The 56,260-nt window shown below is 69.1% G+C and carries 50 protein-coding genes (2 of these 50 running past the window's edge); 26 read left to right on the top strand and 24 right to left on the bottom strand.

The window, feature by feature from the left end; genetic code table 11:
• The 9 genes in view from DSX2_RS01255 to DSX2_RS01215 are tightly spaced (at most 9 nt apart) and all read right to left on the bottom strand, a layout consistent with a single transcriptional unit that may run on beyond the window.
• Positions 1-12, bottom strand: the start of a protein-coding gene (locus tag DSX2_RS01255) for a portal protein (protein ID WP_020879211.1). 1,683 nt of this gene lie to the left of the window's left edge; only the first 12 of its 1,695 coding nucleotides appear in the window; the start codon lies at positions 10-12; its stop codon lies off the left edge, out of view.
• Positions 13-21: 9 nt separating this feature from the next.
• Complete coding sequence (locus DSX2_RS01250; protein WP_020879210.1) at positions 22-261, bottom strand: hypothetical protein; 240 nt, start codon at positions 259-261, stop codon at positions 22-24.
• Entirely contained in the window at positions 254-796 is a 543-nt protein-coding gene (locus DSX2_RS01245) for a hypothetical protein (protein ID WP_020879209.1), read from the bottom strand. Before DSX2_RS01245 ends, DSX2_RS01250 begins: the two co-directional genes overlap by 8 nt.
• The gene (locus DSX2_RS01240; protein ID WP_020879208.1) at positions 793-1,578 is read right to left on the bottom strand and encodes a terminase family protein; all 786 of its coding nucleotides are present in this window, start codon (positions 1,576-1,578) and stop codon (positions 793-795) included. The genes DSX2_RS01245 and DSX2_RS01240 overlap by 4 nt, the downstream gene beginning before the upstream one ends.
• Positions 1,578-2,399, bottom strand: coding sequence for a terminase family protein (locus DSX2_RS01235; RefSeq protein ID WP_020879207.1), 822 nt, complete (start codon positions 2,397-2,399; stop codon positions 1,578-1,580). Before DSX2_RS01235 ends, DSX2_RS01240 begins: the two co-directional genes overlap by 1 nt.
• Positions 2,359-2,877: a hypothetical protein gene (locus tag DSX2_RS01230; protein ID WP_020879206.1), complete on the bottom strand. Its 519-nt coding sequence runs from the start codon at positions 2,875-2,877 to the stop codon at positions 2,359-2,361. Before DSX2_RS01230 ends, DSX2_RS01235 begins: the two co-directional genes overlap by 41 nt.
• Positions 2,877-3,161 carry a hypothetical protein gene (locus tag DSX2_RS01225; RefSeq protein ID WP_020879205.1) on the bottom strand — a complete coding sequence of 95 codons (285 nt, stop codon included), beginning with the start codon at positions 3,159-3,161 and terminating at the stop codon, positions 2,877-2,879. Before DSX2_RS01225 ends, DSX2_RS01230 begins: the two co-directional genes overlap by 1 nt.
• The gene (locus tag DSX2_RS01220; protein WP_020879204.1) at positions 3,158-3,409 is read right to left on the bottom strand and encodes a hypothetical protein; all 252 of its coding nucleotides are present in this window, start codon (positions 3,407-3,409) and stop codon (positions 3,158-3,160) included. Before DSX2_RS01220 ends, DSX2_RS01225 begins: the two co-directional genes overlap by 4 nt.
• Positions 3,406-3,894, bottom strand: a complete 489-nt coding sequence (locus tag DSX2_RS01215; protein ID WP_020879203.1) for a hypothetical protein — start codon at positions 3,892-3,894, stop codon at positions 3,406-3,408. The genes DSX2_RS01220 and DSX2_RS01215 overlap by 4 nt, the downstream gene beginning before the upstream one ends.
• Before the next feature lie 662 nt (positions 3,895-4,556).
• On the opposite strand from DSX2_RS01215, the gene DSX2_RS01210 reads away from it, so the two are divergent.
• Genes DSX2_RS01210 through DSX2_RS01185 form a run of 6 tightly spaced genes read left to right on the top strand, consistent with a single transcriptional unit; the run spans position 4,557 to position 10,849 of the window.
• Positions 4,557-5,120: a helix-turn-helix domain-containing protein gene (locus DSX2_RS01210; protein WP_020879202.1), complete on the top strand. Its 564-nt coding sequence runs from the start codon at positions 4,557-4,559 to the stop codon at positions 5,118-5,120.
• A 3-nt stretch (positions 5,121-5,123) separates the two neighbouring features.
• Complete coding sequence (locus DSX2_RS01205; protein ID WP_020879201.1) at positions 5,124-6,779, top strand: AMP-binding protein; 1,656 nt, start codon at positions 5,124-5,126, stop codon at positions 6,777-6,779.
• A gap of 25 nt (positions 6,780-6,804) precedes the next feature.
• Complete coding sequence (locus DSX2_RS01200) at positions 6,805-7,356, top strand: helix-turn-helix domain-containing protein (protein ID WP_020879200.1); 552 nt, start codon at positions 6,805-6,807, stop codon at positions 7,354-7,356.
• A gap of 13 nt (positions 7,357-7,369) precedes the next feature.
• Positions 7,370-9,010 (top strand): AMP-binding protein, encoded by a 1,641-nt coding sequence (locus tag DSX2_RS01195; RefSeq protein WP_035040110.1) that lies wholly within the window; start codon positions 7,370-7,372, stop codon positions 9,008-9,010.
• A gap of 25 nt (positions 9,011-9,035) precedes the next feature.
• Positions 9,036-9,503 carry a GNAT family acetyltransferase gene (locus DSX2_RS01190; protein WP_020879198.1) on the top strand — a complete coding sequence of 156 codons (468 nt, stop codon included), beginning with the start codon at positions 9,036-9,038 and terminating at the stop codon, positions 9,501-9,503.
• Positions 9,500-10,849 (top strand): alkyl hydroperoxide reductase, encoded by a 1,350-nt coding sequence (locus tag DSX2_RS01185; RefSeq protein ID WP_020879197.1) that lies wholly within the window; start codon positions 9,500-9,502, stop codon positions 10,847-10,849. The genes DSX2_RS01190 and DSX2_RS01185 overlap by 4 nt, the downstream gene beginning before the upstream one ends.
• A 143-nt stretch (positions 10,850-10,992) precedes the next feature.
• On the opposite strand, the gene DSX2_RS01180 is transcribed toward DSX2_RS01185, so the two are convergent.
• The 3 genes from DSX2_RS01180 to DSX2_RS01170 form a co-directional block, all read right to left on the bottom strand.
• Positions 10,993-12,150 carry a response regulator gene (locus tag DSX2_RS01180; protein ID WP_020879196.1) on the bottom strand — a complete coding sequence of 386 codons (1,158 nt, stop codon included), beginning with the start codon at positions 12,148-12,150 and terminating at the stop codon, positions 10,993-10,995.
• Between the two features lie 457 nt (positions 12,151-12,607).
• Positions 12,608-13,354, bottom strand: coding sequence for a TSUP family transporter (locus DSX2_RS01175; protein WP_020879195.1), 747 nt, complete (start codon positions 13,352-13,354; stop codon positions 12,608-12,610).
• Between the two features lies 1 nt (position 13,355).
• Positions 13,356-13,733 carry a carboxymuconolactone decarboxylase family protein gene (locus tag DSX2_RS01170; RefSeq protein ID WP_020879194.1) on the bottom strand — a complete coding sequence of 126 codons (378 nt, stop codon included), beginning with the start codon at positions 13,731-13,733 and terminating at the stop codon, positions 13,356-13,358.
• A gap of 127 nt (positions 13,734-13,860) precedes the next feature.
• On the opposite strand from DSX2_RS01170, the gene DSX2_RS01165 reads away from it, so the two are divergent.
• Positions 13,861-14,760 carry a LysR family transcriptional regulator gene (locus DSX2_RS01165; RefSeq protein WP_020879193.1) on the top strand — a complete coding sequence of 300 codons (900 nt, stop codon included), beginning with the start codon at positions 13,861-13,863 and terminating at the stop codon, positions 14,758-14,760.
• Positions 14,761-14,858: 98 nt separating this feature from the next.
• Here DSX2_RS01165 and sppA read toward each other — a convergent pair whose 3' ends face one another.
• The 4 genes from sppA to DSX2_RS01145 all read right to left on the bottom strand — a co-directional run bounded on the left by sppA (position 14,859) and on the right by DSX2_RS01145 (position 19,682).
• Positions 14,859-15,749, bottom strand: coding sequence for a signal peptide peptidase SppA (gene sppA, locus DSX2_RS01160; RefSeq protein ID WP_020879192.1), 891 nt, complete (start codon positions 15,747-15,749; stop codon positions 14,859-14,861).
• Entirely contained in the window at positions 15,730-17,490 is a 1,761-nt protein-coding gene (locus tag DSX2_RS01155; protein WP_020879191.1) for a 30S ribosomal protein S1, read from the bottom strand. The genes sppA and DSX2_RS01155 overlap by 20 nt, the downstream gene beginning before the upstream one ends.
• Before the next feature lie 121 nt (positions 17,491-17,611).
• Positions 17,612-18,937: a 30S ribosomal protein S12 methylthiotransferase RimO gene (rimO, locus tag DSX2_RS01150; protein ID WP_020879190.1), complete on the bottom strand. Its 1,326-nt coding sequence runs from the start codon at positions 18,935-18,937 to the stop codon at positions 17,612-17,614.
• Between the two features lie 211 nt (positions 18,938-19,148).
• Positions 19,149-19,682: a response regulator gene (locus DSX2_RS01145; RefSeq protein ID WP_020879189.1), complete on the bottom strand. Its 534-nt coding sequence runs from the start codon at positions 19,680-19,682 to the stop codon at positions 19,149-19,151.
• A gap of 140 nt (positions 19,683-19,822) precedes the next feature.
• Here DSX2_RS01145 and DSX2_RS18675 point away from each other — a divergent pair, with 140 nt between their 5' ends.
• The 5 genes from DSX2_RS18675 to DSX2_RS01120 all read left to right on the top strand — a co-directional run bounded on the left by DSX2_RS18675 (position 19,823) and on the right by DSX2_RS01120 (position 25,182).
• On the top strand, positions 19,823-20,302 hold the full coding sequence (locus DSX2_RS18675; RefSeq protein ID WP_020879188.1) for a phage regulatory CII family protein: 480 nt from the start codon (positions 19,823-19,825) through the stop codon (positions 20,300-20,302).
• An 85-nt stretch (positions 20,303-20,387) separates the two neighbouring features.
• Complete coding sequence (locus DSX2_RS01135) at positions 20,388-21,929, top strand: nitrogen regulation protein NR(II) (protein WP_020879187.1); 1,542 nt, start codon at positions 20,388-20,390, stop codon at positions 21,927-21,929.
• 200 nt (positions 21,930-22,129) lie between these two features.
• Positions 22,130-22,741: an XTP/dITP diphosphatase gene (locus DSX2_RS01130; RefSeq protein ID WP_020879186.1), complete on the top strand. Its 612-nt coding sequence runs from the start codon at positions 22,130-22,132 to the stop codon at positions 22,739-22,741.
• 63 nt (positions 22,742-22,804) lie between these two features.
• Positions 22,805-24,631 (top strand): glutamine--fructose-6-phosphate transaminase (isomerizing), encoded by a 1,827-nt coding sequence (gene glmS / locus DSX2_RS01125; RefSeq protein ID WP_020879185.1) that lies wholly within the window; start codon positions 22,805-22,807, stop codon positions 24,629-24,631.
• Positions 24,632-24,651: 20 nt separating this feature from the next.
• Positions 24,652-25,182 (top strand): GNAT family N-acetyltransferase, encoded by a 531-nt coding sequence (locus tag DSX2_RS01120; protein ID WP_020879184.1) that lies wholly within the window; start codon positions 24,652-24,654, stop codon positions 25,180-25,182.
• 244 nt (positions 25,183-25,426) lie between these two features.
• Here DSX2_RS01120 and DSX2_RS01115 read toward each other — a convergent pair whose 3' ends face one another.
• Positions 25,427-27,079 carry an RNA-binding protein gene (locus DSX2_RS01115; protein ID WP_201764399.1) on the bottom strand — a complete coding sequence of 551 codons (1,653 nt, stop codon included), beginning with the start codon at positions 27,077-27,079 and terminating at the stop codon, positions 25,427-25,429.
• A gap of 101 nt (positions 27,080-27,180) precedes the next feature.
• Between DSX2_RS01115 and rtcR the strand changes: the two genes are divergently transcribed.
• A complete protein-coding gene (gene rtcR / locus DSX2_RS01110) occupies positions 27,181-28,782 on the top strand; it encodes an RNA repair transcriptional activator RtcR (protein ID WP_020879182.1) in 1,602 nt (533 codons plus the stop codon).
• Between the two features lie 147 nt (positions 28,783-28,929).
• Here rtcR and DSX2_RS01105 read toward each other — a convergent pair whose 3' ends face one another.
• From DSX2_RS01105 to DSX2_RS01085, 5 genes are all read right to left on the bottom strand, one after another.
• Complete coding sequence (locus DSX2_RS01105; protein WP_020879181.1) at positions 28,930-32,127, bottom strand: molybdopterin dinucleotide binding domain-containing protein; 3,198 nt, start codon at positions 32,125-32,127, stop codon at positions 28,930-28,932.
• Between the two features lie 12 nt (positions 32,128-32,139).
• The gene (locus DSX2_RS01100) at positions 32,140-33,162 is read right to left on the bottom strand and encodes a polysulfide reductase NrfD (RefSeq protein WP_020879180.1); all 1,023 of its coding nucleotides are present in this window, start codon (positions 33,160-33,162) and stop codon (positions 32,140-32,142) included.
• Positions 33,155-33,883, bottom strand: coding sequence for a 4Fe-4S dicluster domain-containing protein (locus tag DSX2_RS01095; protein ID WP_035040038.1), 729 nt, complete (start codon positions 33,881-33,883; stop codon positions 33,155-33,157). Before DSX2_RS01095 ends, DSX2_RS01100 begins: the two co-directional genes overlap by 8 nt.
• A gap of 182 nt (positions 33,884-34,065) precedes the next feature.
• A complete protein-coding gene (locus DSX2_RS01090) occupies positions 34,066-34,728 on the bottom strand; it encodes a response regulator transcription factor (protein WP_020879178.1) in 663 nt (220 codons plus the stop codon).
• Between the two features lie 64 nt (positions 34,729-34,792).
• On the bottom strand, positions 34,793-36,679 hold the full coding sequence (locus DSX2_RS01085) for an ATP-binding protein (protein ID WP_020879177.1): 1,887 nt from the start codon (positions 36,677-36,679) through the stop codon (positions 34,793-34,795).
• 280 nt (positions 36,680-36,959) lie between these two features.
• Between DSX2_RS01085 and DSX2_RS18880 the strand changes: the two genes are divergently transcribed.
• Genes DSX2_RS18880 through DSX2_RS01070 form a run of 3 tightly spaced genes read left to right on the top strand, consistent with a single transcriptional unit; the run spans position 36,960 to position 41,881 of the window.
• On the top strand, positions 36,960-38,726 hold the full coding sequence (locus DSX2_RS18880; RefSeq protein ID WP_020879176.1) for a histidine kinase dimerization/phosphoacceptor domain -containing protein: 1,767 nt from the start codon (positions 36,960-36,962) through the stop codon (positions 38,724-38,726).
• A 28-nt stretch (positions 38,727-38,754) separates the two neighbouring features.
• Positions 38,755-39,942 (top strand): ABC transporter substrate-binding protein, encoded by a 1,188-nt coding sequence (locus DSX2_RS01075; protein WP_020879175.1) that lies wholly within the window; start codon positions 38,755-38,757, stop codon positions 39,940-39,942.
• The gene (locus DSX2_RS01070) at positions 39,926-41,881 is read left to right on the top strand and encodes a SpoIIE family protein phosphatase (protein ID WP_020879174.1); all 1,956 of its coding nucleotides are present in this window, start codon (positions 39,926-39,928) and stop codon (positions 41,879-41,881) included. The genes DSX2_RS01075 and DSX2_RS01070 overlap by 17 nt, the downstream gene beginning before the upstream one ends.
• A gap of 6 nt (positions 41,882-41,887) precedes the next feature.
• Here the strand turns inward: DSX2_RS01070 and DSX2_RS01065 are convergent, their stop codons facing one another.
• A complete protein-coding gene (locus DSX2_RS01065) occupies positions 41,888-44,242 on the bottom strand; it encodes an HAD-IC family P-type ATPase (protein ID WP_020879173.1) in 2,355 nt (784 codons plus the stop codon).
• Between the two features lie 303 nt (positions 44,243-44,545).
• On the opposite strand from DSX2_RS01065, the gene DSX2_RS01060 reads away from it, so the two are divergent.
• The 3 genes from DSX2_RS01060 to DSX2_RS18495 all read left to right on the top strand — a co-directional run bounded on the left by DSX2_RS01060 (position 44,546) and on the right by DSX2_RS18495 (position 46,349).
• On the top strand, positions 44,546-44,947 hold the full coding sequence (locus tag DSX2_RS01060) for a hypothetical protein (protein ID WP_020879172.1): 402 nt from the start codon (positions 44,546-44,548) through the stop codon (positions 44,945-44,947).
• Between the two features lie 227 nt (positions 44,948-45,174).
• The gene (locus DSX2_RS01055; protein ID WP_020879171.1) at positions 45,175-46,203 is read left to right on the top strand and encodes an ATP-binding protein; all 1,029 of its coding nucleotides are present in this window, start codon (positions 45,175-45,177) and stop codon (positions 46,201-46,203) included.
• Positions 46,200-46,349 carry a hypothetical protein gene (locus DSX2_RS18495; RefSeq protein WP_020879170.1) on the top strand — a complete coding sequence of 50 codons (150 nt, stop codon included), beginning with the start codon at positions 46,200-46,202 and terminating at the stop codon, positions 46,347-46,349. Before DSX2_RS01055 ends, DSX2_RS18495 begins: the two co-directional genes overlap by 4 nt.
• 115 nt (positions 46,350-46,464) lie before the next feature.
• On the opposite strand, the gene DSX2_RS01050 is transcribed toward DSX2_RS18495, so the two are convergent.
• Complete coding sequence (locus DSX2_RS01050) at positions 46,465-46,953, bottom strand: Fur family transcriptional regulator (protein WP_020879169.1); 489 nt, start codon at positions 46,951-46,953, stop codon at positions 46,465-46,467.
• Between the two features lie 275 nt (positions 46,954-47,228).
• Here DSX2_RS01050 and DSX2_RS01045 point away from each other — a divergent pair, with 275 nt between their 5' ends.
• The 7 genes from DSX2_RS01045 to DSX2_RS01015 form a co-directional block, all read left to right on the top strand.
• Entirely contained in the window at positions 47,229-49,175 is a 1,947-nt protein-coding gene (locus DSX2_RS01045) for an N-acetylmuramoyl-L-alanine amidase (protein WP_020879168.1), read from the top strand.
• A 99-nt stretch (positions 49,176-49,274) separates the two neighbouring features.
• A complete protein-coding gene (locus DSX2_RS01040; protein WP_020879167.1) occupies positions 49,275-50,984 on the top strand; it encodes a sigma 54-interacting transcriptional regulator in 1,710 nt (569 codons plus the stop codon).
• A 378-nt stretch (positions 50,985-51,362) separates the two neighbouring features.
• The gene (gabT, locus tag DSX2_RS01035; protein ID WP_020879166.1) at positions 51,363-52,670 is read left to right on the top strand and encodes a 4-aminobutyrate--2-oxoglutarate transaminase; all 1,308 of its coding nucleotides are present in this window, start codon (positions 51,363-51,365) and stop codon (positions 52,668-52,670) included.
• A gap of 97 nt (positions 52,671-52,767) precedes the next feature.
• Positions 52,768-54,021: an ABC transporter substrate-binding protein gene (locus DSX2_RS01030; protein ID WP_020879165.1), complete on the top strand. Its 1,254-nt coding sequence runs from the start codon at positions 52,768-52,770 to the stop codon at positions 54,019-54,021.
• A 60-nt stretch (positions 54,022-54,081) separates the two neighbouring features.
• Complete coding sequence (locus tag DSX2_RS01025) at positions 54,082-54,969, top strand: branched-chain amino acid ABC transporter permease (protein WP_020879164.1); 888 nt, start codon at positions 54,082-54,084, stop codon at positions 54,967-54,969.
• A 16-nt stretch (positions 54,970-54,985) separates the two neighbouring features.
• Positions 54,986-56,008, top strand: a complete 1,023-nt coding sequence (locus tag DSX2_RS01020; protein WP_020879163.1) for a branched-chain amino acid ABC transporter permease — start codon at positions 54,986-54,988, stop codon at positions 56,006-56,008.
• Positions 56,005-56,260, top strand: partial view of an ABC transporter ATP-binding protein gene (locus DSX2_RS01015; RefSeq protein ID WP_020879162.1) — the 5' portion only. It continues 470 nt past the right edge of the window; only the first 256 of its 726 coding nucleotides appear in the window; the start codon lies at positions 56,005-56,007; the stop codon falls past the right edge of the window. The genes DSX2_RS01020 and DSX2_RS01015 overlap by 4 nt, the downstream gene beginning before the upstream one ends.

The raw sequence follows: 56,260 nt of genomic DNA, 5'->3' as shown, positions 1-56,260 counted from the left end.
CTGGGTGGTCATGCGGGCCTCCTATTCGCCGAGCAGGTTCTTGCGGCCCACGGACGCGCCGTTCATGCCGGTCCCCGCGAGCAGGGTGCCCGCGCGGCCCGCGGCCAGGCGGGCGGCGCGCTTCTGCTTCTCGCGCGCCTCCTTCATGGCCGCGGTTTCGCCGCTGTCCACCTCCTCGGGCAGTTGCACGGGTTCGGTCTCGGCGACGGGCAGGGGCGCGCTGGGCGCGGGGGACGAGGGCGGCGAGAAGAAGCTACCCATGGAAAACCTCCTTTCGGGTCAGGCAGGAGAGGGCGAGCCCTTCCAGGCGGTCCTCCGCTGCGATGTAGGCCGCGCCCGGCAGGACCCCGATGGTCCGAAAGCCGAGCTTCCGCCCCAGGCGGATGGCGGCCAGGTTGGATTCGGGAAGCAGGCCGTAGATCGTCTCGAAGACGCGCTCGCCCCGCTCGTCGCGGACCGCGAGCAGGAAGCGGGCGAACTGCCGGGCCAGGGGCAGGGCGTGGCGCCGCGCGTGGCGGAAGAAGCAGAAGTGCAGGCGCACGGCGCGGCCGGTCTGGTCCGAGAGCCAGGCGAAGGCCGAGGGCCTGCACGAGTCCTCGGGCCAGGCGGCGTAGAGCGCGCGCTCGGGCGAGAGCATCAGGCGGCAGAAGGTCTCGGCGTCCGTGACTTGGCCCTCGTAGAAGACGGTGGACACGAGGCCGTCGTCGACGAGCATGTCCCAGAGCTGCAGCGCGATCTCGCGCGCCAGGGCCGGGTCGTGGCCGTCGCGGCCGATGAGGTAGACGGTGTGGTTCATGCGAACATCTCGTAGTCGTGGTCGGCCGCCTCGCCGCGCGGGCCGGGCCCCCACCCGGCGCCCGCGAGCGGGGCTTCGGCCGGGCGCAGGTCGGGCGGGGTGGGGCGGGCCGCGTCCTCTCCGGACACGACGAGGTAGCGGGTTGCATCCATGAGGTGGTCGCGTTCCTTGACCACCCGGCCTTCTGTGTCGCGGCGGTAGAGGCGGTATTCCGAGAGCCAGCCTGCGAGGCTCGCGAAGATCTTCAGGCGGCCCGTGGAGAGCAGGCTCCAGACGCGGTAGATGCCCGCCTCCACGGCGTTCTCCGCGCACGAGAGCTCCAGGCCGAGCCCCTGGTAGATGGCGAGCAGGCTCCTCCCGTCCGCCTGGGAGCGGCCCCGGCTGGCCGGGTCGATGACCCCCGCGATCCACTCGCCGCGCGCGCGGACGGCCTGGGCGTGCACCTCGGGCTCGGCCAGGCCGCGGTAGTGCTCGGCGTAGAGGTAGAGCACCGCGCCCGCGCGGTCCCAGGCGCCCCACACGGCCGCGGTCCGGTTCCAGCCCACGTCCAGGCCGAAGGCGCGCGGCCAGTGGGCCGGGATCTCGAAGGGCGCCACCGTGATCTCGGTCTCGGGCACCGGATAGATGGCGCCCGCGCCGAGCTGCGGCACGCCCCTGGCCCGGGCCTCGCGCTGGTGCGGCGGGATCTGCGCGAAGAGCTCGGCCTTCTGCGCGGGCGAGAGGTGCGGCACGTCGTCCCAGGTGGCGGTCACCAGGTACTTGCCGGGCGCGACCAGAGGCATCAGCGGGCCTCCGTCGCCGGAGCGCGGGACGGCGCGGCCGGGGGCGGGCAGGGCGGCAGGGCCTGGGCCGGGGCGCCGCCGTCGCCGTTCCCGTCGTCGCCGCCCGGCAGCTTGCCGCCGGGCAGGAAGGAGAGGACCACCTCGGAGAGCCCGAGCAGCGGGGTGAAGGTCAGGAGCACCAGGCCGTCCGTGGTCATGGTGCGCATCAGGCACTCGGCGTAGACGTCCAGCGGCGGCTCCTCGTCCAGCCAGATGACGTCCTGCTCCGTGCCCTGAAACGCCCGGCGCTTCTGGTCGTAGGACTTGAACTTGAGCCACGAGGTGCCGCCCGAGGCGTGGCGCACGGCCACGCGCTCCACGGCGTCTGCCACCGAGCCGCCCCGGCGCACCACCGAGACGATGGCCCGCTTCGGCACGAGGCCGGTGCCCGGCGCGTCCGGCGGGCCGAGCAGCTTCTTCTGCAGGATCTCGCGCACGGACTCGGCCGTGTCGCCGCAGGCCCAGGCGCGCACCGGCCGGGCGAAGCGGCGGCCCTCCCACCAGGCCGGATAGAGGCCGGTCAGGTGCAGCGTGAGCTCGAAGCCGCCCACGCCCTCGGTCTTGCCCACGCGGTTCGCGGCCAGCATGAGGCGCTGGCGGCACGCGGCCCCGGCGCGGAAGAACTCCAGGTGGCGCGGATAGAGCGCGCGCCTGAGCGGCCCCTTGTCCGGGTAGTAGGCGGCGATGGTGTTCTCGGCCCGCACGCGGGCCTTGGCCGCGAGCAGCCGGAGCCGCTCGCGCTTATTCGCCAAGCTGGCGTTCGAGCTCGCGGATGCGGGCATCGATCTCCTCCTCGGAAAGATTTGCGGACAGATCGTCGGGATCGGCCGCGCCGCCGTCGGCCTCGCCCTGGCCCCAGAGCCCGGGCCTGCGGCGCGAGAGCCAGAGCTTGAGCGCCTGGAAGTCCGGGGGCAGGCGCTTCTTCACCACGCGGCGCTCGCGGACCTCCTCGCAGAGGCTGCCGTCCTCGCCGCGCACGGGCGCGGTCTTGACCGTGGTCTCGGTGCAGGTGAGGCCGAGCGCCTTGGCCAGGAGCATGCGCTCGGCCCGCGCGTCCGCGTTGCCCCGGCCGCGCGCCACGGCCGCGGAAAGCTCCGGCCGCGCGGCGCGCCACTCGCAAAAGCCCGCCGGATCCAGGCCGAAGAGCTCGGCCAGGTCGCGCTCGGAAAACCCCTTGCGCGCCGCGACCTCGGCCATGCGCGCGTAGTCCCTGCGCCAGGCCGGGGCGGAGCGGGGAAGCGCGCGGGTCGGGGCGGACATCAGCGTCCCCCCAGGCGCGCCGCGAGCCACTGTCCGGCCAGGGCCAGGCCGCAGCCGAGCAGCGAGGCCCAGGCGAAGAGCCGGGCCTGCCCGCGCTCCAGGGCGGACAGGCGGCGCTCGCACTGCTCGATGCCGGTGGAGAGGGCGTCGATGCGCCGGGCGCGGTCGCGGCAGCGCTCCACGAGCGCGGCCTTGACCTCGGAGAGGCCGACCAGGATGTCGCCCTGGCCCTGGCGCAGGGCCTCGATGGCCTCCCAGAGCTCGCGGATGTCCTCGCCGCTCACGGCCGGCCTTCCCCGCGAAGCCCGGCCATGACGCCGCGCCAGCCGCCGATGGCGGCGGCGCGCACCCGGCGGATGAGCGCCGCGATCCTCGCCCCCGCGCCGCGCGCGGCCCGTGCGGGCAGGGACAGGACGGCGCGGGCCGGGGACGCGAGGCGGGCCCGTGCGCTTTTCAGGAGGCGGCAGGCGGTGGCCGGGGACCGGCGCGCCAGGTCGGAGAGGGCGGAAAGGGTCTGCCGGACGATGTTCATGACGCCCTCCCGGCGTTCGCGCCGAAGTTCAGCCGCACCGCGCCCTTGTCGAAGGCGCTGCGGCCGATGAAGTAGTAGCCGTAGACCCAGCCGCCCATCTCGGTCAGGGCGCGCAGCTTGTCCCCGGCCACCTCGGGCGCGAACACGGCGACGACGACGCCGAGCGTGAGGCCGACGAGGCAGAGCGGCCGGACGTTCTTGGCCAGCCAGGAGTCGGACTTCATGTCCGCCTCGTGGCGGCGCGTGAGCTGTTCCGAGAGCCCCATGTTCACTCCGGCCCAGAGCTTCTCGAACTCCAGGGCCTGCTGCCTGTCGGCCTTCAGCGCCGCGATGGCCGCGGCCGGGTCCGAGGCGCCGGTGACGCGCTTGGCCAGCTCGGCCGCGGTCTCGGCCACGCGGCTGACGTCGGACTTCTCGCCGGTCAGCCACTTGGCGATGGTCGGGACCACCGAGGCCAGCCCCGCGATGATCGTGATCGGGTCCATGTGCTTCTCCTTGTTGCTGTCTCGGGACGCTGTCCCGGGGGACGGCCCCGCGCCGTCCGCGGGCAGGCTCCGCGCCGTTCGCGCGGGCGCTTCGCGGCGGTCCGGCGGGCCGTTCGGGCACCGCCTTCGGGGCCGTCCCCCTCGTCGCGGCCAAGTCTAGGGCCGGGAAAAGGGGCGGGGCGCGTGGGGGCGCTGCCGGGCGCATGGGGGCGCGTCCGGGGTCTTGACGCGCTTTGCGGCCAAAGGTCCGGGAGAGAGGATGAAGAGGGAATCCGGGGAGTTGCCTGACGAGAAAAGAGTCAATTCTGGCGCACCCGAGGGTGCATATTTTATCGAATTATTTCAATGTGATGTACGTGACGCGTGGCCACCGGTCTGGTGCCGATCAAAAATATATTGTAAAATCAATTTGTTATCGTAAAAACGCTCAAGCCGGGGCCGGTGAAATTTTTTCCGCCGTCCGCCCGATGGCAGCTCGATGCCCGCCCGATGGCCCGTCCGTCGCCCGTCCGATGCAGGTCCTGACCTCGCCGGACCGCCCGGTCCTGTTCATCCCTCTTTCCGCATTTCCCGTGGTCCCGGCGGCTTGGTTTTTGGCGGGCGTTCGTGTACGTTCCCGTAATTTGCCGGACAGAACTTCTTACGGGGACAGGGAGAGTGCTATGGAGCAGTCCAAGCTGGGCATGCGCGTGCGTAATTTTCGTGAAAAGGCAGGCCTCTCCCGCGAGGAGCTGGCCGAAAAGGCCGGGATGGCGGAGAAGTTCATCGCGGCCCTGGAAGAGGAGGACGCCTACACCTCCCTCACTCCCCTCCTGAAGGTCGCGCGCGCCCTGGGCGTCAGGCTCGGCACCTTCCTCGACGACATGAACTCGGTCGATCCCCTGATCGTGCGCGCCGCCGACCGCCATCCCGAGCTGGTCACGCACTCCGGCGCGGGCGGGCGCGAGGCCGTGAAGTTCTATTCCCTGGGCCGGGGCAAGTCCGACCGCCACATGGAGCCCTTCGTGGTCGAGCTCCTGCCCGAGGAGCAGCAGGACCTCTCCTCCCACCAGGGCGAGGAGTTCATCATCGTGGTATCCGGCCGCGTGCAGGTGAAGTACGGCAAGGAGGAGCACGTCCTCGAGCCCGGCGACAGCCTCTATTTCAACTCCATCGTGCCCCACTACATCGGCACGGCAAACGAGCAGCCGGCGACCATCTACGCCGTGCTCTACTTCCCGGAGTAGGCCATGAAGGCGCGTCCCGACGTCCGCGAAATAACGCTGGGGCAGATCCTCGACGAGACCGTGGCCCGGGTGCCGGACAACGAGGCCCTGGTCTACGTGGATCGCGACTTCCGCCTGACGTGGCGCGAGTTCGCGGCCCTGGTGGACCGGCTGGCCAAGGGCATGATGGCGCTGGGCGTGCAGCGCGGCGAGAAGGTGGCCGTGTGGGCCACCAACGTGCCCTACTGGGTGGCGCTGCAGTTCGCCACGGCCAAGATCGGCGCCGTGCTGCTCACGGTGAACACCAACTACAAGAGCGAGGAGCTGCGCTACCTGCTCTCCCAGAGCGAGTGCGAGAACCTCTTCCTCATCGACGGATACCGCGACACCGACTACGTGCGCGTGGTCAACGAGCTGGTGCCCGAGCTGCGCACGAGCGAGCGCGGACGCCTCGATTCCGCCTCCTTTCCGCACCTGCGCCGCGTCTTCTTCATGGGGCCTGAGAAGCACCGCGGCATGTACTCCATGCCCGAGCTGCTCTCCCTGGCCGCCATGACCGGAAAGGACGAGTACCAGGCCCGCCAGGACGAGCTCGATCCCCACGACGTGGTCAACATGCAGTACACCTCGGGCACCACCGGGTTTCCCAAGGGCGTCATGCTGACCCACGTGGGCATCGGAAACAACGGCTACTGGATCGGCGCCAACCAGCTCTTCACGGACAAGGACCGGGTCTGCATCCCGGTGCCGCTCTTCCACTGCTTCGGCTGCGTGCTCGGCGTGCTGGCCTGCGTGAACCACGGCGCGACCATGGTCATCCTCGAGACCTTCAAGCCGCTGGACGTCATGGCCGCCATCGACCAGGAGTCCTGCACCGCGCTCTACGGCGTGCCCACCATGTTCATCGCCGTGCTCGACCACAAGCTCTTCGAGCGCTTCGACTACTCCTCCCTGCGCACGGGCATCATGGCCGGTTCGCCCTGCCCGGTGCCGATCATGAAGAAGGTCATGGAGCTCATGAACATGCGCGAGATCACCATCTGCTACGGGCTCACCGAGTCCTCGCCGGTGATGACCCAGACGCGCACCAACGACTCCATCGCCAAGCGCACCGAGACCGTGGGCAAGGCCATGCCCGCCGTGGAAGTCAAGGTCGTGGACCCCGAGACCGGCAAGGAGTGCGCTCCGGGCGAGCAGGGCGAGGTCTGCTGCCGCGGCTACAACGTCATGAAGGGCTACTACAACCAGCCCGAGGCCACGGCCGAGGCCATCGAGCCGGACGGCTGGCTGCATTCCGGCGACCTCGGCACCATGGACGAGGACGGCTACCTGGCCATCACCGGGCGCCTGAAGGACATGATCATCCGCGGCGGCGAGAACATCTACCCGCGCGAGGTGGAGGAATACCTCTACACCGTGCCGGGCGTGGCCGACGTGCAGGTCGTGGGCGTGCCCTCGAGCAAGTACGGCGAGGAGGTCGCGGCCTTCATCATCCCCAGGCCCGGCGTGGACCTCGCGCCCGAGGACGTGCGCGACGCCTGCCGCGGCAAGATCGCCTGGCACAAGATCCCCAAGTTCGTGGCCTGCGTGGACAACTATCCCATGACCGCCAGCGGGAAGGTGCAGAAGTACAAGCTGCGCGAGCAGGCCGCCGAGCTCTTCCCCGAGGCCATGAAGTAAGGAACCGCACAAGGAGCTGTCTTCGATGGACGACGTCTACAAGGAGATATCCCCGCGCCTGAAGGCCCTGCGCGACGCCGTGGGCATGAGCGTGGAGGAGCTGGCGGAGAAGACCGGGACGAGCGTGGCCGACGTGGCCCGCTACGAGACCGGGGAGCACGAGATTCCCGTGAGCTTCCTCTTCGCCGCGGCCAAGGCCTGCGGGGTGGACACCACGGTGCTCATCTCGGGCGGCGATCCCCACCTGCGCTCCTACACCGTGGTGCGGAAGGGCGAGGGGCTGTCCGTGGACCGCCGCAAGACCTACGACTACAAATCCCTGGCCTACCGCTTCGCGGGCCGGAAGATGGAGCCCTTCCTGGTCACCGTCCCGCCCAAGGACGTGAAGGCCCTGGACTTCAACTCCCACTCCGGACAGGAGTTCATCTACGTGGTCGAAGGCCGCCTGGAGATCCACATGGGAGACACGCCCGTGGCCCTCGAGCCCGGCGACGGCATGTACTTCGACTCGCACACCCCGCACGCCCTGCGCGGACTGGACGGCAAGCCCGCCAAGTTCGTCGACGTCATCATCTAGGGAGTCCGCCGTGATCGAACGCCTCAACCCGTCCTCCTACGAGGAATTCCGCGAGCAGTTCCGCCTGCCCGTGCCCGACGACTACAACTTCGCCACGGACTTCCTGGACGAGATGGCCCGCATCGAGCCCGAGAAGCTGGCCATGGTCCACGTGGACGACGCGGGAAACCGCCGCGAGTTCGACTTCGGCTTCTTCGCGGACGAGTCCAGGCGCCTGGCCTCGGCGCTCGCCGCCAAGGGCCTCGCCAAGGGCGACCGGGTCATGCTCATCCTCTACCGCCGCGTGGAGTGGTGGGTGGCCATGCTGGCCCTGCACCGCCTGGGCGCGGTGGCCGTGCCCTCGCCCTCGCTGCTGACCAGGAAGGACATCGAGTTCCGCATCAACTACGCCAAGATCAAGGGCTGCATCGTGGAGAACACGGTGGCCGACCGCGTGGAGGCCGTGCGCTCCGCCTGCCCGAGCCTCGCCTGCCTGGTGCAGGTGGAGGGCAGCGCGCCCGCGGGCTGGTCCGACTACACGGCCATGTGCGCCTCGGCCTCGCCCGAGTTCGTGCCGCCCGTGCCGGTGGGCGGCTCGGATCCGCTGCTCGTCTTCTTCACCTCCGGCACCACCGGCATGCCCAAGATGGTGGAGCACACCCACACCTATCCCCTGGGCCACTTCACCACCGGCGTGTACTGGCACAACCTGGGCGAGACCGACCTGCACCTGACGCTGGCCGACACCGGCTGGGGCAAGGCCGTGTGGGGCAAGTTCTACGGCCAGTGGATGGCCGGTGCCGCGGTCTTCACCTGGGACTTCCGCGGCAAGTTCGATCCCGCCCGCCTGCTCGAGCTCCTGGCCGAGCACGAGGTGACCTCGTTCTGCGCGCCGCCCACGGTCTACCGCTTCCTGGTGCGCCAGGACCTGAAGAAATACGACCTTTCGGCCCTGCGCCACTGCACCACCGCGGGCGAGCTCCTGAACGACTCGGTCTTCCACGCCTGGAAGGAGGCCACGGGGCTCGCCATCTACGAGGGCTACGGCCAGACCGAGACCGTGCTGCAGCTGGCCACCCTGCCGTTCATGACCCCCAAGCCGGGCAGCATCGGCAAGCCCGCGCCCGGCTGGGAGATCGCCCTCCTGGACGAGGACGGCAAGCCCTGCCCCCCGGGCGTGGAAGGCGAGATCTGCGTGCGCGTCGACAAGGGCAGGCCCACGGGACTGTTCACCGGCTACCTCGACGAGCCGGGCAAGACCTTCAAGGTCATGGACGACCGCTTCTACCACACCGGCGACAAGGCCTGGGTGGACGAGGACGGCTACTACTGGTTCCTCGGCCGCACCGACGACCTCATCAAGTCCTCGGGCTACCGCATCGGGCCCTTCGAGGTCGAATCCGCCCTGGTCAGCCACCCCGCCGTGGTCGAGGCCGCCGTGACCGGCGTGCCCGACGCCGAGCGCGGCCAGGCGGTCAAGGCGAGCCTCGTCCTGGCCCCGGGCTTCGAGCCGTCCGACGCCCTGACCAAGGAGCTGCAGAATCACGTCAAGTCGATCACCGCGCCCTACAAGTACCCGCGCGTGGTCGAGTACGTGGCCGAGCTGCCCAAGACCATCTCCGGCAAGATCAAGCGCGCCGAGATCCGCGAGCGCGACGAGGGCAAGGGCGCCTAGGCGCCCGCCCCTTCCGCCTCCGGACATGACGAGCGCTCCCGAGGACGCCGTGCGCGTCAGGCCCTACGATTCCGGGGACGAGGAGGCCGTGGTCGCCCTGTGGGGCGAGTGCGGCCTCCTCGTCCCGCACAACGACCCCCGCCGCGACATCGCCCTCAAGCTCGCCTTCCAGCCCGAGCTCTTCTTCGTGGCCGAGGCGGAGGACGGGAACGGGCGTACCCGCGTGGTGGCCACCTGCATGGCGGGCTACGAGGGGCACCGGGGCTGGCTCAACTATCTGGCCGTGGACCCCGCCCTGCGGGGCCGGGGCATCGGCCGGGCCGTGGTGGCCCATGCCGAGGCGGCCCTGCGCGCCCTCGGCTGCCCGAAGATCAACCTTCTGGTGCGGCGCTCCAACGAGCAGGTCGTGGGATTCTACGAACGCCTCGGCTTCGAGGTCGCGGACCTCGTCTTTCTGGGCAAGCCGCTGCGCGGGCAGGGGGAGAGGAAATGAACGAGGCCCTGCGCTCGGCCTGGGACGAGGCCGTCTGGTACAATTTTTCCGGCCGCCCGCCATCCGGGGACGACCTTGCCGGGCGCGCCGTGGCCGTGCTGGCCTTCGCCTTCGATCCCGCCGGGCTCCTCGCCTGGCGCATGCTGAACGACCTGGCCGACTGCCTGGGGCCGGGCCTCGTGCCCGTGGGCCTTCTGGTGCCGCGCCTGCCCGAGGAGGCGGAACGCGAGCACGTGCGCAAGTCGCTGCGCCGTTTCGCCGTGCCCTGGCCCGTGGCCGACGACTCCTCGGGGCGCCTGCGCGAGGCCGTGGGCGGCCTTGGGCGCGGCGAGCTGCTGCTCTTCGGCCCCTCCTCTGCGGGCGAGGCGCGCGGCCTCTCCTGGCGCGGCCCCATGCCCGACCGCCTGGCCCTGGCCGAGCTCTTCAAGCCCTGGCTCGCGGGCGGCCTCCTGCACCGGTCCCCTTTCCCCCTCGCGCCCGAGGAAGAGCTGCGCCACGACGACGTCCTGCACTTCCCCGAGGCCGTGGAGGCGCGCGGCGGCCGCGTCTTCGTCGCCGACACCGGCGCGCACCGCGTCATCGCCGCGCGGATCCCGGGCGAGGAGCCCCTCGCCGAGGTCGAATGGGTCGCGGGCGGACAGCGCGGCCTGGCGGACGGCCTCCTGGCCGAGGCCCGCTTCGACTCCCCGCGCGGCCTCTCCCTCTCGCCCGCGGGCGACGTGCTCTACGTGGCCGATACCCTGAACCACGCCGTGCGTGCCGTGGACCCGGCCGAAGGGAGCGTGCGCACCGTGGCCGCGGGGCTGCGCCTGCCCTGGGACGTGGCCGTGTGCGGCACCGTCCTGTGCGCCGCCCTGCCGCTCGAGGACCGCATCGTGCGCATCGACCCCGCAACGGGCAGGCACGAGACCCTGGTCGAGACCGGGGAGCCCCTGGCCCTGGCCTGCGACGGGACCAGGCTGTGGTGGATCGGAGCGGACGGGGGGCTCGGCTGGTGCGAGCCCATGGGCGGAGCAACGGACATGGCCGTGGGCAGGCCCGCCATGCAGCGGCCCGTGCGCGGCCCCGGCGGGCTGGCCTTCCTGGCGCAGGAGGGCGTGCTGTGCGCCTGCGAGGTCGCGGCCAACGCCCTGCGCCGCCTGGACGTCGCCTCCGGAGGCGTGCTGCCCCTCGCGGGCAAGGGGAGGGGCTACGTGGACGGTTCGCGGCCCCGCTTCTTCTCGCCCCTGGGCCTCGCGGGCATGGGCCGGACGATTTTCGTGGCCGACTGCTTCAACCACGCCCTGCGCGCGGCCAATACCGGGGGCCAGGCGGGCACTCTCACCCTCTTCTCATCAGGCCGCTGAAACGGCCTCATCTGCGGCGTCGCTGCAAAAAGTTCAAGCCCTCGCGTAGGTGAACTACGCGTCGGGCCTGAACTTTTTTGGCTCCTTGCATCTGAGGCCGTTTGAGCGGCCTGAGAGGAGGGAGGGCGGGGCGGGGGGGGAGCCTACGCAGCCCGTTCGGGTGCGGGGCGGAAGTGGGCCATGACGCGCTTGACCGGCTCCACCACCAGCCTGAGCCAGGAGTGGAGGTTGACCTCCACCACGGCGGGCGGCGGCACGGTGGCGGGCAGCGAGCAGGTCAGCTCGGCCACGTCCCCGACGTCCGGAATGAAATTCTTCGCCTCGGCCAGAACGGCCTCGGCCCTGTCCTCCTGTCCCAGGATGCAGTACGCCCGCGCGAGGCAGGTGACCACCGGACGGCTGTCCGGCGTGAGCCGCGCGGCCTTGCGCCAGGCCAGCACCGCCTCGGGCTGGTCCTCGCGCTCCCAGAGCAGCTTGCCGAGCTCGTAGTAGGGGTTGGCGATGCGGCCGCCCTGTTTCAGCACCTCGCTGAGCAGCGAGCGCACGTCCAGGAACCTGTCCTGTTCGGCCAGGCAGCGCGCCGCCTTGTCCATGTACTCGGTATATTTGTCCCGCCGCCCCTTGCCGAGCCATGCCCTGCCGAGCCCCTCGTAGGCCTCGGCCGAGGCCGCGTTGATTCCCAGCGCCTTGTGAAAGGCCGCGATGGCCGAGTTGTACCGCCCCGCGACGAGGTGTCCCATGCCGGACTCGAGCGCCGCGCGCGCGAGGCTCGCCGGGGTGGCGGCCCGGGCCGCGGCCCCGGCGTCCAGCGGCACCAGGGCGCCTTCGGCTCCCTCCCTGACCGCGCGGCGCGAAGCCGCGGCAGCCGAGCGCATGGCCCTCGCCCGGGCCAGGAGCATGGCCGAGACGTCCGGCGTGCGCGCGTTGCGCACCGCGAGCCGCATCTGCCGCGCAAGGGCCTCCTGCGAGTAGGGCCGGACCACGTAACCGTGGCAGCCCGCGCCGATGGCGTCCAGGATGTCGAGGCGGGAGGACTCGCGTGCCGCCATGACCACGGGCACGCCCGCGAAGCGCGGGTCCGAGCGCAGCAGGCGCACCAGCTCCACGCCCGACATGTCCGCCAGGCGGCTGTCGCACAGCACGAGATCCGCGCCGTGCTTGGCCAGATGCGCCAGCACCGCCTCGCCGCTGTCCAGCGAGACCACTTGCGTGGCGCCCGCGCGCGCGGCCATGTGCCGGTCTGTGCGGCCGTGTCCCTCGTGGCCCGTGCCGATGAGTACCGTCCCGATCCTGCGTGCCATGTGCTCACTCCTTGGCGGCAAAAAACTCCTCCACGCGTCATGGATAGCAGGATCAGTGCCAGGAGCGAGGTTCGCGTCGCGCGGGCCGGTCCGGGGAAGGAGGCGTTCCCGTGGTTTCCGCGCTCTTTCGGCCCCTGCCGTGTGCGGGAGCGGCCGCCGAGAACGTCTTCGCGAACCCGGGCTACCCCGGGCCAACCCGGTGCGAATCGTTCGGGAAACGACGGAAGACAAGTCGGTTCGGGCGTTTCAGGGCGAGGGGACGGGGCCTTGGATGCAAGGGCGAGGCCCTTCCCATCCATCCACCATTCTTTACTTTCCCTCACCAGGGAAGTCCCTTTGCGACAAAAAAAGACCCGGTCCGTACGCCGGACGCGGGTGCGAGTCCGCGCCCGGCGGCGTGATGCGGCGCAATCTTGTCGTGAAGAGGAGGGCGGGCGCGCCGTCTGCGCGGCCCCGCTCAGCGCGCGAGGAGTCCGGCCCCGGCCTGGCAGAGGAGCAGCGCGCCCATGGCGCCGACGAGCAGGAGGACGATGCGGCGGAAGGTCTGGTCGTCGAGCTTGCCGCAGCAGAATTCGCCCGCCCACAGCCCGCCGAGGAGCGGCGCCAGGGCGGCCGCGTAGAGGCCGAGGACCGGCCGCGTGACGAGGCCCGAGAGGGCCTGGGTGCCCACGATGCCGATGCCCGCCAGGAGGAAGTACGTGGTCAGCGTGGCCTTCAGCGCCTCGCGCGGCCAGGGCTGGCGCGCGGTCCAGGCGATCACCGGCGGGCCGTTGACCCCGATGCACATGCCGAGGCACCCGGAGACGAACCCGGCCGCCGCGGCCCAGCCCGTGCCCGCAGGCGTCGCGGGCAGCCCCGTGCGCAGGGACTGTCCGGCCAGGAGCAGCAGCGCGGCGCCGAGCAGGCTCTTCAGCAGCGCCTCGGGCAGGTGGCCGATGAGCGCGGCGCCGAGCGCCATGCCCGGCAGGGCCGCGGCGAGCAGCAGGAGGAGCGCCGGACGGCGCACGTGGCTGCGGTGCCGGGTGGCCAGGAAGACGTTCAGGGTCAGGGCCATGAGACAGCCGAGGGGCACGGCTGCGCGCATGCCGAAGACCATGCCGAGCAGCGGCAGGGCCACCAGCGTTGAGCCGAACCCGCCGAACCCCTGGGTGAAGCCCGCGAGCCCCGAGGCCAGCCCGAGCGTCAGGACGCCTGCGGCAGTCACCTCAGCCTTCCCCCCGCGGGGCGTCCCGCTCGAATATCCCGGGGCCGAAGACCTCGGCCATGACCTCCAGCGCGAAACGCGCCGAAACCGTGGCCGGTCCCCCGCCCATCTCGATGCCCACCTCCACGGCCTCGAGCACCTGGCGGGCGTCCGCCCCAGCGGCAGCGGCCTGCTCCACGTGCCACTGCATGCAGGAGCGGCAGTCCAGGACCACGGAGATGCCCACGGCGATCAGTTCCTTGCTCATCTTCGCGAGCGCGCCGTCGGAGTAGGTCGCCTTTTCCATCTGCAGAAAGGCCGCATAGACCGGGGAGCGCATGTCGAGCAGGCGCTTGTGGGCCCTCTTCCTCTGTCGGGTCAGTTCAGCAGTCGCGGACATGATGTCTCTCCATTCGGTTGTCCCGAACGTTGCGGGATCGTGAAAGACTCTTTATTCGTGGGTTATGCGCTGCCGGATGTGAAGGCAAACGATAATATTTGAACGGTGAGTTCAAGGAATCCGAACGATGCTCGACATCCACCTCCTGAAGACCTTCCTGGCCGTGGCCGCCGGGCTCTCGTTCCGCAAGGCGGCCGCCGAGCTCAACTGCGCCCCCTCCACCGTGACCGGCCAGATCAAGGCCCTGGAGGAGGCGGCCGGTGCGCCCCTGTTCGTCCGCTCCGGCCGCCGCGTGGAGCTCACGGACCACGGCCGCAGGCTGCTCGGCCACGCGCGGCGCATCGTGGACCTGGAAGGCGAGGCGAGGCGGATGCTGGCCGGGGGCGATACCACGGATCTGGAACTCTCCGTGCGCATCTCCGAGAGCCTGGGCAGCCGCTTCCTGCCCGGGCTGCTGGCCGGATTCAGGGAACGCTTCCCGCGCACGCGCCTCTCCTTCGCCACCCATTCCCGCCACGGCCTGACGCGCGACCTGTGCTACGGGATCACGGACCTGGCCCTGATCCTCAGCGAACCCTTCGCCGCGTCCGGCGTGCACATGCGGATGCTCTGCCGCCTGCCGCTGTCCGTGGTGGTCCCGCCCGGATCGTTCCCGGCCGGGCTGTCCGAAGTCGGACCGCAGGACCTCGCGGGGGTGCAGCTCATCCTCACGCCCAAGGTCTGGAGCGCGCGCGGCACCATCGAGCAGGCCCTGAGCGAGGAGGGCGTGGAGCCGCTCTCCGTGGTGGAGTGCGGCAGCATGGAGATCGTCAAGGGCTGCGTCATGGCCGGGCAGGGCGTGGCCGTGCTCCCGGACTTCACCGTGGAACGCGAGGTGGCCGAGGGGCGCCTCGCGCGCCTGCCGTGGGCGCACGGACCGCTGTCCGTGCCGCTGCTCCTGGCGCGCAGCGCCGAGCGCCCGCTCACCGCTGCGGCCAAGGCCTTCGCCGAGGCGGCGACGGCGCTCTTCGGGGAGGTGGAGGGGTAGGGCGGCCCGCACGAACGCAAAAGAAGCGGGCCGGGATTTTGCAAGGGAATCCCGGCCCGCTTCATCATATATGGCAGGCCCGGTGGGGCCGGATCGGTCTATTGCAGGAGCAGCTTGCCGCTCACGTCCGTGACGAGCTCGGAGAGGAGCTCGCGCAAAAAGCCCGCGCGCTCCTTCTGCGGCCCTTCGAGCATGGGCACCTGCTGGCCGGTGAGGCCGGTGCGCGCCTTGAGCAGGTCCACGGCGTCGTCCAGGCCGCCCAGGCTGTCCACGAGGCCGTTGGCCAGGGCCTGCTGGCCGGTGAAGGCCTGCCCCTGGGCCAGGGCCTCGACCTTCTCGCGCGGCAGCTTGCGGGCCTCGGCCACGTCGTTCACGAACTGCTGGTGGATGTTCAGGACCAGGGCCTGGAGGTAGTCGCGCTGCTCGTCGGTCAGGGGCTCGAAGGGAGAGCCCGCGCCCTTGTACTTGCCGCTGACGATGAGCTCGTGCTTGATGCCGAGCTTCTCCATGAGCCCGACGACGTTGCCGGTCTCGAAGAGCACGCCGATGCTGCCCGTGAGGGTGCCGGGGTTGGCCACGATGGTCGGCGCGCCGCAGGCCACGTAGTAGCCGCCGCTGGCGGCCACGGCGGCCATGGAGGCGATCACCGGCTTGACCTTGGCCAGCTTCTGCACGGCGTGGAAGATTTCCTGGCTCGGGGCCACCACGCCGCCGGGCGAGTCGATGCGGATGATGACGCCCTTGATGGTGTCGTCGCGCTTGATGGTGTCGATGAACTCCGTGATCTTCTCGGAGTCCGAGATGAGTCCGTCTATGCGCACCATGGCGAAGCGCTGCGCGGGCGGCAGGAGCGCCTTGCCGCCGATGTAATGACGAAAGGCGGCCATGGCCCCCGTAAGGAGGACCACGGCCGCCAGAATCATCGTGAAGCCGAAGAGGAACGGATGCCTCTGGCTGAAGCTCGGCTTGTTACTCTTGCTCTCCGTCATCGCTACCGGCGTTGTTGGCCGCCTCCATCTGCTGCTGCATCACGTCGCCAAGGGTGAAGCCGGACTCGGAACCGGAACGGAACTCCTTCATCCGCTTGCGCTCTTCCTCTTCCTTGAGCTGCTTGATGGACAGGCCCAGACGGCGCTCGTCGGCGCTGACGTGGATGACCTTGGCCTGGATGGAGACGCCTTCCTTGAACAGCTCGGAGGGGTCCTTGACCTTCTTGGAGCTGATCTCGGAGACGTGCACCAGGCCCTCGATGCCCTCCTCGACCTCGACGAAGAGGCCGAAGTCCGTGATGTTGGTCACGGTGCCGTTCAGCACGGTGCCGACGGGGTACTTGGCGGGCACCTGATTCCAGGGATCGTCGGAGAGCTGCTTGATGCCCAGGGTGAACTTCTCGTTCTCCTTGTCCACGGTCAGGACCTTGGCCTGGACGATGTCGCCGACCTTGTACATCTCGCCGGGGTGGCGGACCTTCTTGGTCCAGGAGATGTCGGAGACGTGGATCAGGCCGTCGATGCCGTCCTCGATGCCGATGAACAGGCCGAACTCAGTGATGTTCTTGATGGCGCCCTCGAGGATGGTGCCCTCGGGGTACTTCTCGGCGACGATGTCCCAGGGGTTGGGCTTGACCTGCTTCATGCCGAGCGAGATGCGCTTCTTGTCCGGATCGACGCCGAGGATGACCACCTCGACCTCCTCGCCGGCGGAGACCATCTGCGAGGGATGACGCAGCTTGCGGGTCCAGGACATCTCGGAGATGTGCACCAGGCCCTCGACGCCGGGCTCGAGCTCGACGAAGGCGCCGTAGTCGACCAGGTTGGTGACCTTGCCCTTGAAGCGCTCGTTCTCGGGGTACTTGGCGGCGATGTTCTCCCAGGGATCGGGCACGAGCTGCTTGAGGCCCAGGGAGACCTTGTTGGTCTCGCGGTCGAAGGACAGGACCTTCAGCTCCAGCTCCTGGCCCAGGGAGACCATCTCCTTGGGATGGCGGATGCGCTTCCAGGACATGTCCGTGATGTGCAGCAGGCCGTCCAGCCCGCCGAGGTCCACGAACACACCGTACTCGGTGATGTTCTTGACCTTGCCGGTGACCACCTGGCCCTCGGCCAGGGTGGACAGCAGCTCCTTGCGCAGTTCCTCGCGCTGCTCCTCGAGGAGCACGCGGCGGGAGACGATGACGTTGGAGCGGCGGCGGTTGATCTTCAGGACGCGGAACTCGAACTCCTGGCCGACAAGGGCGTCCATGTCGGGCACGGGGCGCAGGTCCACGTGGGAGCCGGGGAGGAAGGCCTCCACGCCGTCGAGGTCGACGGTGTAGCCGCCCTTCACGCGGCGCACGATGCGGCCGGTGATGGTCTTGTCGCCTTCCTGGATGTCCTCCAGCTTATCGAAAAGCTTCATCCGCTTCGCGCGTTCGCGCGACAGGGTGATGGTGCCTTCGGATTCATTCTTGTTGACCACGAAGACGTCGATGCGGTCGCCGACCTTGACGGTCAGGTTGCCTTCGGCGTCCGTGAATTCGGCAATGGGCAGCTGGCCCTCGGACTTGAAGTTGACGTCCACGAGGACGTGTTCCTTGCCGATGCGCACGACCTCGCCGGGGACGATGGTTCCTTCATCCAGTTCGCCGAAATCGGCGTTGAGATAGTCTTCGAGCGCGGACTCGAAATTGACGTCGTCCATGTCCATAGGGGTCTGTGCCTTTGCGTGGTCGTTTTGTTCTGCTACGTTCATAGGTACTCCTTCCTCCAGGCTCCTCAGCCGAAAATTTTTCCAGGGCCTAGCACAGGGAAACGGGGTTGGCAACCTGAAAAACTCCCGCGAATCCTAGATTCTGCGGATATTGTGCTTTTTTTCACTCCGATATGGCGACAAGATCATAATCATGTGCCTCATGTATCAAGGCCCGGACCACGCGGCCTTCGGCCACGTCGGGCCCGCTCACGTAGGTCACGCCGTCCACCTCGGGGGCCTGGAACCAGGTGCGTCCGAGGAAAAGTCCGGGCCATTCCGGGGAGGCTTCGTCGACCACCACGTCAAGATACTGACCCTCGTACGCCGCGAGGATCCCGGCGCTGATCTTCCGCTGCGCCTCCATGACCCGGCCGCGGCGTTCCTCGCGCTCCTCCATGGCCACCTGGTCCGGCATGCCTGCTGCGGGCGTGCCGTCCTCGGCCTGGTAGGCGAAGACGCCGAGCGAGTGGAAGCGCACGTCGGCCACGAAGTCCAGGAGCGTCTTTACGTGCTCCTCGGTCTCGCCCGGGAAGCCGACGATGAGGCTCGTGCGCAGCGCGGCCTCGGGGAAGCGGGCGCGCACGCGGTCCACCACGCGGCGCGGGTCCGTGGCGAAGGGCCTGCCCATGCGCGAGAGTATCTCCGGGTGGGCGTGCTGCAGCGGGATGTCGAAGGAGGGCACGAGAGGGCCGCCCACGTCCGCGAGCCGCGCGAGCAGCTCGTCCGTGAGCCCGGCCGGGTAGAGGTACATGAGGCGCAGGCGCGAAAGCCCCTCCAGGCGGGCCAGCCCCTCCACCAGCTCGGCCAGCCGCTCGGGGCCCGCCGTGTCGCGTCCCCAGGCCGTCAGGTCCTGGGCCACCAGGACCAGCTCGGGCACGCCCTGGCCGCCTTCCTCGCGCGGCGCCACGAGGGCCCGCGCCTCGTCCAGGAGGACGGGCAGCGGTGCGCTGGCGAGCTGCCCTCGGATCTGGGGGATGGTGCAGAAGGTGCAGGCATGGCCGCAGCCCTCGGCTATCTTCAGATAGGCGTAGCCCGCGGGCGTGGTCGCGCGGCGCGGCGCCGCGTCCGGGGCGCGCTCCTCGCCCAGCGCCGCGAGCACCAGGCCGGGCCAGGCGGCCATGTCGGCCAAGGGCAGCCAGAGGTCCACCTCGGGCAGCTCGGCCGCGAGCTGCTCGCGGCCGTAGCGCGAGACCAGGCAGCCCGCCGCTGCCAGCAGCGGCCGCTGCCGCCCCCTGGCCTTGGCCGCTCCGGCCGCGAGGTCCAGGACCGTGGTCACCGACTCCTCCACCGCCGGGGCGATGAAGCCGCAGGTGTTGACGAAGATGAGCCGCGCCTTGCGCGGGTCGTCCACGGGGCGCACCGGGCCGAGGGCGGTGAGGAACGCCTCGGTGTCCACCCTGGTCTTGGGGCAGCCCAGGGAGACGACATATACGGGAATGGCCTTCATCCGGCCGCTCCTAGTCCATTTCCGGCCGCCTGGCTAGCCGTGGCGCAAGGCTCCGGCGCGCCGGGCCGTCCGGACCCGCGCGACCGGCAGACATGATATAAAGATTTCGATTGAAAAAAACATGAATTCGATGCGATCGAATCCCAGGAGTGTTTTCCTGTATTGCATTTACCTGTGAAGACGGGGTACGAAGAAGATTCGGGAAGGCCGATCAGCCCCGCACCCACAGGGGGCGGTCGGCCGGGAGGAGCGCCGCATAGCCCGGAGATCCGGCCTGCTGCGGATCGGGGGGGGTGATGCAGCAGCCGTCGGACATGTGGTGCGGAGAGAGGGGGCAGACGAAGTGTTTCCAGCAGCGCCTGAGCAGCCGGAGGCCCACGGGCTTGGCGAGCACGGCGTCCACCATGTCGGCGGACGCCGCGGCCGGAACCACGTGGTGCGCCGAAAGGGCGCTGACGAGCATGATGCGGGGGCTTTTCTCCCGTTCCCTGAGCCGGTCGAGGACGTCCCCCGCGGTTCCGTCGGGCAGGGACCAGTCGAGCAGGGCGTAGGCCACGCCCGGGCCGCTTCTTTCGCTTTCGATGATCTCGAGCGCCTTGCGCACGCTGGAGGCGAAGAGCAGCTCGAAGCAGCGCCGTCCCATGGGCGCCAGGGCCTTGCGGTAGAAAAGCTGCATGACCGGCTGGTCCTCGACCACGAGAACGCTCACCGGCGTGTTTCGGGAAACGGCTGGGGCTGTGTCCATGTCTTCTCTCGGCGCCGCTCCCGGGCGGGGCTCGGGTGCCCTGCCGGGTGTCCGGCTGGTGTCCCCGGAGGCGGGCCCGGGTGGCAGCCAGTGCTACTAGATAAAACTGAATGATCAGTCAATGACAGTGGAGGGGGATGATGCGCCAGGCAGAAGTGAATCATGAATTCGACTATCCGCGATTGCGTGCCCTGATCGCCGCCATGGTCAGGGGCAACCCGCGCCGCACGCCCAAGGAGCTCGCCGCCATGCTCGGCAAGAGCTACAGCACCCTGTGCCGGGAGATAAACCCGCACGACAGCGGGGCCAAGCTGGGCCTCGAGGACTTCGTGCGCCTGACGCAGATCACGCGCGATTACGCGCCCATGCGCTTCGTCGCCGTGGAGAGCGGGTTCCTCTCCGTGCGCCACGCCGGGACGGAGGCCACGGGCCGCGGGCTGTCCGGCGATCCCCTGGCCATGGAGGTGGCGCGGCAGTTCTTCCAGACCATGGAGCGCTATCTGGAGATGCAGGCCGGAGGCGGCCGGGGCGAGGTCCGCTCGGCCTTCCTCAGGACCTTCGAGGAGTTCTGCCACCTCGCCCTGCACTGGAAGCAGGGCATCGAGGAGTCGCGTCGCTGAGACCGTGGCCGGGCCGTCTTGCCTTGGACCTGCCGTCGCGCTACAAAAAAGGTCATATCGGGGTCCGGCAACCAGCGAGGACGGCATGAGCGAACAGGTCGAAGGCGGGACCGGGTGTGTGCACACCGTGGCCGTGGCCGGGAGCGGCCCGGAGTTCGAGAAGCTTCTGCGCCTGCTGCGCAACGGGATCGGCTTCGACATGGCGGCCGAGCTGCGCCTCGTGGCCGCCGTGCCCGAGAGCGGCGCGGACTCCCTGGCGAGCAACCTGCCCGGGCTGCCCCTGCTCTCCTCGGTGGGCGACCTGGCCGCCACCTTTCCCGACCTCGACGTGCTCTTCGTGCTGGGCAACACCTCGCTCAGCGAGCTGGCCCGCGCCCTGGTGCCCTCCCACACCCTGGTCTTCGGCCTGGCCGAGACGCTCTTCTTCCTGACCCTCTTCGACCCCGAGCGGCTGTGCATCTCCTGCCGCCTGGACCTGACCCGCACCCGTTCCCTCTTCGAGGCGGTCATGGACGAGGTGCGCGAGGACTTGATCCTCATGGATGCGGACGGCCGCATCGTGGACGTCAACAAGCACGTCTGGGAGCGGCGCGGCACCCGGCGCGAGGACTACGTCGGCAGGCTGCCCTGGGAGGCCTTCTCCGGCCACGACCGCCTCTGCGCGGGGCCCGAGGACGACTGCCCGGCCTTGCGCACCCTGCGTTCGGGCAAGAAGGCCGAGACCATGCACACCTACGTGGACGGTGAAGGGCGGCTGCACTACTTCCGCGTGGCCACCTACCCCATCCAGGACGTCCAGGGCCGCCTGACCCACGTGGCCGAGATGCGCCGCGACGTGACCGAGCGCACGCGCATGGAGCAGCGGCTGCAGCAGTCCGAGCGGCTGGCCAGCATCGGCGAGCTCTCCACCTACCTGGCCCACGAGATCAGGAACCCGCTCTTCGCCATCTCCGGCTTCGCCAACTCGCTCATGCGCAACGAGAGCCTGGACGAGACCTCGCGCGAGAAGGCGGGCATCATCCTGCAGGAGTCCAAACGGCTGGACGGCATCCTGAAGAGCATCCTCAACTTCGCGCGGCCCACCGAGGGCGCGGCCGGGCGGGCAGACGTCAACGAGGTGGCCCGCCAGACCATGGAGGTCATGACGCTCGACTGCGAGAAGCTCGGCATCACGGCGCGCCTCGATCTCTCCGAGGGGCTGCCCCTGGCCAAGGGCGACCCGGAGCTGCTCAAGCAGTCGCTCATCAACCTGGTGAAGAACGCCAAGGAGGCCATGCCCGAGGGCGGCGACCTGGTCATCCGCAGCGGGCTCAAGCGCGGCCGGGTCACGCTCGCCGTCGCCGACACGGGCGTGGGCATCCCCAAGGACAACCTGGTCAAGGTCTTCAACCCCTTCTTCTCCACCAAGGACAAGGGCGCGGGGCTCGGGCTGGCCATGATCAAGAAGATCATCGACGACCTCGGCGGCGACGTGGCCATCGAGAGCCTGGAGGGCAAGGGAACAACCGTCACCCTGGCCCTGCCGCCGCTGCTCGGCGGCGAGGACGGGCCCGGCCTGGCCTCGGCCGTGGCCGGGAGCGTGGCGCCGGGATTTTCTCCCGGCGGCGGCCTGGGTGGCGGGGCCTGAGGAAGGCGCCGCCGTGCGCCGCCGGTATGTCGCCGGTACGTCGCCCATGCGTCGCGGCCTGCCCGCGGTTGTGGGGGGCGCTGTTGCCCGGCGCGCGGTTTGCGCGTAGATTGCCCATCCGTCGCGCCCTTCCCGGCCGCCCATCCCGGGCCCGGCCGCAGGGGGCGCCGCCTCCGAAACAGCTCTCCGAAGGAATTTCCGTGACCCCATCAACCATCGTCCTGGCCACGCGCAACAAGGGCAAGATCGCCGAACTCGCGGCCCTGCTCGAGGGGCTTTCCGTCGCGGTCAAGGGCCTGTCCGACTATCCCGAGATCCCCGAGATCCCCGAAGACGGCGCGACCTTCGAGGAGAACGCGCTGATAAAGGCCCGCGCCGTGTGTAAGGCCACCGGCCTGCCCGCCCTGGCGGACGACTCCGGCCTCGCCGTGGACGCGCTTTCCGGCGCGCCCGGCGTGTATTCCGCCCGCTACTCCGGCGAGGGCGCCACGGACGAGAGGAACAACGCGAAGCTCCTCGAGGCCCTGCGCGGCCTGCCCGAAGACGGGCGCGCCTGCCGTTTCGTCTGCTGCATGGCGCTGGTTGCGCCGGACGGGCGCGAGACCACCGTGCGCGGCGAATGGGAAGGCCGCGTGGCCGAGGCGCCGCGCGGCGAGGGCGGCTTCGGCTACGACCCCCTGTTCGTGGACCTCGCCTCCGGCCGCCATGCGGCCGAGCTCACGCGCGAGGAGAAGAACGCGCGCAGCCACCGCGGCAAGGCCCTGCGCGCCCTGCTCGATGTCTGGCCCGCCTTCTGGGGCGCAACAGCTTAAGACCTCAACACGTCACCGCGACAGTCCGAAGGACGGCGGAATGCGACAGACGGAGAACGAGATATGTGCGGCATCATAGGATATTCCGGTCATCGTCCGGCCGTGCCCGTGTGCATGGAAGGGCTGCGCCGCCTCGAATACCGCGGCTACGACTCGGCGGGCGTGGCCTTCCCGAACCGGGGCGGGCTCACGGTGATCAAGGAGCCGGGCAAGCTCGGCATGCTCGAGCAGGCCCTGGAGAAGGCGGGCAACGTGCTCGGCGCCACCTCGGCCCTGGCCCACACCCGCTGGGCCACGCACGGCGTGCCCAACCAGGTGAACGCCCACCCCCACACGGACGCCTCGGGCAAGCTCGCCATGGTCCACAACGGGATCATCGAGAACTTCGCCGAGCTCAAGCAGGAGCTCGCGCACAAGGGCGTGACCTTTCAGACCGAGACCGACACCGAGGTGCTGGTCAAGCTGGTGGGCGAGTACAGGAAGGAGTGCGCCACCATGCGCGAGGCCCTCTCCCGCGCGCTCACCCGCGCCGAGGGCGCCTATGCCGTGGTGCTCGTCTCGGCCGACCACCCGGGCAGGCTCTGGGCCGCGCGCAAGCAGAGCCCCCTCGTGCTCGGCGTGGGCGTGGGCGAGAACTTCCTGGCCTCGGACGTGCCCGCCTTCCTGCCCTACACCCGCGAGGTGGTGTTCATCGACGACGGCGAGATGGTGATCATCGACGCCGACCGCTGGCAGATCCTGGACGTGGCCACGCTGGCGCCCAAAGAGAAGGAAGTGAAGACCATCACCTGGGACGTGCAGTCGGCCCAGAAGGGCGGCTACAAGCACTTCATGCTCAAGGAGATCTTCGAGCAGCCCAAGGTGATCCGCGACTGCCTCGCGGGCCGCATCGGCCAGCGGACGCAGAGCGTGAAGCTGCCCGAGCTGGAGGGCCTGCCCCTGCCCGGACGGCTCGTGATCGTGGCCTGCGGCACGTCGTACTACGCCGGGCTGTGGGGCAAGTACGTCATCGAGAAGCTGGCCCGCGTGCCCGTGGACGTGGCCATCGCCTCGGAGTTCCGCTACGCCGATCCGATCCTGTCAGAGGGCGAGCAGGTGCTCGTGGTCTCGCAGTCCGGCGAGACCGCGGACACCCTGGCGGGGCTGCGCCTGGCCAAGGAGCAGGGCATCCCCGTGATCGGGCTGTGCAACGTGGTGGGCTCGAGCGTGGCGCGCGAGTCCGACCACGTGCTCTACACCCAGGCGGGCCCGGAGATCAGCGTGGCCTCCACCAAGGCCATGTGCTCGCAGATGGTCATGCTCCTGCTCCTGGCGCTGTCCTACGCGGCCAGGAAGGGCGTGCTCGACGAGGAGGAGAGCGGCGCGCTCGTGCGCGGCCTCCAGGAGATGCCGGGCCTGCTCGAGGAGAGCCTGCCCGCCATGCGCGAGAGCGCCAAGGCCCTCGCGCGCATGTACGCGGAGGCGGACAGCTTCCTCTACCTCGGCCGCGGGGCGTGCTACCCCCTGGCGCTGGAAGGCGCGCTGAAGCTCAAGGAGATCAGCTACATCCACGCGGAAGGCTACGCCGCGGGCGAGATGAAGCACGGTCCCATCGCGCTCATCGACCCGCGCTTCCCGACCTTCGCCATCGCGCTCGCGGACGACCTCTTCGGCAAGGTGCGCAGCAACCTCATCGAGGTCAAGGCGCGCGGCGGCAAGATCATCGCCCTGACCAACCCCGGCGTGGAGCTCGAGATCGATCATCCCTGGTTCCTGCCCAAGGTCGCCGGGCCGCTCGGCGCCTTCACCGTGCTCCCGGCGGTGCAGCTCTTCGCCTACGAGATCGCGGACTACCTGGGCAAGGACGTGGACCAGCCGCGCAACCTCGCCAAGAGCGTGACCGTGGAGTAGCCGGGGAAGGAGACGTGGTGATGGGCGAGCTGCGCATAGCCGAGTGGGACGCGGCGCACTGCCGGGGCGTCATCGGCCTCATCTCGCGCATCCAGCGCGAGGAGTACGGCCTGCCCATCACCCCGGAGCAGCAGCCGGACCTCACGGACGTGCCGGGCTTCTACAGGCAGGGGCGCGGCAACTTCTGGGTGGCGCTGGAGACGGGCGCGGCCGCGCGCGGGCCCGGCTCGGCCGACGAGGTCGTCGGGACCATCGCGCTCAAGGACATCGGCGGCGACGCGGCCGCGCTGCGCAAGATGTTCGTGCGCGCCGACCGGCGGGGCCGCGGCCCGGACGGGAGCCCCGGCGTGGCCCGCTCCCTGCTCGCCCACGCCCTCGACCACGCGCGCGCCGTGGGGCTGCGCAGCCTCTTCCTCGGCACCACGCCCTTCTTCCTGGCCGCGCACAAGTTCTACGCGCGAAACGGCTTCCGCGAGATCGACCCCGCCGAGCTCCCGCCCACCTTCCCCCTCATGCACGTGGACACGAAGTTCTTCCGCATGGACCTCTAGGCGCACGAACCCGAAGGGCCGGGGGCGAGCCCCCGGCCCTTCGAGGCGTTGTTGCGGCGGCAAGGGGGGAGAAACTTTCCGCGATACGGGACGCGCCCGTTATCCGTCGGCACAATGTAATTTCTCCTGCATCCGCCGCGTGTTCAGCGCCTTCGCATCCTCCGGCGATTTCACGAAAGGGACGACAAGGATCGGCACGAGAGAGACAGGATGTACTCGTACCAGCATTCGTCCCTCCCGTTGTTTACAGCGCAATGTCTTCGATTGTCCCGATCCAGCGGTTCTTATGCAGAAGTCCGCCGGCGAAGAGGCTCATGAGGCTGAACACGGTGTCGGAGAAGCCGCCGATGTTCAGGATGTCTTCCCGCTCCAGGGCCTGGGTGCTGCGATTGGGCGCGATGTCCATGCAGATCAGGCGGGCGCGCGGGTTACGCTTCCTGAACAGGGCCCACTGGCGCATCAGTTCGGTTCCTCTGGTGCTGCCCGCGTCCACCCAGGATTCGTTGTCCGAGATCAGGATGACGAGGTCTCCCCTCGCCTTGCGGCTGTTCAGGTGACTCAGAGGAGCGCTGATGTTGGTCCCCCCGCCGCATACGGTCCTGAACCTGCCCGCATTCGTCAGCACGCTGTCGCGCGCATTGATCCGCATGGGCACGACATTGTAATCGAAGGGCAGGACCTCGGCCTTCGGGTTCCTGCGCAGCACCGCTGCCGCGACAAGCCCCGCCACATCCACGCAGGCGATCGACGAAGTCGCGCTGCCACGAGAGCCCGTGACCGAGCAGCGCATGGACCCCGAGACGTCCGGACATACATAGACCTTGCCTTCCAGGGCGGGCACGGCTTCCAGGGAGATCTCCAGGGCGGTCTGCAAGGCCTCCCGGATCTCGCCCGGGATATCCGCGTTTCCGGCCATACAGGCCGCGAGGATCTGGTACGGGAAGACCCGGGCCTTGCGCACCTCGCCCGGATCCGCCAGACGTCTCGCCACCAGATCGACCATTGCCTGATCCTCGAACACCCCGTGCCGGGCAAAGGTATTGAGGTTCATGCGGGTCATGGTCCAGCTCGCAGTGCGGGCGATCTCGCCCCATTCCTTCCTTCCGAGGCCGAGGGAGGCGAGCATCTGGAACGGCACCGCGGGCGGCAGGCCCTGCTTCGTATCCTTGTATGCTTCGTATTCGCGCACCAGGCCGGGCAGCTTCGCGCAATCCGTCTTCCGACCGACGAGCCAGCCGTAGAAGGCCTCCCTGGTCCCGTCGGCGGGCTTCGGGTGAACCATCCGGACGACATCTGCCAGGGAAGGAGACGTGCCCACCGACGCGCGCAGCAAAGCCTCCTCGGACCGGGCCGCCAGCCAGTTCCTCACCAGCCGCTTGGGACGGGAGCCCAGGGACTTTCTGCCCAGCACGCCGGAGCGCATGATCTGCACGAAGTTGCGCAGCATTCTGCCGCTGTCGATGACGCGGTCGAAGACCACGGGCAGCAGTTCGGGGGCGGCCACGGACAGCCAGGCGCACAGCAGCGCGGGCATGTCCTTCATGAAACCGCATTCCCGGCTGTATATCGCGGCCTTGGCCACGAATTCGGGCTCTACCTCCCTGACCAGCTCAAGCACGACATCGAGTTCGTCCGAGGCCGAGGCGTAGAAGGTACCGCCGAGGGTGCCCGTGGCCACGTACTGGGCCAGGGCATGCCTGGGGTCGAGCGAATATGCCGCGGCCCCAGCGTTGTTGACGCTGGTGGTCTGGGGAACGAATATCCCGGCGATCGTCTTGAACAGCTGTGCGTTGGCCATGTCGTCCTCTCCTTGCACCTTTTTGCCGTGCAGTTGATCGGACAAAAGCACGCGGCGTGCCAGAAACGATGGAAGGCCGCGAATTTCGACGTAATACATTGCTTATATTTATTAAAAAAATAAAAAAGTCATTTGCGCCGGACAAGGAATGCGGCTACAAAGGCTGAAAATACTATATAAAAATATAAGGATTTATACTGATGGAGAGCAGGAAGAAGACGGTGGCCCTGAGCATCCTGGGCACCACCTTGGACGCGGGCATGGGGCGTGGGCGCTGGAAGCGCTGGAGGCCCACGGTCGCCATCTGCCAGCACGAGGATCTGCCCATCGACCGGCTCGTGCTGCTGCACGGGCATGACCACGCCGAGCTCGCGCAGCGCATAGCCGAGGACATCCGCCTCGTCTCTCCGGAAACCGATGTCGTTGTGCACGTCGTCGATTTCGCCAACCCATGGGATTTCGAGGAGGTCTACGCCACTCTGCTCGATTTCAGCGAACGGTATCCCTTCGCTCCCGACAGGGAGGACTACCTGATCAACATCACCACGGGAACGCATGTGGTCCAGATATGCCTCTTCCTCCTTGCCGAAGCCCGCCAGCTTCCGGGACGCCTGCTCCAGACCCGCCCTCCCATGAGCAAGGCCCCCGGCAGCACGGGCAGCTATTCCGTCGTGGATCTGGACCTGTCCAAATACGACAAGATAGCCATGCGTTTCCGGCAGCGGGCGGAGGATGACATCTCGTTTCTCAAGGCGGGAATCGAAACGCGCAACCGGGCGTTCAATGACCTCATCGAACGTCTCGAGCGGGTCGCCAGCCGCTCCAGCGAACCGATCCTGCTGACCGGGCCGACGGGGGCGGGCAAGTCCACGCTGGCGAAACGGATATTCGAGCTGAAAAAGGCCAGGCGGCTCATTTCCGGCTCTTTCGTCGAGATCAATTGCGCCACCATTCGTGGGGACGCGGCCATGTCCGCCCTGTTCGGCCACAAGAAAGGCGCCTTCACCGGGGCCCTCGCCAGCCGCGCCGGTCTGCTGCGCAGGGCCGATGCCGGTCTGCTCTTCCTGGACGAAATCGGCGAGCTCGGGCTGGACGAGCAGGCCATGCTCCTGCGCGCCCTCGAGGAGAAGAGGTTCCTGCCCGTCGGAGCGGACACCGAGGAGGAGAGCGCGTTCCAGCTCATCGGGGGCACGAACAAGGATCTTCAGGACGAAGTCGCCAAGGGGAACTTCAGGGAAGACCTCCTGGCGCGGATCAACCTGTGGACGTTCAGGATGCCTGGCCTCCGGGAGCGCCCCGAGGATATCGAGCCCAACCTTGGCTTCGAATTGGACCGCTACGCCCGGAAGACGGGCAAGCGGGTCTCCTTCAACAAGGAGGCACGGGAAAGGTTCCTCGCGTTCGCAACCTCCTCGGAGGCCCTATGGAAGGCCAATTTCAGGGATCTCGGCGGTGCGCTGATCCGTATGGCCACGCTTGCGCAGGGGGGCAGGATCACCCTCGACGTCATGGAGGAGGAGCTGGGGAGGCTCAGGCAGGCATGGAAGGGCGAAAGTCGCGGAGATCAGCATGCCGTACTGGAGGAAGTGCTCGGCAGCGAGCGGGCGGCGGAGCTGGATCTCTTCGACAAGGCGCAACTCGCGCAGGTCGTGACGGTCATCCGCGGCAGCAGGAGCCTTTCCGAAGCGGGGCGCTCTCTGTTCGCCGTCTCCCGTGCACGACGCAAGAGCGTCAACGACGCGGATCGGCTGGCCAAGTATCTTGCCAGGTTCGGGCTGTCATGGGACGACTGTCGTGCGTAGCGCAGTGCCGGGGAATGGCTGGACCCGTGCACACCTGACCGGAGTGTGGCCCACCCCGAGGCGAGCGGATGGCGGAAAAAAAGCCCCGGACGTTCCCGTCCGGGGCTTTCGGCAACATCGCCTTGCGCTCGCGCGTGATATTCTTGGCTAGATCTTCTCCACCCTGACCGGGATGCCCTGGCGCGCGGAGCAGCCGCTTTCGTGCTCCACCAGGGTCGAGGCGCCCTTGCGCGTGGGGTCGGACGGGACCAGGTCGTTGAGGCTGAAGCCCGAGGCCGCGGCCCGCTCGGCGCGGATGGTCCTGCCGTCCACGGTCACGTCCTGCGCCCCGAGCGCCGTGTGGCCGAAGCCGTGCTCCACGGCGATGACGCCGGGCATGACCACGTCGCCCACGACCACGCGGGCCTCTGCGCTCGCGGCCGGGCTCACGATGCGCACGAGGTCGCCGTGGGAGACGCCGAGCCTCTTTGCGTCCGACTCGTGCAGCATGACCATGTTCACGGGCTTGATCGTGAGCAGCCGCCTGGAGATCACGGAGTAGGAGTTGATCAGGTTCGACTTGAACGAGGTCATGAGCAGGGGATAGTCCTTCTCGCTCCAGACCGCGCGCAGCGGGCGGCCGTCCGTGAGCAGGGGCTCCTTGAAGCAGGCCGTGCCCGAGTAGCGCTTGCCGGTCTGCGAGTTGACCGCGGTCCCGGCGTCCTCGTTGTAGATCTGCAGCGGCCGCCGCCAGCGTGCCTTGAGCCGCTCGCCCTCGTAGGACGCGCCGTAGGGCGCGAAACGTCCGCCCCGGCTGTAGATGCAGGCCACGGGCCCCCGCTCCTCGGCGGGCAGGACGCGCGCGATGTCCGGCAGGATGCGGGAGATGCCCGAGAGCTTCACGTCCTCGTCAGAGGGCGCGGGCAGCACCTCGCCCTTGAACCAGGCCACGTTGGCCGCGAGGCGCAGGTAGTAGTCCTGCGGCGTGTTCAGCGGATGGAGCGCGCCGTCCGCGCCGGGGATGGCGTTGTCGCCGAAGCCGGGCAGCCCCATGCGCCTGGCCGCCTCGATGAGGAAGAGCTCCATGCTCACGGGCTCGCCGGAGGCGGCCTTCTCCTGGCGCGGCGCGATGGCGGGCCAGCGGGCCGTGGACATCTTGGTCAGCACGCCGGACCACGCCCCGGAGAAGCCGCCCCAGACCTCGTACATGCACGGGTCGGGCACCAGATAGTCGGCAAAGGCGTTGGTCTCGTTGTGGAAGGTGTCTATGCCCACGATGAGCGGCAGGCTCTTCGGGTCCGCCAGATGCTTCTTGACGGCGCGCTTCAGGCCGCCGTGGCCGTAGAGCACGTTGCCGGTCCAGTTGATCCAGCACTTGTAGGTGAAGGGCGAGCCGTTGGCGTGGGCCAGCAGGTGCTCGGCGGGCATGTTGGGCGGGGTCAGCGGGTACCAGGGATACTCCGACGGGTAGGGGTTCCGCCCGGCCGCGACCTTCTTCTTGAACTCCGTGGACTTCTGGTAGGGCGCGCGGCAGCGGATGGCCGGGAAGCCCTTGGCCTGTACCTCTCCCGGGAAGCTCGAGAGGTCGTAGCGCGGTCCCTTGGCCGCCGGGCCGTGGAAGTTGCCCGCCGTGGCCGAGATGCCGCCCTTGGCGTTGATGTTCCCGATGAGCGTGTTCAGCGTCAGCACCGTGAAGGTGGCGTTCATGCCCGAGGTGCTCATCATGCCGCCGTGCACGTCCACGGCCGCGCGCTTGCCGTGCGCGGTCAGCTCCCGGGCCAGCGCCTCGATGGTCTCCACGGGCACGCCGCAGAGCGCGGCGTACTCCTCCGTCTCCCGGCCGTCCGCCTCCTCGCGCAGCAGCTGCAGCGCCGTGGCCACCTCGACGCTCTCGCCGCCGGGGAGCTTCACCTCGCCGCGATAGAAGAGCGCGGCGCGGCCGCAGCGCGCGGCCGGGACGAGGCGGCCGTCGTCGGGCCCGCCCTGGGCCACGACCATGACCACGGGGCTGTCGTCGGCGTCGTCGTCCGGCTTGGCGCCCGGTGCGGCCTGGGGCTTGGCCGCTGAGGCCAGCCCCAGGTCCGCGGCGCGCAGGAGCCTGCCCGCGCCCTTGCCCGTGAGCTGCACGAGATGCGTGGCGTTGCAAAAGCCCGCCTCGCCCGCGGCCTCGGCCGCCTGCAGGGTGGGACGCGAGAGGAAGTTTTCGTCGTAGCGCTCGTTGGCGAAGATCCAGCGCATCATGGCCATGGCCAGGGCCGAGTCCATGCCGGGCCTTATGGGCACCCAGCGGGCGCGCTCGCGCGCCGCGCTCGACGCGGGCATGCGCAGCACCGGGTCCACGACGGCGTAGCGGAGCTTGCCGTCCGTGCGGCGGGAGGCCAGGAAGCGCGCCGAGCGCTTGTAGGGGTTGCCCGCCTGCGAGGGCGCGGTGCCCCAGAAGAGGGCGAACTCGCAGTTCTCGAAGTCCGGCTTGATGTGCTTGTAGCCCTTGAGGTCGTCCATGAAGAGGCCGGAGCCGATGCGAAACGACAGGCCGCAGTAGGCGCCGTGCTTGCCGAAGCTCTTGGTGCCGAAGGACTGCATGCCGAAGCGTTTGAAGAAGAACTCCGAGCGGCCGTCGTCCACGGCGTAGGTCAGGAGCAGGCGGTTTTGCTGGGGGCCGAACTCCGGCATCTCCGGGTTGGCCGGGCCCTTGGCCTCGCGGATGGCCCGCAGCCCGTCCACGTGGCCCTCGCCGAAGAGGTCGCCGCCCTCCACGACCTCCGCCACCAGCTGCTCGAAGGGGATGCGCGTCCACTTGCCCTCGCCGCGTTTGCCCACGCGCTTCAGGCAATGGGTGATGCGGAAGGGGTTGTCGATGGCGTCGATCATGGCCGCGCCGCGGCCGCAGACCGTGGAGCGCCCGGCCTGGCCCGCGTCCTTCACGGCCGAGAGGCGCGCAAGCGTCTCCGCGACCGGCATGGACATGGGGAAGTGGCGTTCCTGCGAGAGCGGGTTGTAGGGGTTGCCCGCCACGCGCACCACCGTGTCCGTGGCCTCGTCGATGTGCAGGCGCACGCCGCAGAACGTGGTGCAGCCCCAGCACTGGTTGAAGGCCACGCGCCGGCCCTCGCCCAGGGCCACGCCGCCGTCCGGCGAGGCCGTGTACTCCGGCCGGAGTGCGTTCTTGGCCACGGGATCGGCCACCGTCTCGCCCGAGGTGCCGCGCGAGAGGCCGTTTACGAGCCGCATGCCCGCTCCGGCCGCGGCGGCGGCGAACACGCCGAGCCCGGCCGCGGCCGCGCCCTTCTTCAGGAGGTTCCGTTTCGTCCGGTCCATGGCGTCCTTTCCGTTCGCGTCGTGCGCTGTGTTCTTCTTCGTGCTCATGGCGTCGGCTCCTTAGGTGGCGGACGAGTCGTCGTTCATGCCGTCCGGGATGCGGGCCGGGATGCGGACGGGCAGCAGGGCGGGCACCAGGACGCCGAGGGCCAGGAGCAGTCCGGCCGTGCCCGCCATGGCCAGCAGCGCCCGGCCCGAGAGGATGTCCAGGAAGGCCGCGCCGTCCGAGAAGGTGGAGGCGTTGCGCGCGAAGGACTGGCCCATGGCGATGAGCTTCCAGAAGAGCAGCAGGGAGGCGAGGAGCCCCGCGATCCCGGCCAGGGCGCCGAAGAGCGGCGAGCTCTCGAGCCCGGCGAGGAGCACGACCGTGGCGGCGGCCGCGGCGATCAGGCAGAGGACCTCGGGCGCGTGCCACCAGCCGTCCGTGTAGGCGGCGAAGCCTCCGGGCGCAAAGAGCAGGAAGGCCAGCAGGGCGCAGAGCAGGGCGCCGAGCGCGGCCAGCAGGCCGAGCGGCCTTGCGGCGCGGGCATTCCCGGCCAGCGCGGCGTGCGCGCACGAAAGCCCCGCCCCGCCCGCGAGCCCGGCGGCGAGGAAGACGAGGGGCGTCAGGGGGCCGGTCCACAGGGCACGGCCCACGCAGGCCATGATCTCGTTCGTGGCGTAGACGAAGACCCCGGCAGCGGGCAGGACCGCCGCGGCTGCGAAGGCTCGCGGCAGGCCCGGCCCGCGCCGCGTGAGGACCACGGCGAGCAGGGCGGCCAGGAGGAAGAGCGGCACCATGTAGGCGCCGAGCGCGGTCCAGGAGGTGGACGAGGGGGTCAGGAAGAACTCGTAGGCGCGCAGGGGCTGCTCCAGGGAGACGAAGAGCGCCGCCTGTCCTGCGAGCCCGGCGCAGAGCGCCGCGAGGGCGAGGGGCCGCTGGGCTTCCGGGGATGCGCTCCCCTTCCCGGGGAGCGCGGCCAGGCAGGCCAGGAGCAGGGCCGCCGCGCCCGAGGTGAGCATGGACAGGGCCAGGGGCTCCCAGGCGCTCCAGACGGGCGCGGGCACCACGTTCGCCAGTTCGATGACTGCGGCGCTAGGCATGGCTGCCTCCTGCGGTAAGCTCCCTCGCGGCCATGGGCGCGGCGACGTCGGCCGCGCTGGCGAAGAAGGCGTCGAGGTTCAGGTAGTAGACCGAGGGCTTGGTCTTCTTCTCGGGATAGAGCACGGCCACCTCGGCCTTGTGCTCGGCCAGGGTGCGGTGGATCAGGCTTTGGGGGTCGTTCAGGTCGCCGAAGATCCTGGCCCCGCCCACGCAGCTCTCCACGCACGCGGGCAGGAGCCCGGCGGCCAGGCGGTGCTCGCAGAAGGTGCACTTGTCCGCGGTGCGCGTCTCGCGGTTCAGGAAGCGCGCGCCGTAGGGGCAGGCCTGCACGCAGAAGCCGCAGCCCAGGCATTTCGTGGCGTCTATGACCACGATGCCGTCCTTGCGCTGGTAGGTGGCGTGCACCGGGCAGACCGGAGTGCAGGCTGGCTCGGCGCAGTGGTTGCACAGGCGCGGCAGGGTGGCGATCCAGGTCCGGCCGCCCGCGGTGTCCGCGATGGCGTACTCGCCCACCGTGGTGCGGAACGAGCCGAGCGGCGCCCTGTTCTCAACGGCGCAGGACACGGTGCACGACTGGCAGCCCACGCAGCGGCGCAGGTCCACGAGCATGGCGTAGCGCGGGCCCGCGCCCGTCTCCGCCGCCAGGACGTCGCGCGCGGCGAGCGTGCCCACCGCCGCGCTGCCCAGGCAGAACAACTTCACGAACGATCTCCTGTCCATGGCCTCTCCCTTTGGCCGAAGCCTCTCGTTGCGGGATTTTTCCTTTTCCGGACAGACAATGCGCCGGATGCGCGGCGCGCGCCATCAGGAGGTCCCTGATTTTGACGGACGCGTGACCGGGGGAGGGCGGACGGGCTCGGGAAAATCCTGAGCAGGGACGGGAGGAGGGCGGGGAGGCGGCCTCAGGCCTTGATGACGCGGTGCCGGATGGCCAGCTTGGTCAGGTCGGCCTGGGTGCGGGCCTTCAGCTTCTCCATGATGTTGTACTTGTGCGTCTCCACGGTCTTCGGGCTGATGCACAGCCTCCCCGCGATCTCCTTCACGGCCGCGCCGTCGGCCAGGAGCCGGAAGACTTCCATCTCGCGCGGGCTCAGCCGGGAGAGGGCGTCGGCGCCGTCCTCGGGCTCCGGGTCGAGCCGACGCAGGAGCATCTGCGGGGTGACGGTGGTGAAGTAGGTGCCGCCGTCGCGCACCGTCTCCACGGCGCGCACGAGGTCGGCCGGGTCGTTCTCCTTGAGCACGTGGCCGGAGATGCCCGCCTTGAAGAGCTCCAGGATGAAGCGCTGGTCCGAGTGCATGGTGTAGATGACGATGTCCGTGGTCGGCGAGACCTGGCGGATGGCCACCGTGGCCTCCACGCCGTTCATGCGCGGCATGGAGATGTCCATGATGGCGATGTCGGGATGGAGCTTTTCCGCCAGCTCCACGGCCTGCTCGCCCGAGGTGGCCTCGCCCGCGACCTCGATGCCCGGCACGGAGGCGAGCAGGCTCCTGATGCCGCCGATGACCACCTGGTGGTCGTCCACGATGAGCACGCGGCAGGGGCGCGAGGCTTGGGCGTTCATTGGTTCCTTGTACGGCGGGCGGGGGGCGTCCGCAAGATAGGGGCGTCCGGGGCGGCCGCGGGCCTCACAGCTCCACCTCGGCCACGACGTGCGTGCCCTGCCCGGGCGCGGATTCCACGCTCAGCGAGCCGCCGATCTGGACCATGCGCTCGCGCATCAGCGTCAGGCCGAGGCTCACCGGGGCCTTGCCCGGACCGGCCGCGCGCGCCGCCATGTCGAAGCCCGCGCCGTCGTCCTCCACGGACAGGGAGAGGGTCTTTCCGCGCAGCACCAGGTTCACGTGCACCGAGGCCGCGCGGGCGTGGCGGACGACGTTGGACAGGGCCTCCTGGGCGATGCGGTAGAGGGCCAGCTCCTTGTCGCGGTCGAAGCGGGCGGGCACGTCGTTGTGGAAGAAGTGCACGGCGAGCCCGGAGGAGGCGCGCTGCTCGTCGAGCAGGGCCTCGAGCGAGGGCACGAGGCCGAGGTAGTCCAGGGTGTCGGGCCGAAGCCCCCGGGCGATGGTCTTGATCTCGCGCTGCACCTGGTCGACCTTCTCGGCCGCGGACTCGAGCTGCGCCCGGCAGGCCGCGCCGTCGCCCGGCGCGCTCCCGCCTTCCTCCGCGTCCTTTTTCGCGGGCGCGGGCATGGCCTGCAGGGCGGACTTCAGGTGCAGGCGCAGCGTGGTCAGGAGCTGGCCCGTGTGGTCGTGCAGGTCGCGCGAGACGTCCAGGCGCACGCCCTCGAGCAGGTTGATGAGCTCCTTGGACAAGGCCTTGCGCTCCTCGTACTCGCCGCTGAGGCGCGCGTGCAGGGCGCGCAACTCGGCGTTGGCCCGCTCGAGCCTCGCCGTGCGCTCGGCCACGCGCTTCTCGAGCTCGTCGCGGGCCTGCTTCAGGGCCTTTTCCGCGGCCGTGCGGGCCGCAAGTTCGTTCTTCAGGCGGTGCGTGCGCTCCTCGACCACGGCCGCGAGTTCGTCCGCCTGCAGCAGCATGCGCCCGGCCAGCGGCCGCAGCAGGATGCCGAAGCCGAGCAGGCAGAGCAGGTAGATGGCTGCGGTGGTGCCGAGGATGGTCGCGATCTCGGCGCGCACCGGGGCATAGAGCCTGCGGCCGTCGGCCGTGACCGCGAGCGCCCAGTTTGTGCCCGCCACCGGGGTGTAGGCGGCCACGTCGCCGGGCGAGGAGAGCACGCCCGAGCGGCCGGAAAGGGCCAGGCCCAGCGCCCGCTGCGTGACCTCGGAGGGAGGCGGCGCGGCCCCGTCCGGCTCGGGCAGGAAGACGCGCACCCGCTCCCCGGCGAGGCAGGCCAGGGCCAGGCGGCTCGCGTCGTCCTTGCCCAGCGGGCGGATGACCTTCTCGCGCAGCACGGCCATGTCCACGGCCACGAGGTCCGTGCCCAGGCGTTCGCCGTTGCCGTCGCCCTCCCGCTCGAGGATCGGCGCCGCGACCACGATGCACAGGCGGTTTCCTATGCGCAGGGGGGGCGAGGCCAGGGCCTCGTCCGAGCCCAGGGGCGGGATGCGCCAGGCCGAGCGCGGGATGTCCACCCCGCAGGAGACCAGGGGCTCGCCCTCGCGGTCCAGCCGGGTGATGCCCACGACCTCGCCGGACTGGTCCATGGCGTCCATGAGCTTGGGCCGGGTGAAGGCCGCGAAGCGCTCGCGCGTCGTGCGCCCGGCCGCGAGGTCGGCCAGGGCGTCGCGGATCTGGCTGCGGCTGGTGATCTGCCGCGCCAGGTCCTCGGCCCGGCGGTACCATTCGCCCACGGCCAGGGCGCGGGTCTCTGCCGCGTGCGACAGCCCGGCCTCCTCGGCGTGCTCGAGGTGCCCGAGCAGGGGGATGATGGTGGCCGCGGCCACGCCCGCGGCCAGGGCCAGGAGGGCCGCCGCGAAATAGAGGAAGAGGCGCCGCCTGAGGCGGCCCGGCAGCGCGGCCGGGGAGGGGGCGGAGAGGGGCGTGCGCACGGGCATGGCGCAGGCTAGCAGCAGAGCGTTTCCGGAGCAAGGCGGGGCCTGTCCCGCGGGCGCCGGGGAGCGCTTATTTTGTTTGCCCCTGCGCCATCGAGGCGATATGCTTTGATGAATACCTAGGCCATGTCCGCGCGCTTCGCCGCCGGTCCCGGCGGCCGCGTCCGGCCGGAACGTTCCAAGGGGTAGGGGACAGGGACATGCTGATCGCAGCCGTCGGCGCGCCCGGGCGCGTCCTTGTGAAAAATTTCCTTCGTGCTTCGGGCGCCGGGGCCCCCTGACCATGTCCGCGGCGCAGGACGGCAACGGGAGCGGCGGCGTCTTCAGCGGCGTGGCGCGGCGCATGGCGCTGGCCATCCTCACCGCCGGATGCGTGCTCATCCTGGTCCAGAGCTGCGTGCAGGTCTACCTCGCCTACACGCAGGAAGAGCACGACGTGGAGGCGCGGCTGGACGAGATCCGCACCGGCCACCTCCCGGGCATCGCGGGCAGCCTGTGGATGGCCAACGACGACCTCCTGCGCGCCCAGATAATGGGCGTGGTGGCCCTGCCGGACGTATGCTACGCCGAGGTCATGGAGCGCGGCCGGGTGGTGGTGGCCGTGGGCGAGAGCCCCGAGTCCGGGACCACCATCGAGCGCGTCTACACCCTGACCCATGTCTCGCGCGGCCAGACAGAGACCATCGGCTCCCTGCGCGTGGTCGCGGACCTGAACGAGATGCACCGCAGGCTGCGCGCCGCGGTGGTCAACTCCATGGTCCAGCAGTCCGCCCAGACCCTCTTTCTCGCCATCCTCGTCTTCTTTCTCTTCTACCGCATGGTGGCCCGCCCGCTTCGGGCCATGGCCGACTACACGCGGAGCATGGACTACCGGGGCGGGGACGACCCCATGCCGGAGATCCCGGTCTCGCCGAGCGGGGGGCGCGACGAGCTGGCCGAGCTGGCCACGGCCATCAGCGACCTGCGGGGCGAGATCGGCAGCGCCTTCGAGGAGCTCATGCAGACCAACGCGGCGCTGCGCCAGGAGGTGGAGGAGCGCACGCGGGCCGAGGGCGCGCTGCGCGAGAGCAAGGAGAGCCTGCGTCTTCTGGCCGAGAGCCTGCCCGTGCTCATCGCCCATCTCGGTCCGGACGGCCGCTACCAGTTCGTCAACCGGCAGTTCACGCGCTGGTCCGGGCTCTCCCTGGACCAGGTCGTGGGACACACGGCGGACGAGATGTTCCCGGGAGATTTCGGCAGGCAGGCGGTGGAACGCATAGCGCGGGCGCTCGCGGGCGAGGAGCTCGATTTCGAGACCCGCTACACCATGCCGGACGGGCAGCGCGTCGACGCGCGCACCCGCTACGTTCCCCGCAGGGGGGCGGACGGCAGGGTCGAGTCGCTGTACATCCTCTCCGAGGACATAAGCGCCCGCGTGCGCTACGAGGAGCAGCTGAAGGCCGCCCTGCTCGAGAAGGAGATCATGCTCAGGGAGATCCACCACCGGGTGAAGAACAACCTGCAGATCGTCTCCTCCCTGCTCATGCTCCAGGCGGACAGCCACCGCGACCCCGTGCTCCAGGACCTCCTGCGCCAGAGCCGCGACCGCATCGCGGCCATGGCCTCGGTGCACGACCAGCTCTACCGCTCCGAGAACCTGGCGGGCATCCGCATGGACGAGCAGATCGAGCAGATCGGCCGCCGCCTGGTCGCGGGGCTGGCCGGGGGCAGGTCCATCGCCTTCGAGTGCGACTGTCCGCCGCTGGAGCTTTCCATCGAGCAGGCCGTGCCGCTCGGGCTCCTCCTCAGCGAACTCCTGACCAACGCGCTCAAGCACGCCTTCCCCGGGGGCAGGCAGGGCCGGGTGCGGGTCACGGCGCGCGAGGAAGAGGATGCGGTGGTCATCGTGGTGCACGACGACGGGGTCGGCCTGCCGCAGGACTTCGACGCGGCCACGGGCGGCTCGCTCGGCATGCAGCTCGTGGCCGGACTGGCCGCGCAACTGCGCGGCACGATCAGTTTTTCCTCGGCGTCGGGCGGCACCGAGGCCGAATTGCGCTTCACCCGCTGAACGGGCGCGAACAGGAGGACGGAGGGAGATGGAGCGACAAACGGGCAGGGGAAGTGCGGAGGCCTCGCGCGGACAAGGCCGCAAGGGTCGGCGCACGGTCTCGGCCGTCATTTTTTCCGGCGGCCTGGGCGGACCCTGCTGCCGCCTGTTCTTCTGCCTGTTCTGCTGCCTGGCGGGCTGCCTGCTGTGGGCCGCCCTGCCGTGCGTGGCGGCGCAGGCGCAGTCCGGCCGCCTGGTCCCGGTGACCTTCATCCCGCAATGGGAACCCCAGGCCCAGTTCGCGGGCTACTACTGCGCCCTGCGCCAGGGCTTCTACCGCGACCGGGGGCTGGACGTGACCATCCTGCGCGGCGGCCCCTCGCGCCCGCCCTCCGAGCTCCTGAACCGGGGAGAGGCCGACTTCGGGACCATGTTCCTGGCCCGGGCGCTGATCATCTCGGACAAGGAGCGGGACACGGGCCGCTCCCTGGTCAACCTGGCCCAGATCGTGCGCCGCGGCTCGCTGCTCCTGGTGGCCAAGAAGTCGCAGGGCATCGAAAGGCCCGAGGACCTCGAGGGCAAGCGCGTGAGCATGTGGAACGAGGAGTTCCGCATCCAGCCGCACCTCTTCTTCGCCGCGCACCACGTGAAGGTGAAGGACGTGCCCCAGGGCTTCACCGTGGACCTCTTCCTGCGCGGCGGCGTGGCCGCCTGCTCCGCCATGCGCTACAACGAGTACCACGCCATCCTCGACGCGGGCTACGACCCGGACCAGCTCACGGTCTTCGACATGGCCTCGGCCGGACTCGACTTCCCGGAGGACGGCATCTACTGCCTGAAGTCCACCTGGGAGAAGCGGCCCGAGGTCTGCCGCGCCTTCGTGCGCGCCTCCATCGAGGGCTGGCTGTGGGCCTTCGCCCACCCGCGCGAGGCCCTGGACATCGTCATGAGCTACGTCAACGCGGCCAACCTGCCCACCAACCGCGTGCACCAGGAATGGATGTTCGACCACCTGCGGCAGGTGATCCTGCCCGAGGGTGCGGGCCAGACGGGTGCGGGCCAGACGGGTGCGGGCCAGACGGTGGAGAACCGGAAGGGCCCCGGCGGGCAGGGCGGACAGGAGGGCGTCGGCATCCTCGACGAGCAGGCCTACGACGCGGTGGTCCAGGCCCTCGAACAGGGCGGGCTCATCCACACCGCGCCGCAATACGGAGAGTTCCATGCCGACTGCCGCTGAGCACAGGCACGGCCCGGGGCTGGCCATCCGCCTGGCGGGGCTGGTCCTCGCCGCCACCGGCGTCATCTTCGCCGTGGCCTTCGGCTACAACTACCAGAAGTCGCGCGCGCTGCTCCTGAAGAACGTGCGCATCTCCGCGCAGAGCCTGACCCGGGCCACGGTGAGCAAGCTCGAGGAGACCCTGCACGGCCTGCAGTCCGTGCCCCTGGCCGCGGCCGCCGGGCTCTCCAACGGAAGCCTCGACGTTCCCGCCGCCCAGGCCATGATGAAGGACTTTCTCGAATCCGCCCCCGAGGCGTACGGAGGCGGCCTCTTCCTCGATCCCGGCGCGTCGGGCGACGGCAGGTCCAGGGCGTCCGCCTACTTCTGCCGCAAGAACGGCAGCGTGGCCCGCACGCCGCTCGGCGCGGACTACGACTATTCGCTCATGGACTGGTACATGCTGCCCAAGTATCTGGGCAGCCCGCAGTGGAGCGAGCCCTTCTACGACGAATCCGGCGGCGACACGCTCATGGCCACCTTCGCCGTGCCCGTGCGGCGAGGCCCCGCCGGGGCGCGCTCCTTCGCCGGGGTGGTCACGGTGGACCTGGCCCTGGACGAGCTGCAGCGCGCGGTCGCGGCCCTGCACCCGGACATCTCCGGCTACGCCTTCCTCATCAGCCGCAACGGCCGCATCGTCTCCCATCCGGAACGCCGCCTGATCATGCGCGAGAGCATCTTCAGCCTGGCCGAGGCCATGCACGACCAGGCCCTGCGCGACGTGGGCAAGGACATGGTGCGCGGGGGCCAGGGCTTCGCGCGGCTCGGCGGCGCGGCCCTGGGCAAGCCCGTGTGGATCTACTACGCGCCCCTGCCGGGCGTGGGCTGGAGCCTGGGGCTCGTGATCCCGGAAAAGGACCTCTTCGCGGATCTCTACAAGCTGCACCGCGACGTGGTGGTCATAGGCGTCTGCGGCTTCACGGCCCTGCTCGGCTTCGTGATCCTCATCGCCGCCACCATCACTCGGCCCATCCGCAACCTCGCGCGCACGAGCGCGGAGATCGCGCGCGGCAACCTGGACGTGGACCTGCCCGTGGTCAGGCGCGGCGACGAGGTGGGCGAGCTCACCCGCTCCTTCGACGAGATGCGGCTGGCGCTCAAGGAGTACATCGCCAACCTCACGGAGACGACCAAGGCCAAGGAGCGCATGGAGTCGGAGCTGAAGATCGCGCGCAACATCCAGATGAGCTTCCTGCCCAAGCGCTTCCCGCCCTTCCCGGAGATCGAGGCCTTCGAGCTGCACGCCCTGCTGACCCCGGCCTACGAGGTGGGCGGCGACCTCTACGACTTCTTCCTGCTGGACGAGAACCGCCTCTTCATCCTGGTGGGCGACGTCTCGGGCAAGGGCGTGCCCGCGGCGCTGTTCATGGCCGTGAGCAAGACCCTGGTCAAGGGCATCGCGGAGCAGGACAGCGACCCGGGCCTGATCCTGGCCAAGGTCAACGACGAGCTGGCCGAGGACAACGACGCCATGCTCTTCGTGACCATGTTCTGCGCGGTGCTGGATTTCAGGACCGGCGAGCTGGTCTACGCCAACGCGGGCCACAACTACCCGGTCCTGGTGCGCGCGGACGGCAGGACCTCCTTCGTGGAGCTGCCGCCGGGCACGGCCATGGGCGTCATTCCGGGCCTCGCCTATCCGAGCGAGCGGCTGTTCCTGGATCGGGGCGACGTGCTGGTGGCCTACACCGACGGCGTGAACGAGGCCCAGGACGCCAGGGGCGCGCTCTTCGGCAACGAGCGGCTGCTCGAGACCGTGCACCGCACCGGCCCGGCCGAGCCGCGGCGGCTGTGCACGGTCCTGCTCGACGAGGTCAGGGCCTTTGCGCACGGCGCGGACCAGGCGGACGACATCACGGTCCTGGCCCTGGCCTACAAGGGGCCGCGGCGCGAGGGCTAGGCCCGGCTAGTCCCCGTCGTCCGCGCGCTCGGGCCTGTCCGCGCGGTCTGCTCGATCCGGGCGGCCCGGCCGGTGCATGCGCATGAGCCGCGCGTTCACGGCCACGATGATCGTGGACAGGGACATGAGCACGGCCCCGGCCGCCGGGCTCAGGACGATGCCCTGCCCGGCCAGCACCCCGGCCGCGAGCGGGATGGCCACGACGTTGTAGCCCGTGGCCCAGAACAGGTTCTGCACCATCTTCTTGCGCGTGGCCCGGGCCAGGGCCACCATGGCCGGGACGTCCGCGGGGTCGGAGCGCACCAGGACCACGTCCGCGGTCTCCATGGCCACGTCCGTGCCCGCGCCGATGGCGATGCCCACGTCCGCAGCGGCCAGGGCGGGCGCGTCGTTGATGCCGTCCCCGACCATGGCCGTGACCAGCCCGCGCTTGCGCACCTCCTCGACCTTTGCGGCCTTGTCGCCGGGCAGGACCTCGGCGAAGTGCTCGTCAAGCCCCACGGCCTCGGCCACCCGCGCCGCGGTCTCCTCGTTGTCGCCCGTGATCATGATGCAGCGTATGCCCATGGAGCGCAGCACGCGCACCGCCTCGCGGGCGCTCTTGCGCACCGAGTCCTGCAGCGCCAGGACCCCGGCGGGGCGGCCGTCCACCACCACGTAAGCCAGGGTGCGGCCGCGGCCCTCGCCCTGCGCGAGCGCCTCGGGCAGCTCGATGCCCTCCTCCTCGAGGAAGGCGCGGCTGACCACGGCCACCTCGCGGCCCTGCACGCGGGCCTTGGCGCCCTTGCCCTTGATGGCCGAGAACTCCTCGCGCGGGTACGCCTCAAGCCCCCTGTCGGCCAGCGAGCGCATCACGCCCGCGGCGATGGGGTGCTCGGACTCGGCCTCCACCGCCCCGGCCAGGCGCAGGAGCTCGTCCTCGTCCAGGGGCTTCGGTCCGGCCTCTTCGGCGTCCTCGCCGGGCGTCTCGCCGTCCTGCGTTTCGGAACCCGTTCGGGCATCCGTTCGGGCATCCGCCTCGGCCGAAGGCCCGGTCGGGTGCTCGGCAAGGGTCACGCGGGCCACGCGGAACTCGCCCATGGTCAGGGTGCCCGTCTTGTCGAAGCAGATCGCGCCCAGGGCGCGCGCCCGCTCGAAGGCCGAGCGGTTGCGGATGAGGAAGCCGTTCTTGGCGGCCAGGGCCGTGGACACGGCCGCCACCAAGGGCATGGCCAGCCCCAGGGCGTGCGGGCAGGTGACGACCATGACGGTGACCGTGCGCTCGAGCGCATAGACGAACGCGCTCCCGATGATGCCCCACCAAACGACCATGGTCAGGCCGCCGGCGGACAGGGCCACGATGGTCAGCCACAGGGCCGCGCGGTCCGCCAGCTCCTGGGAGCGCGACTTGCTCTCCTGGGCCGTGCGCACCATGGTCACCACTTGGGAGAGGAAGGACTCGTCGCCCGTGCGGGTGATGGCCACGGTGAGCGAGCCCTCGCCGTTGACCGAGCCGCCGATGACCTCGTCGCCCTTCTTCTTGGGCACGGGCACGGCCTCGCCCGTGAGCAGCGCCTCGCTGACCGAGGACTGCCCGGAGACGACCTCGCCGTCGGCCGGGACCTTCTCGCCCGGCCGCACCAGGATGCGGTCGTCCTTCACGAGCTCCTCCACGGGAACGTCGTGCGCGTTGCCGGACTCGTCCAGGCGGTGGGCCTCGCCCGGGATGAGCTTGGCCAACTCCGTGAGGGCCGAGGAGGCGGAGAGCACGGAGCGCATCTCGATGAAGTGGCCGAGCAGCATGACGTCGATGAGGCTCGCCAGCTCCCAGAAGAAGGTCCGGCCCGGCAGTCCGAGGACGACCAGGGCGCTGTAGCCGAAGGCCACGATGATGGCCAGGCCGATGAGGGTCATCATGCCCGGCCGCCGCTCGGAGACCTCGCTCACGAGTCCCGCGAGGAAGGGCTTGCCGCCGTAGACGAAGATGGCCGTGGACACGGCCAGCAGCGGCCACATCTCGCCGGAAAAGCGCAGGAACGAGCCGAGCCCCACCAGCTCCTTGAACATGGGCGAGAGGAGCATGACCGGCACGGTCAGGACCAGGCAGACCAGGAAGCGGTGCTTGAAGTCCGCCGCCATGTGCGCGTGGTGGTCCTGGTGGTCGCCGTGACCGCCATGTCCTCCATGTCCGCCGTGACCGCCGTGACCGCCGTGATCCCCGTGGCCCGCATGGCCTTCCTTGCCCTGGCCCGTGTCCCTCTCCCTGGCCGCCTCGTGTCCCTTGCCGTGCCCTGCGTTGCGGTCTTCGCCGTGGGCCGCTTCGTGTCCCTTGCCGGGCATATCGCTTCCGGCCTGCTTGCCGTGCTTCGTATCGTTTTTCATCGTCGTTCCTCCTGTCGCATGGCGAGGTTACCGGACAGCCTAGCATACGCTTCGGCCCAGGGCCACCCGGCAGGAAAAGCGGAACGTCTCTGCACAGATGTGCAGCCGCGTGTGCAAGCGGTTGCACCGTTTCACGGATTTCTTCCCCTGGTCCGCGTACACTTCCGGGCGCGCGAGGGAGTGTAGCGCCCTGCAAAACATAGTCTTTCGGTCTGAATATGCGGCGTTGGCATCCCCGCTGCAAGGGGGACGGCATGGGCGGGCGCACGACGCGCCTGCCGCGACCCCACAAGGAGTTTGCGCATGAGCAGGAATATCGCAGCCGTTGTTCTCGTCACCCTGGCCCTGGTCTTCGGCGGCGTCCTGGCCGCGGGAGCGGCCTCGAGTAACACGGGCGGAGGCCGGATGCTGGCCATGGGCGGCGGCACGGGCGGAGGCGGCATGGGCTCGCAGATGAGCGGTATGTCCGGCATGTCGGGCATGATGGGCTCGGGCATGTCGGGCGGCTCCGGAGCGAGCGGCATGTCCGGAGGCCGGTCGGGCATGGACCGGCCGATGAACCACGAGGGCATGGGCCACGGGAACATGGGCGCCGGTTCGTCCATGGGAACCGTCATGGGCGGCGCGGCCTCTCCGGCACGCAGCCCCATGACCGGCTCGGGCTTCGGCATCGTCAACGGACGCGGCGGCCTGGGCAACAACTAGCGCGGTATCTCGCCCTCCTCCAGTCGCATGACTGTATGAGCGTATGGTCATGCGATCGGAGGGGCGGGCGTTCCCTCCGGCCGCCGTGCCCGCAGGGACGGAGCAACGCCTCCGAGGTGCGCGACGGGCTGAAGGAAAGAAGAAATCTCATTGCCGCGCGGAAAATTATCGTGCTACGTCTGAACGCACAGGCAGCAACCTCGAGGAACCATCCGAAGGAGGGCGGCATGGAGCAGAAGTCGGGCGGGTTCAGACGCTGGACGGTGATCGCGATCGCCGTGGTCCTGGTCACCGCGCTGCACTTCGGCAACGTGGGCGGGGAGATCGGGCTGCACATGGTGCATCGCGAGCTCTATTTCGTGCCCATCCTGCTCTCCGCGTTCTGGTTCGGTTTCAGGAGCGGCCTTGCCGTGGCGCTCCTGGTCTCGGCCCTCTATCTTCTCGGCCTCGTCGTGGTCGGTTTTCATCATGTCGCGCCCCTGGTGGCCGTATTGCAGACGGCGGTCTTCATCCTCGCGGCCGGGCTGCTCGGCTGGCTGGCCGAGCGCCAGCGCGTGGAGCAGGCCGAGGAGGCAGAGGCGGACAAGCTGCAGGCCCTGGGCCAGGCGGCCAGCGCCCTGAGCTTCGACCTGCAGAATTTCGTGCGCACCATGGAACGCCTCTACGCCAAGGCGGGCGGCTTCGGCGTGCAGGACCTGGACGCCGAGTTCGCGCAGCAGATGGCACGGGCGCGCATCCTCATGGCCACCGTGGAATCCTTCGTGCCCAAGCGGCACATCGCGCCGGTGGCCGAGGACCTGAATCTGGCCGTGAGCCGCTATCTGGACGAGGAGTGGACCTCCGTGGCCGGGCGGCGCGTGCGCCTGGTGCGCGACCTCGACCCGACCGGCTGCCCGGCCTTCGTGGACCAGGGACAGGTCGTCTGGGTCCTGGACAAGCTTCTGCAGAACGCCCTGGACGTGACCCGGCCCGGCGGCGAGGTCAGGGTCTTCACGCGCTGCGAGGAGAAGGCCTGCCTCCTCGGCGTCGAGGACCACGGTCCGGGCATCCCCGCCGATCAGCAGGAAAAGCTCTTCACCCCCTTCTTCACCACCAAGGGCGCGGGCACGGGCCTGGCCCTGGCCGGAAGCATGCGCACCATGCGCGAGATGGGGGGAGACATCGTCGTCAGGAGCGAGCCCGGAAAGGGCTCGCTCTTCACTCTGGTGGTCCCCGGGGGCGTGCCCCAGGGGTGCAAGGAAGGAGGCGAGGCATGAAGCAGCATACGGCGAGTCGGGCCAGGGAACGGACCATGGAGCGCCCGATCCACGGACCTACGCTTTGGCTGACGTCCGGCATCGTGGCGGCGGCCCTTCTCTGGGGCTGGTCCATCCTCTCCCTGGCCATGCGGGCGGCGCGCTAGCCCCGCCTCTCGAGGGCGCCTCGAGCGTCCGAGAAAATCAAGCACGGCCGGCGGGCGCGCGATCATGCGTCCGCCGGTCGTTCGTCGTATGGCCGGGAAAGGTTCGGGCCGGTAACTACGACCGGCCGGAAGAGGAGTCCTTCGCCTTCCCGCCGCCCCGATGCGTCGAGGCCGCCCGGCACCTGGGGCAGAGGCCGAAGAAGTCGACCCGGTGCGAGGTCACGGCGAAGCCCGTCTGTTCGGCCAGCCGCGCGGCCATGTCGTTCAGTCCCGGAATCTCCGGGTCCATGATGGCCCCGCAGCGGGTGCAGATGAGATGCGGGTGGGGGTAGGGCCTGCTGCCGTCGTAGCGGTTGTCGCGGTCGCTGAACTGCAGCTCCAGGACTTCCCCGGCCTGCTTGAGCAGGGCGATGGTCTTGTAGACCGTGGCCAGGCTCATGGAGGGGTGATCGGCTCGCAGCCGGGCGTAGACCTGCTCGGCCGAGGGGTGCCCACGGCTCTCGGCCAGCACGCGCAAAATGGCCAGGCGCTGCGGCGTGAGCCTGTGGCCCAGGGCCTTCAGGTGTTCAGTTATCTGCGTGAAACGTTCGAAATTCTTTGCCATGGATGTGTGACTCGTGGTCAATCATGAAGCTGACTAAGCCCTCGGGGCAGCTCTGTCAACGCACCGTGGCCGCGTCTGTCCATGAATCACTGCGCATGCACGGTAAAAGCTATATCTGAAGTAATGCTGCAGGGGGGGTGCGCCCGGCTCGGGGACGGGGCCGCCAGGCGGGGCGAGGTCCGCTTTTTTGCCCGTCCGCCCTTGACCGGCGGGCATCGGCGGCTTAAAGGTACCGTGGCTTGTTCATGCAGTAGTATACGGCACCACGGACTGTAATGCGCGGAAAACGTCACGCCATATCCATCGTTTTGATGACCCTGGGTCTCGTGCTCTTGTGGTGCGGAGGCCTGTGGGCCGCCAGTCTGCAACGCCAGTTCAATACCGCCTATACGGACTTCCATTCCCTGGACAGGAGCAAGAAGCGCTCGGCGCAGCGCTCCGAATGGCTCGCGGTGCAGAAGGAGTTCCTGGATATCTATACCAGCGATCCCGGCGGATCGTTCGCGCCCAAGGCCCTCTACTACGTGGGCCGGGTCAACGAGGAACTGGGGCAGCGCTCGCGCCTGGCCGGGGACTACGAGAACGCCTGCGACTACTTCCAGCGCATGGTCTCGCGCTTCCCGAGCCACCCCTGGGCGGACGACTGCCTCTACCGCAAGGCCGAGATCAACCTGCGCCACCTGAACAGGCCGGACAGGGCCTACGCCGACCTGCTCATCCTGGACCACAAGTACACCAAGGGCGACATGCACGCCAAGGCCCAGGCCCTGCTGCGCGAGATCGACGCCAAGCATGCCGGGGGGGCGGCCCCCGCCGCGGCCGGCGCGAAGTCCTCAGGCAGGAAGAAGGACGCGGACAAGGCCGCGGACACGCTCGCCGCGTCCATCGTGAGCGGCGCCTCGGCCTCCGACTCGGACGGCGGCGATGCCCCGGGCGCGGCCGCCGCGGCGGACTCGTCCGGCGCGTCCTCCCAGGGCGGCTCCGTGACCCTGGACCACGTGCGCTGGCACAGCTCGGACGAGTACACCCGCGTGGTCCTCGACCTCTCGGGCGAGGCGCGCTTCAAGTGGCAGCTCCTGGCCGCGAATCCCGACGCCGACACGCCGCACCGCCTCTACATCGACCTCCTGGACACCGGCCTTTCCAAGTCCTCGGCCCAGGACAAGACCGTACGCGACGGCATCCTCAAGCAGATCCGCACTGCCCAGAACACGCCGGACACGGTCCGCGTGGTGCTCGATTTCAACAAGTTCCAGGACTACAAGCTGTTCCAGCTCTACGACCCCTACCGCGTGGTCGTGGACGTCTACGCCCCGCGCAAGGGCCAGCCCGCCAAGGCCGTGACCGCGGCGGCCTCGGGCGACTCGGGGCCCACGTCCGCGAAGAGCGCCCGCGAATCCGCTTCCAGATCCAAGTCCAGGTCCCGCTCGCGCTCCGGCAAGGGCGCCATGAACGTGGCCTCCTCGCGCGAGCCCGAGCCCATCACTCCCGGCCCCTCGCAGCGCAAGCACTCCGAGTCGCTCATCGAGCAGCTCGGCCTGTCCGTGGACACGATCATGATCGACCCGGGCCACGGCGGAAAGGACTCCGGGGCCATCGGCGCGGGCGGACTGTACGAGAAGAACGTGGTCCTGCGCGCGGCCAAGATCCTGGGCGCCAAGCTCGAGGCCAGGGGCTTCCACGTCGTCTACACGCGCAGCACGGACAAGTTCATCCCGCTGGAGGAGCGCACGGCCATGGCCAACGTGCGCAAGGCGGACCTCTTCATCTCGCTGCACTGCAACGCGGCCGACGACTCGAGCGCCAAGGGGCTCGAGGTCTACAGCCTGAACCTGGCCAAGACCAAGGACGCCGTGCGCGTGGCCGCGCGCGAGAACGCGGTCACGGCCAAGCGCATCAGCGACCTGCAGGTCATCCTCACGGACCTCATGCTGAACTCCAAGGTCAAGGAGTCCAAGGACCTCGCGGGAGACGTGCAGGGCGGCATCCTGCGCAGCGTGCGCAAGACCTACCCGCTGCACGACCGCCGCCAGCGCGAGGCCCCGTTCTACGTGCTCATGGGCGCCAAGATGCCCGCCATCCTCGTGGAGATGGGCTACATCACCAACCCCACCGAGGCGCGCAAGCTGGACTCCGACTCCTACCTCGACGACCTGTGCGACGGCATCGTCGCGGGCGTGGGCAGCTACAAGCGCACCATCGAGCGCTACGCCAGCCGCTAGGCGGCCGTTTTCCCCTATCCCGCCGCCCCTTGACGCGGCCGCGCCGAGCAGACAGGGTTGCCCGAACGCCATCATTCCCGCGGAGGCTTTCGCGACGCAATGGACGCACCCATCCCCTGGCCCGACTTCTTCGCCGCCCTGGACGACGGCTACCTCGTGCTCGACGCATCGCAGCGCGTGGTCCAGGCCAACCCCTCGGCGGGCAGGCTGCTCGGGCTCGAGGCCGGAGCCCTGGCCGGGCGCCCCGCGGCGGAGCTGGCGCCCGGGCTCGGCGGCTGGCTGCGCCAGGGCGCGCAGATCAGGCCGCTGCTCCTGAAGAAGCAGGGCTGCGTCTGCCGCGCCTTTCCCCTCGGCGGGCCCGAGGGCGAGCCCCTGACCGTGCTGCGCCTGCGCACGGGCCTGGACGGCGAGGACCGCAGCAGCGGCGGGCGGCTCCTGAGCCAGCTGCAGGCCATCTTCGACCATTCGAGCGACGGCATCTGGGTCACGGACGGCACGGGCACGATCATCAGCATCAACCGCGCTTCCGAGCAGCTGAACGCCATCAAGGCCGCGCAGTTCCTGGGCAAGAAGGCGGACAGCGTTGTCCGCGAAGGGCTCGTGGACCGCTCCGTGACCCTGGAAGTGCTGCGCGTGAAGAAGCAGATAAGCCTCATCCAGCACATCAGGCGCACCAAGAAGCAGCTCCTGGTCACGGGCACGCCCACCTTCGACAACCGGGGCGAGATCGACCTGGTGGTGGTCAACGAGCGCGACATCACGGAGCTGAACAACCTGCGCTCCTCCCTGGAGCGGGCGAGGCGGGCGCAGGAGAAGGTGCAGAGCGAGCTGGCCGAGCTGACCATGCGCGAGCTCCTCGAGTCCGACATCGTGGCCGAGAGCCCGTCCATGCGCAAGCTCATGACCATGATCCTGAAGCTCGCCGGGCTCGACGCCTCGGAGGTCCTGCTGCTCGGCGAGTCCGGCACGGGCAAGGGGCTGCTCGCCAAGTACCTGCACCAGAGCAGCCCGCGCAGCGCCCGTCCGTTCCTGCAGATCAACTGCGCGGCCCTGCCCGCCAACCTCTTCGAGGCCGAGCTCTTCGGCTACGAGCGCGGCGCTTTCACCGGCGCCAGCGAGTCGGGCAAGGCCGGGCTCCTCGAGCTGGCCCAGGACGGGACCTTCTTCTTCGACGAGGTGGGCGAGATCCCCATGGACGTGCAGGCCAAGCTGCTCAAGTGCCTGGACGACCGCGAGTTCATCCCCCTGGGCGGCAAGGAGCCCAAGAAGGTCACCTGCCGCATCGTGGCCGCCACCAACCGCGACCTGGACGACCTCGTGGCGCGCGGCCGCTTCAGAAAGGACCTCTACTACCGGCTGAACACCTTTTCCGTGCGCATTCCGCCCCTGCGCGAGCGCCAGGACGACATCTTCGAGCTGGCGAACCTCTACCTGCGCCGCTTCAACGAGCAGTACGGCAGCGCCAAGCGCTTCACCCACCGCGCCGTGGACGCGCTGACGCGCTATCCCTTCCCGGGCAACGTGCGCGAGCTCATCGGCATCATGAAGAAGGCCGTGGCCATCTGCGAGGACCAGGTGCTGGACGAGTTCCTGGAGCAGATGATCTCGGGCTCCGCCGAGCGGGTGCGCGGCGTGCGCGGCAGGCCCAGCAGCCTGGCCGCCGAGGTGGAGCGCGTGGAGCGCGAGATGCTGCGCCGCGCCAGGGCGGCCTGCCGCACCACGCGCGAGATGGCCGTTTTTCTGGGCATCAGCCAGCCGTCCGTGGTACGCAAGCTGAAACGGCACGGCATGCAGGCGGATGATTCATAAATGAATCGGAAGATGTTCGAGGCGTGACACGGGTTACAAATTTGCCAAAAAATCGGAGATGCGAAAGCCTCGTCAGGGCCTTGCGTTGCCGGGAGGGACCTCGGGAAACGCAGCGGATTCGTACATCGGCGCGGCCGAGTGTCGGTAAAATTTGATCATTTTGTCCAAAAAAATGTCGATTCACAATTGAATCAGATATGTTCTTGAATGATTGCAGGCTGATAGGACTAAAAAGCTGATCCATAAGTGAATCACACTCCTCCGGTGCTCCTGCCTATCTGTCCGGCATAGCAGGAATTATTCCATGAGGTCCGGCTTTTGCTCAATTGAGGCCACGGCATTCGCTCATGCACCTCAACCAGAGAGAAGGCACGGATCATGTCGAAGAGCAACAAGTCCCTAGCAGAACGCCGCGAGAAAGCGGTCGCCAAGGGCGTTTCCAACATGGCGCCCGTCTTCGCCGCCCGCGCCGAGGGCGCGGTGGTGACGGACGTGGAAGGCCGCGAGTTCATCGATTTCGCCGGCGGCATCGGCGTGAACAACGTCGGCCACTGTCATCCGAAGGTGGTGGAGGCGGTCAAGCGCCAGGCCGAGCAGCTGATGCACACCTGCTTCCACGTCGTGCAGTACGAGCCGTACGTGGAACTCTGCGAACGCCTGTGCGAGCTGACCCCGGGTAATTTCCCCAAGAAGGCCGTGCTCGTGAACAGCGGCGCCGAGGCCGTGGAGAACGCGATCAAGATCGCGCGCAAGGCTACCGGACGCCAGGCCGTCATCGCCTTCGAGACGGGCTTCCACGGCCGCACGCTCCTGACCATGAGCCTGACCAGCAAGGTGAAGCCCTACAAGTTCGGTTTCGGGCCCTTCGCGCCCGAGATCTACCGCATGCCCTACGCCTACTGTTACCGCTGCCCCATGGGCCGCGAGTACCCCTCGTGCGACATCGCCTGCGCCGAGCACCTGCGCAACTTCTTCATCGGCAACGTGGCCCACGAGAACGTGGCCGCGCTGATCGTCGAGCCGATCTGCGGCGAGGGCGGCTTCCTGACCCCGCCGCCCGAGTACTTCGCGCGGCTTCAGGCCATCTGCAAGGAGTTCGGCATCGTCTTCATCGTGGACGAGGTCCAGACCGGCGTGGGCCGCACCGGCACCATGTACGCCATCGAGCAGTGGGGCGTGGAACCCGACCTGATCACCACCGCCAAGTCGCTGGGCGGCGGCATGCCCATCTCCGCCGTGGTCGGCAAGGCCGAGATCATGGACGTCACCCATCCGGGAGGCCTGGGCGGCACCTACGGCGGCAACCCCGTGTGCTGCGCCGCCTCCCTGGCCGTGCTCGACGTCTTCGAGGAGGAGAAGCTCCTCGACGTCTCCAAGGCGCTGGGCGAGAAGGTCCGCGCCCGCTTCGAGTCCTGGAAGGAGTCCATCCCCATGGTCGGCGACGTGCGCGGCAAGGGCCCCATGCTCGCCCTCGAGCTGGTCACCGACCGCGAGAAGAAGACCCCGGCCACGGCCCAGGCCAAGGAAGTCTCCAGGCGCTGCTACGAGAAGGGCCTGATCGTGCTGTCCTGCGGCAACTTCGGCAACGTGATCCGAACGCTCATGCCGCTCGTCATAAGCGACGAGCAATTGGAGCGCGGCTTGGCCATCCTGGAGCAAACCCTGCGCGAGGTCGCTGCGGGGTAATGCGGACGGGCCGGTGCGATCTTGCGCGCACCGGCCCGTTTGTTTTTCGGCTGTGCACCCGAACCGTCCACTCGTGTCCATCCAAAGGAGGAGCCTCATGAAGCGCACATGGAAAAGCGTCCTGGGAGCGGCCGTGGCCGCGGCGGCCCTGTTGGCCGTATCCCTCGCACCGACCGGAGCCGCCGCCGCCGACAAGGTGGTCAAGATCGGCAACCTGCTCCCGCTGTCCGGCCCCTCCGCGTCGGTGGGCCAGCAGGGCAAGCAGGCCCGCGAGATGGCCGTCGAGGAGATCAACGCCGCGGGCGGCATCAAGTCCCTGGGCGGCGCCAAGCTGCAGCTCATCTTCGCCGACACCAAGTCCGACCCCAACGTGGGCGTGAGCGAGACCGAGCGCCTGATCAACACCGACAAGGTGGACGTCATCACCGGCGCCTGGAACTCCTCCGTGACCTACCCGACCACCGCCGTGGCCGAGCGCTACAAGGTTCCCTACCTGGTGCCCGTCTCCGTGCGCGACACCATCACCGAGCGCGGCTTCAAGTACGTCTTCCGCGTCGCGGCCAAGGACTCCTGGTGGACGCGTGACCAGTTCGCGTTCCTCAAGGACATGGAGAAGGAGTTCGGCGTTCCCCTGAAGACCGTGGCCTTCGTCTACGAGAACGGCGACTGGGGCACCGGCTTCGCCGCGCAGTGGAAGAAGCTGGCCGAGCAGTCCGGCATGAAGGTCGTGCTCGACGAGCCCTACCCGTCCTCCTCCACCGACCTCACGGCCGTGGTCATGAAGATCCGCCGCGCCAACCCCGACGTCCTGCTGCTGACCTCGAACGCGGCCGACGCCATCCTGCTGACCAACACCCTGGCCGACTACAAGGTGCATCCCAAGGCCATCATCGGCTCCGGCGGCGGCCACGCCGACCCGACCTTCATCAGCGCCACGGGCAAGAACTGCCGCTACCTCTTCGACATCGTGGAGTGGGAGACCGACGTCAACAAACCCGGCGCCGCCGAGACCAACGCCAAGTACAAGAAGCTCTACGGCTACAACATGACCGGCGAGGCCGTGGACGCCTACGCCTCCATGTACGTGCTGAAGGACGCGCTCGAGCGCGCCGCCTCCCTGAACCCCGAGAAGCTCCGCGACGCCCTGGCCACGACGGACCTGAAGACCGGCCCCGGCATGATCGTGGCCTACGACTCCATCCAGTTCGACGAGTCCGGCCAGAACAAGAACGCGGCCCTGTCGATCGTGCAGATCAACGACCTCGGCAAGGGTCTCGAGCGCATCACGGTGTGGCCCAAGTCCGCCCGCCGCGCCGGGTACACCCCCGTCTTCCCCATGCCCTCTAAGTAACGACGCGCAAGCCCGGGCGGAGGGGGCTCCCCCCTCCGCCCATCCATTCAGGAGAGCCGCATGTTCTATTTCTTCCAGGACGTTCTCGACGGGGTCCTCATGGGCTCCATCTACGGCCTCGTCGCCCTGGGGCTCACGCTCATCTTCGGCGTGCTCAAGGTCATCAACTTCGCCCACGGCTCCTTCATCATGCTCGGCATGTTCGTGGCCTACTGGGCGGTGGCCCTGTCGGGACTGCATCCCTATCTGGCGCTGATCATCGTGCTGCCGACCATGTTCTTCTTCGGCTACTATTTCCAGAAGCTGCTCATCCAGCCCATCTTCAAGGCCGAGAGCAACGTGCGCGAGCCGACCACGGTCATCATCGTGACCACGGGCGTCTGGTACATCCTGGACAACCTGGCCCTGATCCTCTTCGGGCCGGACTACCGTGCGCTCTCGCCGAACCCGCTCAAGGGCAAGATGCTCGAGTTCGGCGACCTGATCATCTCCGAGCCCAAGCTCTACGGCTGCCTGATCGCGCTGGCCACGGCCGGCTTCCTGGCCTGGTTCCTGCGCAAGACGCGCATGGGCCGCGCCATCCGCGCCGTGAGCCTGGACCGCGAGGCCGCGAGCCTCATGGGCATCAGCCAGTGGAAGATCTTCGCCGTGGCCATGGGCATCGGCACGGCCGTGGCGGGCATCTCCGGCGTCGTGCTCACGCCGTTCTACAACGTCTACCCCTCGGTGGGCGTGCCCTTCGACGTGAAGAGCTTCGTCATCGTGGTCCTGGGAGGCCTCGGCAGCATCCCCGGCGCCATGATCGGCGGCATCATCATCGGCCTCATCGAGTCCCTAGGCCCCATCTACATGACCGCAACCTGGACCGAGGCCATCGTCTACGGCCTCTTCCTCCTCGTCCTGTTCGTCAAACCCTCGGGCCTCTTCGGGGTCAAGTACGACTGGTAGCCGCAACGGAGTGATCATGACGCCAGAAAGATTCAAGAAATTCTGCCTCGCGGCGGCCGTGCTGGCGGCCTTTGCGGTGCCCCTGGTGGTGCACAGCCCCACCTATCTGCACATGCTGATCATGCTCTTCCTCTACGCCTACATGACCACCACCTGGAACCTGGTGGGCGGCTTCGCGGGCGTGCTGCCCCTGGGCCACTCGGTCTTCGTGGGCATCGGGGCCTACGTCTCGACCATGCTCTGGCTGCAGTGGGGCATAAGCCCGTGGATCGGCATGTTCGCGGGCGGCATCCTGGCCGCCTTCGTGGGCGTGCTCATCGGCCTGCCCACGCTCAAGATGCGCGGCGCCTACTTCGCCCTGTCCACCATGGCCTTCGTGGAAGGCATGCGGGTCATCGTCGAGAACCTGGACAAGGTCGGCCCCTTCGTGCTCAACGGCCCGCGCGGGCTCAACATCCCGCCCATCGAGCACGACAGCTTCGCGGCCTTCCAGTTCATCGACAAGCAGCCGTACTACTACATCGTGCTGGTCATGCTGCTCCTGGCCGTGTTCATCACCTGGCGCGTGGCCCGCTCCAAGATGGGCTACCTGCTCATGGCGGGCGGCGAGGAGCCGGACGCGGCGCAGGCGCTCGGCGCCAACGTGACCCGGCTGAAGGTCATGGCCATGGCGCTCAGCTCCTTCCTCACGGCCCTGGCCGGAACCTTCATCGCCCAGCTCACGCTCTTCATCTACCCGAAGAGCGTGCTCACCCTGGACCTCTCCTTCGAGCTGGCCTTCATCGCGCTCATCGGCGGCCGCGGCTCCATCGCCGGCCCCATCCTCGGCGCGCTCCTGCTCAGGCCCGTCACCGAGGTCTCGCGCATGTACCTCTCGGACTCCCTGCCCGGCCTTCACCTGATCATCCTGGGCGTGGTCCTCATCCTGGTCATGCTGTTTCAGCCGCGCGGCCTGCAGGAGCCCCTGGGCAGGCTCTTCGACCGCTTCGTGCGGCGCTTCGGCGGAGGGGACAAGGCCGCCGCGGAGGTGGACGCATGAACATGCTCGAGATCAAGGAACTGACCAAGGACTTCGGCGGCCTGCGCGCCATCGACTCCCTGGACCTGACCATCGGCAAGGGCGAGATCCTGGGGCTCATCGGGCCCAACGGCGCGGGCAAGTCCACGGCCTTCAACTGCGTGGCCGGGCTCTTCGCGCCGACCATGGGCGAGATCCGCTTCGACGGTCGGCGCATCAACGGCGAGAAGCCCTGGAACCTGTGCAAGGCCGGGCTCGCGCGCACCTTCCAGA

The sequence above is a fragment of the Desulfovibrio sp. X2 genome (genome assembly GCF_000422205.1).
Lineage (GTDB): Bacteria > Desulfobacterota > Desulfovibrionia > Desulfovibrionales > Desulfovibrionaceae > Alkalidesulfovibrio.
Note: the sequence above shows the minus strand (reverse complement) of the source record. Positions and strands in the feature narration are given on the sequence as shown.

Bases quoted from the DNA above. Each gene is read 5' to 3' on its own strand.
- DSX2_RS01200 (WP_020879200.1), top strand. From the start codon at position 6,805: ATGGACGACGTCTACAAGGAGATATCCCCGCGCCTGAAGGCCCTGCGC.
- DSX2_RS01240 (WP_020879208.1), bottom strand. From the start codon at position 1,578: ATGCCTCTGGTCGCGCCCGGCAAGTACCTGGTGACCGCCACCTGGGAC.
- DSX2_RS01220 (WP_020879204.1), bottom strand. From the start codon at position 3,409: ATGAACATCGTCCGGCAGACCCTTTCCGCCCTCTCCGACCTGGCGCGC.
- rtcR (WP_020879182.1), top strand. From the start codon at position 27,181: ATGGAGAGCAGGAAGAAGACGGTGGCCCTGAGCATCCTGGGCACCACC.
- glmS (WP_020879185.1), top strand. From the start codon at position 22,805: ATGTGCGGCATCATAGGATATTCCGGTCATCGTCCGGCCGTGCCCGTG.
- DSX2_RS01120 (WP_020879184.1), top strand. From the start codon at position 24,652: ATGGGCGAGCTGCGCATAGCCGAGTGGGACGCGGCGCACTGCCGGGGC.
- DSX2_RS01065 (WP_020879173.1), bottom strand. From the start codon at position 44,242: ATGAAAAACGATACGAAGCACGGCAAGCAGGCCGGAAGCGATATGCCC.
- DSX2_RS01210 (WP_020879202.1), top strand. From the start codon at position 4,557: ATGGAGCAGTCCAAGCTGGGCATGCGCGTGCGTAATTTTCGTGAAAAG.
- DSX2_RS01060 (WP_020879172.1), top strand. From the start codon at position 44,546: ATGAGCAGGAATATCGCAGCCGTTGTTCTCGTCACCCTGGCCCTGGTC.
- DSX2_RS01205 (WP_020879201.1), top strand. From the start codon at position 5,124: ATGAAGGCGCGTCCCGACGTCCGCGAAATAACGCTGGGGCAGATCCTC.
- gabT (WP_020879166.1), top strand. From the start codon at position 51,363: ATGTCGAAGAGCAACAAGTCCCTAGCAGAACGCCGCGAGAAAGCGGTC.
- DSX2_RS01180 (WP_020879196.1), bottom strand. From the start codon at position 12,150: ATGGCACGCAGGATCGGGACGGTACTCATCGGCACGGGCCACGAGGGA.
- DSX2_RS01020 (WP_020879163.1), top strand. From the start codon at position 54,986: ATGACGCCAGAAAGATTCAAGAAATTCTGCCTCGCGGCGGCCGTGCTG.
- DSX2_RS01170 (WP_020879194.1), bottom strand. From the start codon at position 13,733: ATGTCCGCGACTGCTGAACTGACCCGACAGAGGAAGAGGGCCCACAAG.
- DSX2_RS01055 (WP_020879171.1), top strand. From the start codon at position 45,175: ATGGAGCAGAAGTCGGGCGGGTTCAGACGCTGGACGGTGATCGCGATC.
- DSX2_RS01145 (WP_020879189.1), bottom strand. From the start codon at position 19,682: ATGGACACAGCCCCAGCCGTTTCCCGAAACACGCCGGTGAGCGTTCTC.
- DSX2_RS01100 (WP_020879180.1), bottom strand. From the start codon at position 33,162: ATGCCTAGCGCCGCAGTCATCGAACTGGCGAACGTGGTGCCCGCGCCC.
- DSX2_RS01190 (WP_020879198.1), top strand. From the start codon at position 9,036: ATGACGAGCGCTCCCGAGGACGCCGTGCGCGTCAGGCCCTACGATTCC.
- DSX2_RS18880 (WP_020879176.1), top strand. From the start codon at position 36,960: ATGTCCGCGGCGCAGGACGGCAACGGGAGCGGCGGCGTCTTCAGCGGC.
- DSX2_RS01230 (WP_020879206.1), bottom strand. From the start codon at position 2,877: ATGTCCGCCCCGACCCGCGCGCTTCCCCGCTCCGCCCCGGCCTGGCGC.
- DSX2_RS01165 (WP_020879193.1), top strand. From the start codon at position 13,861: ATGCTCGACATCCACCTCCTGAAGACCTTCCTGGCCGTGGCCGCCGGG.
- DSX2_RS01215 (WP_020879203.1), bottom strand. From the start codon at position 3,894: ATGGACCCGATCACGATCATCGCGGGGCTGGCCTCGGTGGTCCCGACC.
- DSX2_RS01030 (WP_020879165.1), top strand. From the start codon at position 52,768: ATGAAGCGCACATGGAAAAGCGTCCTGGGAGCGGCCGTGGCCGCGGCG.
- DSX2_RS01025 (WP_020879164.1), top strand. From the start codon at position 54,082: ATGTTCTATTTCTTCCAGGACGTTCTCGACGGGGTCCTCATGGGCTCC.
- DSX2_RS01250 (WP_020879210.1), bottom strand. From the start codon at position 261: ATGGGTAGCTTCTTCTCGCCGCCCTCGTCCCCCGCGCCCAGCGCGCCC.
- DSX2_RS01095 (WP_035040038.1), bottom strand. From the start codon at position 33,883: ATGGACAGGAGATCGTTCGTGAAGTTGTTCTGCCTGGGCAGCGCGGCG.
- rimO (WP_020879190.1), bottom strand. From the start codon at position 18,937: ATGAAGGCCATTCCCGTATATGTCGTCTCCCTGGGCTGCCCCAAGACC.
- DSX2_RS18495 (WP_020879170.1), top strand. From the start codon at position 46,200: ATGAAGCAGCATACGGCGAGTCGGGCCAGGGAACGGACCATGGAGCGC.
- DSX2_RS01105 (WP_020879181.1), bottom strand. From the start codon at position 32,127: ATGAGCACGAAGAAGAACACAGCGCACGACGCGAACGGAAAGGACGCC.
- DSX2_RS01045 (WP_020879168.1), top strand. From the start codon at position 47,229: ATGCGCGGAAAACGTCACGCCATATCCATCGTTTTGATGACCCTGGGT.
- DSX2_RS01245 (WP_020879209.1), bottom strand. From the start codon at position 796: ATGAACCACACCGTCTACCTCATCGGCCGCGACGGCCACGACCCGGCC.
- DSX2_RS18675 (WP_020879188.1), top strand. From the start codon at position 19,823: ATGCGCCAGGCAGAAGTGAATCATGAATTCGACTATCCGCGATTGCGT.
- DSX2_RS01155 (WP_020879191.1), bottom strand. From the start codon at position 17,490: ATGAACGTAGCAGAACAAAACGACCACGCAAAGGCACAGACCCCTATG.
- DSX2_RS01235 (WP_020879207.1), bottom strand. From the start codon at position 2,399: ATGCCCGCATCCGCGAGCTCGAACGCCAGCTTGGCGAATAAGCGCGAG.
- DSX2_RS01115 (WP_201764399.1), bottom strand. From the start codon at position 27,079: ATGTATTACGTCGAAATTCGCGGCCTTCCATCGTTTCTGGCACGCCGC.
- sppA (WP_020879192.1), bottom strand. From the start codon at position 15,749: ATGACGGAGAGCAAGAGTAACAAGCCGAGCTTCAGCCAGAGGCATCCG.
- DSX2_RS01050 (WP_020879169.1), bottom strand. From the start codon at position 46,953: ATGGCAAAGAATTTCGAACGTTTCACGCAGATAACTGAACACCTGAAG.
- DSX2_RS01075 (WP_020879175.1), top strand. From the start codon at position 38,755: ATGGAGCGACAAACGGGCAGGGGAAGTGCGGAGGCCTCGCGCGGACAA.
- DSX2_RS01090 (WP_020879178.1), bottom strand. From the start codon at position 34,728: ATGAACGCCCAAGCCTCGCGCCCCTGCCGCGTGCTCATCGTGGACGAC.
- DSX2_RS01070 (WP_020879174.1), top strand. From the start codon at position 39,926: ATGCCGACTGCCGCTGAGCACAGGCACGGCCCGGGGCTGGCCATCCGC.
- DSX2_RS01085 (WP_020879177.1), bottom strand. From the start codon at position 36,679: ATGCCCGTGCGCACGCCCCTCTCCGCCCCCTCCCCGGCCGCGCTGCCG.
- DSX2_RS01185 (WP_020879197.1), top strand. From the start codon at position 9,500: ATGAACGAGGCCCTGCGCTCGGCCTGGGACGAGGCCGTCTGGTACAAT.
- DSX2_RS01040 (WP_020879167.1), top strand. From the start codon at position 49,275: ATGGACGCACCCATCCCCTGGCCCGACTTCTTCGCCGCCCTGGACGAC.
- DSX2_RS01135 (WP_020879187.1), top strand. From the start codon at position 20,388: ATGAGCGAACAGGTCGAAGGCGGGACCGGGTGTGTGCACACCGTGGCC.